Origin of the sequence: Streptomyces sp. NPDC050528, from assembly GCF_044457795.1 — a bacterium.
In the GTDB taxonomy this organism is placed as follows: Bacteria; Actinomycetota; Actinomycetes; order Streptomycetales; family Streptomycetaceae; genus Streptomyces.
In genome coordinates, this window is record NZ_JBITHH010000004.1 from 282,320 (window position 1) to 338,057 (window position 55,738).

The 55,738-nt window shown below is 69.7% G+C and carries 52 protein-coding genes and 1 pseudogene (2 of these 53 cut by a window edge); 32 read left to right on the forward strand and 21 right to left on the reverse strand.

The window, feature by feature from the left end; all coding sequences use genetic code 11:
* Positions 1-369 carry the start of an iron-containing redox enzyme family protein gene (locus ACIBK4_RS16185; RefSeq protein WP_398995347.1) on the reverse strand. 714 nt of this gene lie to the left of the window's left edge, so only the first 369 of its 1,083 coding nucleotides appear in the window; its start codon is at positions 367-369; its stop codon lies off the left edge, out of view.
* Between the two features lie 208 nt (positions 370-577).
* Complete coding sequence (locus tag ACIBK4_RS16190; protein WP_398995349.1) at positions 578-1,261, reverse strand: IclR family transcriptional regulator; 684 nt, start codon at positions 1,259-1,261, stop codon at positions 578-580.
* 288 nt (positions 1,262-1,549) lie between these two features.
* Here ACIBK4_RS16190 and ACIBK4_RS16195 point away from each other — a divergent pair, with 288 nt between their 5' ends.
* Entirely contained in the window at positions 1,550-1,930 is a 381-nt protein-coding gene (locus ACIBK4_RS16195; protein ID WP_398995351.1) for a RidA family protein, read from the forward strand.
* A 74-nt stretch (positions 1,931-2,004) separates the two neighbouring features.
* Complete coding sequence (locus ACIBK4_RS16200) at positions 2,005-2,232, forward strand: 4-oxalocrotonate tautomerase family protein (protein ID WP_398995352.1); 228 nt, start codon at positions 2,005-2,007, stop codon at positions 2,230-2,232.
* Between the two features lie 19 nt (positions 2,233-2,251).
* Here the strand turns inward: ACIBK4_RS16200 and leuC are convergent, their stop codons facing one another.
* Positions 2,252-3,646 (reverse strand): 3-isopropylmalate dehydratase large subunit, encoded by a 1,395-nt coding sequence (gene leuC / locus ACIBK4_RS16205; protein ID WP_398995354.1) that lies wholly within the window; start codon positions 3,644-3,646, stop codon positions 2,252-2,254.
* Positions 3,647-3,871: 225 nt separating this feature from the next.
* On the opposite strand from leuC, the gene ACIBK4_RS16210 reads away from it, so the two are divergent.
* The 3 genes from ACIBK4_RS16210 (at position 3,872) to ACIBK4_RS16220 (ending at position 6,731) form a co-directional block, all read left to right on the forward strand.
* Positions 3,872-5,263, forward strand: coding sequence for an MFS transporter (locus ACIBK4_RS16210; protein ID WP_398995356.1), 1,392 nt, complete (start codon positions 3,872-3,874; stop codon positions 5,261-5,263).
* A gap of 165 nt (positions 5,264-5,428) precedes the next feature.
* Entirely contained in the window at positions 5,429-6,424 is a 996-nt protein-coding gene (locus ACIBK4_RS16215; protein WP_398995358.1) for a class I SAM-dependent methyltransferase, read from the forward strand.
* Positions 6,425-6,428: 4 nt separating this feature from the next.
* Complete coding sequence (locus tag ACIBK4_RS16220; RefSeq protein ID WP_398995359.1) at positions 6,429-6,731, forward strand: YciI family protein; 303 nt, start codon at positions 6,429-6,431, stop codon at positions 6,729-6,731.
* A gap of 32 nt (positions 6,732-6,763) precedes the next feature.
* On the opposite strand, the gene ACIBK4_RS16225 is transcribed toward ACIBK4_RS16220, so the two are convergent.
* Together ACIBK4_RS16225 and ACIBK4_RS16230 are read right to left on the reverse strand one after the other, a co-directional pair.
* Positions 6,764-7,981 carry an MFS transporter gene (locus ACIBK4_RS16225; RefSeq protein WP_398995361.1) on the reverse strand — a complete coding sequence of 406 codons (1,218 nt, stop codon included), beginning with the start codon at positions 7,979-7,981 and terminating at the stop codon, positions 6,764-6,766.
* 375 nt (positions 7,982-8,356) lie between these two features.
* A complete protein-coding gene (locus ACIBK4_RS16230) occupies positions 8,357-8,527 on the reverse strand; it encodes a hydrophobic protein (RefSeq protein WP_366434564.1) in 171 nt (56 codons plus the stop codon).
* Positions 8,528-8,850: 323 nt separating this feature from the next.
* On the opposite strand from ACIBK4_RS16230, the gene ACIBK4_RS16235 reads away from it, so the two are divergent.
* The 5 genes from ACIBK4_RS16235 to ACIBK4_RS16255 all read left to right on the forward strand — a co-directional run bounded on the left by ACIBK4_RS16235 (position 8,851) and on the right by ACIBK4_RS16255 (position 12,216).
* Positions 8,851-9,531: a HemK2/MTQ2 family protein methyltransferase gene (locus ACIBK4_RS16235; RefSeq protein WP_398995362.1), complete on the forward strand. Its 681-nt coding sequence runs from the start codon at positions 8,851-8,853 to the stop codon at positions 9,529-9,531.
* Positions 9,512-9,724 (forward strand): CDGSH iron-sulfur domain-containing protein, encoded by a 213-nt coding sequence (locus ACIBK4_RS16240; RefSeq protein WP_398995364.1) that lies wholly within the window; start codon positions 9,512-9,514, stop codon positions 9,722-9,724. The genes ACIBK4_RS16235 and ACIBK4_RS16240 overlap by 20 nt, the downstream gene beginning before the upstream one ends.
* On the forward strand, positions 9,721-10,737 hold the full coding sequence (locus ACIBK4_RS16245; RefSeq protein ID WP_398995366.1) for an iron-containing redox enzyme family protein: 1,017 nt from the start codon (positions 9,721-9,723) through the stop codon (positions 10,735-10,737). The genes ACIBK4_RS16240 and ACIBK4_RS16245 overlap by 4 nt, the downstream gene beginning before the upstream one ends.
* Positions 10,738-10,831: 94 nt before the next feature.
* Positions 10,832-12,019: an AI-2E family transporter gene (locus ACIBK4_RS16250; RefSeq protein WP_398995368.1), complete on the forward strand. Its 1,188-nt coding sequence runs from the start codon at positions 10,832-10,834 to the stop codon at positions 12,017-12,019.
* Positions 12,016-12,216, forward strand: a complete 201-nt coding sequence (locus ACIBK4_RS16255; RefSeq protein WP_398995369.1) for a hypothetical protein — start codon at positions 12,016-12,018, stop codon at positions 12,214-12,216. Before ACIBK4_RS16250 ends, ACIBK4_RS16255 begins: the two co-directional genes overlap by 4 nt.
* A 129-nt stretch (positions 12,217-12,345) precedes the next feature.
* On the opposite strand, the gene ACIBK4_RS16260 is transcribed toward ACIBK4_RS16255, so the two are convergent.
* The 3 genes from ACIBK4_RS16260 to ACIBK4_RS16270 all read right to left on the reverse strand — a co-directional run bounded on the left by ACIBK4_RS16260 (position 12,346) and on the right by ACIBK4_RS16270 (position 14,108).
* Positions 12,346-13,185: an RNA polymerase sigma factor SigF gene (locus ACIBK4_RS16260; RefSeq protein WP_398995370.1), complete on the reverse strand. Its 840-nt coding sequence runs from the start codon at positions 13,183-13,185 to the stop codon at positions 12,346-12,348.
* A 264-nt stretch (positions 13,186-13,449) separates the two neighbouring features.
* Entirely contained in the window at positions 13,450-13,803 is a 354-nt protein-coding gene (locus ACIBK4_RS16265; protein ID WP_398995371.1) for a PRC-barrel domain-containing protein, read from the reverse strand.
* Between the two features lie 134 nt (positions 13,804-13,937).
* A complete protein-coding gene (locus tag ACIBK4_RS16270) occupies positions 13,938-14,108 on the reverse strand; it encodes a hypothetical protein (protein WP_033279275.1) in 171 nt (56 codons plus the stop codon).
* Positions 14,109-14,289: 181 nt separating this feature from the next.
* On the opposite strand from ACIBK4_RS16270, the gene ACIBK4_RS16275 reads away from it, so the two are divergent.
* On the forward strand, positions 14,290-14,466 hold the full coding sequence (locus ACIBK4_RS16275) for a CsbD family protein (RefSeq protein WP_398995373.1): 177 nt from the start codon (positions 14,290-14,292) through the stop codon (positions 14,464-14,466).
* Between the two features lie 112 nt (positions 14,467-14,578).
* Here the strand turns inward: ACIBK4_RS16275 and ACIBK4_RS16280 are convergent, their stop codons facing one another.
* Entirely contained in the window at positions 14,579-14,968 is a 390-nt protein-coding gene (locus tag ACIBK4_RS16280; protein WP_398995374.1) for an ATP-binding protein, read from the reverse strand.
* Between the two features lie 959 nt (positions 14,969-15,927).
* Here ACIBK4_RS16280 and ACIBK4_RS16285 point away from each other — a divergent pair.
* Complete coding sequence (locus tag ACIBK4_RS16285) at positions 15,928-16,881, forward strand: sugar ABC transporter substrate-binding protein (RefSeq protein WP_398995375.1); 954 nt, start codon at positions 15,928-15,930, stop codon at positions 16,879-16,881.
* A 144-nt stretch (positions 16,882-17,025) separates the two neighbouring features.
* Here ACIBK4_RS16285 and ACIBK4_RS16290 read toward each other — a convergent pair whose 3' ends face one another.
* Positions 17,026-18,369, reverse strand: coding sequence for an aminomethyl transferase family protein (locus ACIBK4_RS16290; protein ID WP_398995376.1), 1,344 nt, complete (start codon positions 18,367-18,369; stop codon positions 17,026-17,028).
* 534 nt (positions 18,370-18,903) lie between these two features.
* On the reverse strand, positions 18,904-19,803 hold the full coding sequence (locus ACIBK4_RS16295; RefSeq protein ID WP_398995377.1) for a LacI family DNA-binding transcriptional regulator: 900 nt from the start codon (positions 19,801-19,803) through the stop codon (positions 18,904-18,906).
* Positions 19,804-20,294: 491 nt separating this feature from the next.
* On the opposite strand from ACIBK4_RS16295, the gene ACIBK4_RS16300 reads away from it, so the two are divergent.
* The 7 genes from ACIBK4_RS16300 (at position 20,295) to ACIBK4_RS16330 (ending at position 28,318) form a co-directional block, all read left to right on the forward strand.
* Complete coding sequence (locus tag ACIBK4_RS16300; RefSeq protein ID WP_398995378.1) at positions 20,295-21,728, forward strand: NAD-binding protein; 1,434 nt, start codon at positions 20,295-20,297, stop codon at positions 21,726-21,728.
* Between the two features lie 87 nt (positions 21,729-21,815).
* Positions 21,816-22,787: a dihydropteroate synthase gene (folP, locus tag ACIBK4_RS16305; RefSeq protein WP_398995379.1), complete on the forward strand. Its 972-nt coding sequence runs from the start codon at positions 21,816-21,818 to the stop codon at positions 22,785-22,787.
* Between the two features lie 112 nt (positions 22,788-22,899).
* Entirely contained in the window at positions 22,900-24,243 is a 1,344-nt protein-coding gene (locus tag ACIBK4_RS16310) for an aminomethyl transferase family protein (RefSeq protein WP_398995380.1), read from the forward strand.
* A 170-nt stretch (positions 24,244-24,413) separates the two neighbouring features.
* A complete protein-coding gene (locus ACIBK4_RS16315; RefSeq protein ID WP_398995381.1) occupies positions 24,414-25,286 on the forward strand; it encodes a methylenetetrahydrofolate reductase in 873 nt (290 codons plus the stop codon).
* Positions 25,283-26,191 (forward strand): formyltetrahydrofolate deformylase, encoded by a 909-nt coding sequence (gene purU / locus ACIBK4_RS16320; protein ID WP_398995382.1) that lies wholly within the window; start codon positions 25,283-25,285, stop codon positions 26,189-26,191. Before ACIBK4_RS16315 ends, purU begins: the two co-directional genes overlap by 4 nt.
* Positions 26,192-26,301: 110 nt before the next feature.
* Complete coding sequence (locus ACIBK4_RS16325; RefSeq protein WP_398995384.1) at positions 26,302-27,165, forward strand: bifunctional 5,10-methylenetetrahydrofolate dehydrogenase/5,10-methenyltetrahydrofolate cyclohydrolase; 864 nt, start codon at positions 26,302-26,304, stop codon at positions 27,163-27,165.
* Between the two features lie 85 nt (positions 27,166-27,250).
* On the forward strand, positions 27,251-28,318 hold the full coding sequence (locus ACIBK4_RS16330; RefSeq protein ID WP_398995386.1) for a chorismate-binding protein: 1,068 nt from the start codon (positions 27,251-27,253) through the stop codon (positions 28,316-28,318).
* An 80-nt stretch (positions 28,319-28,398) separates the two neighbouring features.
* Here the strand turns inward: ACIBK4_RS16330 and ACIBK4_RS16335 are convergent, their stop codons facing one another.
* From ACIBK4_RS16335 to ACIBK4_RS16355, 5 genes are all read right to left on the reverse strand, one after another.
* Positions 28,399-29,511, reverse strand: a complete 1,113-nt coding sequence (locus tag ACIBK4_RS16335) for a cobalamin-independent methionine synthase II family protein (protein ID WP_398995387.1) — start codon at positions 29,509-29,511, stop codon at positions 28,399-28,401.
* 102 nt (positions 29,512-29,613) lie between these two features.
* Entirely contained in the window at positions 29,614-30,219 is a 606-nt protein-coding gene (locus ACIBK4_RS16340) for a TetR/AcrR family transcriptional regulator (protein WP_398995389.1), read from the reverse strand.
* Between the two features lie 49 nt (positions 30,220-30,268).
* Positions 30,269-31,297 carry an ABC transporter permease gene (locus ACIBK4_RS16345; protein WP_398995390.1) on the reverse strand — a complete coding sequence of 343 codons (1,029 nt, stop codon included), beginning with the start codon at positions 31,295-31,297 and terminating at the stop codon, positions 30,269-30,271.
* Positions 31,297-32,901, reverse strand: a complete 1,605-nt coding sequence (locus ACIBK4_RS16350; RefSeq protein WP_398995391.1) for a sugar ABC transporter ATP-binding protein — start codon at positions 32,899-32,901, stop codon at positions 31,297-31,299. The genes ACIBK4_RS16345 and ACIBK4_RS16350 overlap by 1 nt, the downstream gene beginning before the upstream one ends.
* A complete protein-coding gene (locus ACIBK4_RS16355) occupies positions 32,898-34,064 on the reverse strand; it encodes a sugar ABC transporter substrate-binding protein (protein WP_398995392.1) in 1,167 nt (388 codons plus the stop codon). Before ACIBK4_RS16355 ends, ACIBK4_RS16350 begins: the two co-directional genes overlap by 4 nt.
* A gap of 644 nt (positions 34,065-34,708) precedes the next feature.
* Here ACIBK4_RS16355 and ACIBK4_RS16360 point away from each other — a divergent pair.
* The 4 genes from ACIBK4_RS16360 (at position 34,709) to ACIBK4_RS16375 (ending at position 39,019) form a co-directional block, all read left to right on the forward strand.
* Positions 34,709-35,620 carry a LysR family transcriptional regulator gene (locus tag ACIBK4_RS16360; protein ID WP_398995393.1) on the forward strand — a complete coding sequence of 304 codons (912 nt, stop codon included), beginning with the start codon at positions 34,709-34,711 and terminating at the stop codon, positions 35,618-35,620.
* Between the two features lie 136 nt (positions 35,621-35,756).
* The gene (locus ACIBK4_RS16365) at positions 35,757-36,890 is read left to right on the forward strand and encodes an MBL fold metallo-hydrolase (protein ID WP_398995395.1); all 1,134 of its coding nucleotides are present in this window, start codon (positions 35,757-35,759) and stop codon (positions 36,888-36,890) included.
* A gap of 190 nt (positions 36,891-37,080) precedes the next feature.
* Entirely contained in the window at positions 37,081-38,442 is a 1,362-nt protein-coding gene (locus tag ACIBK4_RS16370; RefSeq protein ID WP_398995397.1) for a glycine cleavage T C-terminal barrel domain-containing protein, read from the forward strand.
* Positions 38,443-38,506: 64 nt separating this feature from the next.
* The gene (locus tag ACIBK4_RS16375) at positions 38,507-39,019 is read left to right on the forward strand and encodes a DUF402 domain-containing protein (RefSeq protein WP_398995398.1); all 513 of its coding nucleotides are present in this window, start codon (positions 38,507-38,509) and stop codon (positions 39,017-39,019) included.
* 45 nt (positions 39,020-39,064) lie between these two features.
* On the opposite strand, the gene ACIBK4_RS16380 is transcribed toward ACIBK4_RS16375, so the two are convergent.
* Both ACIBK4_RS16380 and ACIBK4_RS16385 read right to left on the reverse strand, forming a co-directional pair.
* Positions 39,065-41,455, reverse strand: a complete 2,391-nt coding sequence (locus tag ACIBK4_RS16380; RefSeq protein WP_398995399.1) for an ABC transporter permease — start codon at positions 41,453-41,455, stop codon at positions 39,065-39,067.
* A 31-nt stretch (positions 41,456-41,486) separates the two neighbouring features.
* Positions 41,487-42,179 (reverse strand): ABC transporter ATP-binding protein, encoded by a 693-nt coding sequence (locus ACIBK4_RS16385; RefSeq protein WP_398995401.1) that lies wholly within the window; start codon positions 42,177-42,179, stop codon positions 41,487-41,489.
* 262 nt (positions 42,180-42,441) lie between these two features.
* Here ACIBK4_RS16385 and ACIBK4_RS16390 point away from each other — a divergent pair, with 262 nt between their 5' ends.
* Positions 42,442-43,764 (forward strand): sensor histidine kinase, encoded by a 1,323-nt coding sequence (locus tag ACIBK4_RS16390; RefSeq protein WP_398995402.1) that lies wholly within the window; start codon positions 42,442-42,444, stop codon positions 43,762-43,764.
* Positions 43,749-44,447: a response regulator gene (locus ACIBK4_RS16395; protein ID WP_398995403.1), complete on the forward strand. Its 699-nt coding sequence runs from the start codon at positions 43,749-43,751 to the stop codon at positions 44,445-44,447. The genes ACIBK4_RS16390 and ACIBK4_RS16395 overlap by 16 nt, the downstream gene beginning before the upstream one ends.
* A 43-nt stretch (positions 44,448-44,490) precedes the next feature.
* Here ACIBK4_RS16395 and ACIBK4_RS16400 read toward each other — a convergent pair whose 3' ends face one another.
* Positions 44,491-45,741: a M20 family metallo-hydrolase gene (locus tag ACIBK4_RS16400; protein ID WP_398995404.1), complete on the reverse strand. Its 1,251-nt coding sequence runs from the start codon at positions 45,739-45,741 to the stop codon at positions 44,491-44,493.
* Between the two features lie 43 nt (positions 45,742-45,784).
* The gene (locus tag ACIBK4_RS16405) at positions 45,785-47,464 is read right to left on the reverse strand and encodes a thiamine pyrophosphate-dependent enzyme (protein ID WP_398995405.1); all 1,680 of its coding nucleotides are present in this window, start codon (positions 47,462-47,464) and stop codon (positions 45,785-45,787) included.
* A 325-nt stretch (positions 47,465-47,789) separates the two neighbouring features.
* Between ACIBK4_RS16405 and ACIBK4_RS16410 the strand changes: the two genes are divergently transcribed.
* From ACIBK4_RS16410 to ACIBK4_RS16430, 5 genes are read left to right on the forward strand one after another with little or no spacing between them, the layout of a single operon-like run.
* Positions 47,790-49,151 carry an MFS transporter gene (locus ACIBK4_RS16410; RefSeq protein WP_398995406.1) on the forward strand — a complete coding sequence of 454 codons (1,362 nt, stop codon included), beginning with the start codon at positions 47,790-47,792 and terminating at the stop codon, positions 49,149-49,151.
* Positions 49,148-49,573, forward strand: a complete 426-nt coding sequence (locus tag ACIBK4_RS16415; RefSeq protein WP_398995408.1) for a RidA family protein — start codon at positions 49,148-49,150, stop codon at positions 49,571-49,573. Before ACIBK4_RS16410 ends, ACIBK4_RS16415 begins: the two co-directional genes overlap by 4 nt.
* Positions 49,570-50,220, forward strand: coding sequence for an RraA family protein (locus ACIBK4_RS16420; RefSeq protein WP_398995410.1), 651 nt, complete (start codon positions 49,570-49,572; stop codon positions 50,218-50,220). Before ACIBK4_RS16415 ends, ACIBK4_RS16420 begins: the two co-directional genes overlap by 4 nt.
* Positions 50,221-50,254: 34 nt before the next feature.
* The gene (locus tag ACIBK4_RS16425) at positions 50,255-51,628 is read left to right on the forward strand and encodes an NAD-dependent succinate-semialdehyde dehydrogenase (RefSeq protein WP_398995411.1); all 1,374 of its coding nucleotides are present in this window, start codon (positions 50,255-50,257) and stop codon (positions 51,626-51,628) included.
* Positions 51,629-51,663: 35 nt separating this feature from the next.
* A complete protein-coding gene (locus tag ACIBK4_RS16430; protein WP_398995413.1) occupies positions 51,664-52,863 on the forward strand; it encodes a PucR family transcriptional regulator in 1,200 nt (399 codons plus the stop codon).
* Between the two features lie 476 nt (positions 52,864-53,339).
* On the opposite strand, the pseudogene ACIBK4_RS16435 reads toward ACIBK4_RS16430, so the two are convergent.
* Positions 53,340-53,961 (reverse strand): annotated as a pseudogene (locus ACIBK4_RS16435) (transposase); the annotation flags it as partial.
* Between the two features lie 322 nt (positions 53,962-54,283).
* On the opposite strand from ACIBK4_RS16435, the gene ACIBK4_RS16440 reads away from it, so the two are divergent.
* Together ACIBK4_RS16440 and ACIBK4_RS16445 are read left to right on the forward strand one after the other, a co-directional pair.
* Positions 54,284-55,162 carry a hypothetical protein gene (locus ACIBK4_RS16440; RefSeq protein WP_398995414.1) on the forward strand — a complete coding sequence of 293 codons (879 nt, stop codon included), beginning with the start codon at positions 54,284-54,286 and terminating at the stop codon, positions 55,160-55,162.
* A 213-nt stretch (positions 55,163-55,375) separates the two neighbouring features.
* Positions 55,376-55,738: the 5' portion of a hypothetical protein gene (locus ACIBK4_RS16445; protein WP_398995415.1), read on the forward strand. It continues 207 nt past the right edge of the window; only the first 363 of its 570 coding nucleotides appear in the window; its start codon is at positions 55,376-55,378; the stop codon falls past the right edge of the window.

Here is a 55,738-nt window from a genome sequence, read left to right on the forward strand (position 1 = left end):
GTCGACGTGCCGCTCCTCGGCCTGGAGAGTGGCCTGTTCCAGCAGGCGGGTCACCGCGTGGACGACCACCGAACCCTCGGCGGTCAGGGTGTCGGGGAGCTTGGTGATCAGATCGTAGAGGCGGGCCAGCAGCAGTTGCTGGGCGTAGAAGGCCTCGGGTTCACCGGCCGCACGGCGGTCGTTGAGCTCCCGCACGGCCGTCAGCAGGTCCTCGCGCGCGACACCGTCCAGTTCTCGGTCGACCTGTGAGGCGGGACAGGAGAGCCAGGGGGACACCCCTTCGAGGAATAAGAGAGGGCCGGAATGGCCTGATGCGCGCAGTCGCTCGGTGAAGTCGGTGGGCAGAACGGCTGCTACGGCAGTCGTCATCGTGTTCCTCCCCAGGTGGAGGAGGACTGTAGAAAGCCCTTCCCCCAAGAAGCTCTACGTGTACCGCCAGGCAGGCAAACAGATCACCCCAAGCCGTGTCTACAGGGCGAGTTCGGACGTCCTACGCATCGAGACGCTTTGCCGATCCTTGATGAAATCGGTTTCGTGCGCTGACATGGCACCGGTAGCCGGACGTATGACGACATGCCTAGCGAGGGAGGTACGCCTGGGCGCGCAACCCCTCTGCCAGGAGGGATGCGGCTGCTTGCAGCCGCCTGACCAGGGCATCCGTCTCCAGTGCCAGGGAGGTGTCGCCCGTGAGGGAGAGCACCGCGCCCACCTCCTGGGGGGACATGCGCACCGGGACCGCGATGCAGGTCACGTGTTCGAGGGTCGTCGAGGCCCAGCCCCGATCGCGCACTTCGCGCAGTACCGCGGGGTGGTCGGCGTCCGCCGACCGCATCCGCGGGGGTGCCCAGGCGCGCAGGACGAGCCCCACGGCGTCGTCGCCCCACGGTTCGGTCGGCCCCAGCGGGACCACGTCGCGCAGTCCCATGCTCTTGTTGACCGTCGCCACGCATTCGCGCTGGTCACCCACGCGGCGATGGGCGTGCGCGCCGGCCCCGGTGGCGGCCGAGAGCAGATAGACGCTGCGTCGGCACAGTCCCAGCAGCAGGTTCTCGTCCGCCAGGGAACCCAGTTCGGCCATGCGGCGACCCAGCCGGTACTCGCCGCCCGGGTCACGCCGTAACCAGCCCTGCGAGGTCATCGCGAGCGTCAGGCGGCGCGTGGTCGATCTGGACACGCCGGTCGCCTCGGCCAGCTGTCCCACGGTCCTGGCTCCGTCGGCGACCGCCTGAAGCAGCGCGACAGCGCGTCCCAGTACGTCCACGGGATCCTCCATGATCTGTGGCTGTTCCGAAGTGTGGGATGGCGCATCTTGCACCATGGTGTCCGCGCGATTGATGCCCCATAGTGATCAGGTCCTAATCGACAGCCAACTGCCTTGTGCGCGCCGGGACTTCATCCCGGCCACGACGTTTCGTCAGGAGGTTCCTGCGGGACGCCGGCCGTGTGCCGCACCGATGGCGCGGGCAGGGGGCGACGGATCGATGTCCATGGTCCGGAAAGGAGACACCGTGACCGCACTCCTCGTGGAAGCCGAACAGGCGGACCGCTGATGCGCCGCGCCATCGCCTCCCCCCGACTCCCCGCACCGATGGGGCCGTACTCGCCCGCGCTGGTCGTGGGGGAGTGGATCCACCTCGCGGGCCGGGGAGCGCCCGCACCGGACGGCGCCGCCGACACGGACACGATCGAGCGGCAGACCCGTCGGACGCTGGAGGACATCTCCCTCCTGCTCCAGGAGGCGGGGGCCACGCTGGACGACGTCGTCTCGTGTGTGGTGTACCTCAGCGACCTGAGCCTCTTCGCGCGGTTCAACACCGTGTACGCCGACTACTTCGCCGAGCCGCGCCCTGTCCGTACCACCCTGGGCGCGATGTTGCTGCCCGGCATGCTCGTGGAGATCACCGCGGTCGCGTACCGCCCCGGCGCGTGACACACGGGCGCTTCGCGATCCCTTCCGTTCCGAGTCGAGTTCCCAGCCGCGCGACGCATACGAAGGAGTACGCCATGCCCATCGTCACCATCCAGGTCATCGACGAGGTGACCACGGAGCAGAAGAAGCGCCTGATCACCGGTGTCACGGACCTCCTGCACGACGTGCTCGTCAAGGAACCCGAGCGGATCTATGTCGTGGTGCAGGAGGTGCCGCTCGACAACTGGGGAGCCGCCGGTTACACGGTCTCCGAACGCCGGGCCCAGGGCTTCGACGGGAAGTGCCGATGCCCGGAGCACTGAGCGGGACGCCGGTGGCGTGTCACAGATCGGCCGGTTCCGACAGCCGTCCCCGGACGGCGGTGGCGGCGGCCACCGGGGGCGAGACGAGATGCGTACGACCGCCCTTGCCCTGGCGTCCCTCGAAGTTGCGGTTGGAGGTCGAGGCGGAACGCTCGCCCGGGGCGAGCTGGTCGGGGTTCATTCCGAGACACATGGAGCAGCCGGCGAACCGCCACTCGGCGCCGGCCTCCGTGAAGACCCGGTCCAGTCCTTCGGCCTCCGCGTGCAGCCGGACCCGCGCGGAGCCGGGGACGACCAGCATCCGGACACCGTCGGCGACCCGCCTGCCGCGCAGCACGTCCGCCGCGGCGCGCAGATCCTCGATACGGCCGTTGGTGCAGGAGCCGAGGAAGACCGTGTCCACCGGGATGTCACGCAGCGGGGTGCCCGGCCGGAGGTCCATGTACGCGAGGGCCTTCTCGGCCGCGGAGCGCTCCACCGGGTCGTCGAACGAGGCGGGGTCGGGAACGGTCCCGCCCAACGGCGCCCCCTGCCCCGGGTTGGTCCCCCACGTCACGTGCGGTGTCAGCGTGTCCGCGTCGATGACGACCTCACGGTCGAAGACGGCGTCGTCATCGGTGTAGAGGGTGCGCCAGTAGGAAACGGCCTCCTCCCACTGGGCGCCGGTCGGCGCGTGCGGCCGGTCCCTGAGATAGGCGAAGGTGACGTCGTCCGGGGCGATCATGCCTGCCCGGGCGCCCGCCTCGATGGACATGTTGCACACGGTGAGACGCCCCTCCATACCGAGGCCGCGGATGACGTCTCCCCGGTATTCGATGACGTGCCCCTGGCCGCCGGCGGTCCCGATCTCGGAGATGACGGCCAGGATGACGTCCTTCGCCGTCACCCCGGGGCGCAGTGAGCCGTCGACGGTGACGGACATGGTCCGGAACGGGGACAGGGGGAGGGTCTGCGTGGCCAGTACGTGTTCCACCTGGCTGGTGCCGATGCCGAAGGCGAGGCTCCCGAACGCGCCCAGGGTCGAGGTGTGCGAGTCGCCGCACACGATCGTCATACCCGGCTGGATCAGGCCGAGTTGGGGGCCGACGACGAAGACGATGCCCTGTTCGGGGTCGCCCAGCGAATGGATCCGCACCCCGAACTCCGCGCAGTTGGACCGCAGGGTCTCCAACTGCACTCGGGAGACCGGGTCGGCGATCCGGGTGATGTCCGTGGTCGGCACGTTGTGGTCTTCGGTCGCGATGGTGAGGTCCGTACGGCGGACGCGGCGCCCTGCCCGGCGTAACCCCTCGAACGCCTGCGGGCTGGTCACCTCGTGCAGCATGTGCAGGTCGATGTACAGGAGATCGGGCTCTCCGGGAGCCCGTCGAACCACGTGTGCGTCCCAGACTTTTTCGGCGAGTGTCCGCCCCATAGTCAATCCCCTTCTCACATAGAGAGATGGAATGTCTCGTTGTTTGGGCACAATAGCGGACGGGTAGAGCGTTGGCACCCCGCTCGACCGAGGGCTGTCGGGTGCGTGAACGCGCCATCGCTGTCTCACGATTCAAGATGGCCAATCTTGGTATTCAGGCAAGGGGGTGGAGTGCGCGTACCTTCAAGATCCTCTTGCGCTGACGTTCGATCGACAGGGACGACGATGAGGAACAGGATCGGCTTCCTGGGTATCTGCCTGGGGTACTTCGCCGTGATTCTCGACGGGAGCGTGCTCAACGTCGCGGTGCCCGACATCCGCCGCGACCTCGCAGCCTCCATGGCCGACGCCCAGTGGGCGCTCAACAGCTACACGCTCGCGCTCGCCGCGCTGCTGCTCACCGGCGGCGCGCTCGGCGACCGGATCGGTCTGCGGCGGACGCTGCTGTCGGGGCTGACCGTGTTCGTCCTGGCGTCCGTGGTCTGCAGCCTGGCCACGACACCGGCCGCGCTGATCGCGGCCCGCGTCGCGCAGGGCGTGGGTGCCGCCGCGCTGCTGCCGACGACACTGGCGCTCATCCCGCACATCTTCGCCGAGCGGGCGGACCGGGAGCGGGCCGCGGTGGTCTGGGTGGCGACGTCCGCCATCGCGGTCGCGATGGGTCCCCTCGTGGGCGGCCTGCTCATCGACGCGTTCGGTTGGCGCAGCGTCTTCCTCATCAACGTCCCCGTCTGCGCGCTGAGCATCGTGCTGGTGCGGGCCGGCGTCGAGGAGACCCGGGGGCGCCGGGTCGGCGTGGACTGGCCGGGGCAGATACTGGCCGTCGTGGCCCTCGGTCTCATCACCGGAGGCGTCATCGCGGGCGGCTCACAGGGCTGGGGCTCCGCGAGGACGCTCGGGATGCTCGGGGCGGGCGCGGTGACCGGCGTCGCCTTCTGGGCGGTCGAGCGCCGGGCCGCCCGACCCCTGCTGCCGCTGTCGTTCTTCGCACACCGGCTGCGCACATTCGCCCTGCTGGCCCTGGGCCTGACGGGCTTCCTCTTCTACGGCGCCCTGTTCGTGATGTCCCTCTACTTCCAGAACGGGCTCGGCTGGTCGCCCGGCGACACCGGCATCGGGCTGCTCCCCCTCACGGTGGGCACGGTCCTGGCGCCGCTCGTGCTGTATCGCCCGCTGTCCAAGCGCTACGGCCATCCGCTGATGATGGCGGCCGGTTTCGCCGGCTTCCTGCTCGGCACTGTCGAACTCCTCCTCGTCGGCGGGGACGCCGCCTACGGGTGGACCGCCGTCGGCATCCTGCTGATGGGCGTGTCCAGCACCTTCGTACCGTCCGCCGCGGTGTCCATCGTCGTGTCGACCGTGTCCGGAACCGAGGGCGGTCTGGCCTCGGGCGTGCAGAACACCCTGCGGCAGACCGGGGGCCTGCTGTCCGTCGCGGTCTTCGGCGCCGTCCTCAACTCGACGGACTTCCTGGGGCGGTTGCGCGTCGCTCTGCTGCTGATGGCACTGGCCCAGACCGTCGGCCTGGCCGGGAGCGCGGTGATCGCCCGTCGGGCCCGCAGGACGGCGGGCGCCCCGTCCGAACAGAAGGTGAGGGACAACGCCGGTACGACGTGAGGCAACGGTCGCCCGAGCCCCCCGCCTTTCGAACGATCTCCGAAGCCGCCGCCCGCACGCACCCTCCGACTTTCCGCCAAGCCGTCAGACGCACATCCCTGACTGAAAAGCGCCGCCTGGAAATTCCTGTCCGGAAAACGCTGCCTGGAAAAGGAGAAGCGATCCATGGCCAAGGGTGACTACGAGACCAAGGGCGTGCCCCGCCGTCCCGCCTTCGACCTGGTGCAGGGCTACATCCTCTGCTCCGTGCTCGCCGCGCTCGACGACGCCGGCGTCCTGCAGACCCTGGAGGAGAAGGGCGTCCGCATCGAAGACGTGGGCGGGAACGGGCAGTTGGCCCGTGACACCGTCCACTACCTGGTCGACCGCGGGGTCGTCGTCCCCGAGGGCGACTTGTACCACCTCAGCCCGTACGGCGTGGAGCTGCTGCGCGACCGCGGCTACATCTACTGGATCGCCGGCGGGTTCGGTGAGCCGTTCTGGCGCTTCGGCGAGTTACTCGCGGGCACCCACCGGTACGGCGCGGACATCTCCCGGGACGGGCGCATCGTGGCCGTGTCCTCGGCGCAGCTGGGACGGGACGACCTCAAGCCCTACGTGCACTCCGTCCTCGGCGAGATCGACTACACGAAGGCCGCGGACTTCGGCTGCGGCAATGCCCGCAACCTCATCGGCATATGTCAGCTCAAGGGAGCGCGGGGACTGGGCGTGGACATCAGCCCCGACGCGATCGCCGAGGCCAGGCGCGAGGTGGAGAAGACCGGGCTGGGCGACACCATCGACGTCGTCGAGGCGGACGCGTCGGACGCCGCGGCCATCCCGGACCTGGAGTCGGTGGATCTCGTCGTCGGCTTCTTCTTCATGCACGAGGTCTTGGAGAAGGGACTCGACGCCTACATCGACTACCTCCGCGTGCTGCACCGTCGGCTCCCGGTCGGCGCACACGTCCTGGCGGCGGAGGTGCTGCCGCCCGAGCGGGATCGGGCGGGCGCGGAGACCTTCACCCCGGAGTTCACCCTCATCCACGCCCTGATGGGCCAGGGCCTGCTCGGTGAGAACGGCTGGCGGGACGCCTTCGAGCAGGGCGGTTTCACCGTCAGGAAGACGGTCCGGCCCAACATCCCGGGCGGACTGCTGCTGTTGGCGCAGAAGACGGGCTGATCCCATGTTCCTGGTCCTGCTGACCTACACCGTCCCGGAATCCGAGATCGTGCACCTGCGTGACGCCCACTACGCGTTCGTCGACGAGCACTTCAAGTCCGGCGTCTTCCAGCTGGGCGGACGGCGCGTACCGGCCACGGGCGGGTTCATCCTTGCCCAGGGCGTCGGCCGGCACGAGCTCGCGGAGATCATGAGCAACGACCCCTATCTGGTCGCCGGACTGGTCAAGCACGAGCTGATCGAGCTCACGCCCACCCGATGCCGGCCGGCCCTCGCCGACGCCCTGGGCCTGGAACTCGGCGGCTGACGGCTGCTCGCCGTCGGCTGCCGCCGTTCGCACTACCTGCTGTTCTGTGCCGCCGCGGGTGCTTCGCCCGCGGCGGCGGACTTTCCGGCGGACGGTTCCTTCTCCGGCACCGGCACCATGAACGCCGCCGCACCGGCCACCGCGGCGGCGAGGGCGAACCCCCAGCCGTACCCGACCGCGCCGATGAGTCCGCCGAGCAGCGGCGGGGTGAGCGAGGCGGCCAGGTTCTGGCCGGTGTTCTGCACACCCATGGCCCGTCCCGACCAGGTCCGCCCCGCGAGTTCCGCGGTGGCGGTGAAGGCCAGCCCGTTCGTACTCGCGGTGATGCCGCACGCGACGACCATCGCCGCGTCGGACAGCGGCGACGGCCACACCGCGCCGAGGGCGGTCGCCGCCATCACCACGGCGATACCGACGGACAGTTGACGCATCGGGCGGACCCGGCTGCCCACGTGGTCGGACCAGCGTCCCGCCACGATGCGCGAGAGGGCACCCAGCACCTGCGCGCCCGCCAGCAGCTGACCGGCGTGCACGGGACTCCAGCCGCGGACCTCGACCAGGAACAACAGGCCGAAGGCGCTCGCGGTGAACTGGGGGACGCACAACAGCGCGCTGGAGGCGTGGATCCGCCAGAGCTCCGGTCGGCGGTAGGGGTTCCCCACCGCGGCGGCACTGTCGGCCGAGGAACTCGCGGGCCGCGGCGGATCCGCCGCGAAGACACCGACGAGGATGGCGACGACCCCGCACAGCGACGCCGCGAAGACGACCATGCCGGTCAGCCCGGACCGTTCCGCCAACGACGGCACAGCCAGGGCGGCGATGCCCATGCCGAGCGGGGTCGACGTCTGCCGGATCCCCATGGCCAGGCCGCGTTCCTTGGCGGAGAACCAGCCCACCACCAGGCGGCCGCTCGCCGCGTACACCGACGCGCTCGCGGCACCCGCCAGAGCGAAGACCGCCCCCAGGGTGACCAGCCCGTGCAATGTCGATGCCAGTGCGAGCAGTACGGTCGTCGCCGCGAGCCCGGAGGCGATGACGATCCGTTCCCCGTACTTGTCGGCCAGCGCGCCCCAGGCGACGAGCGTGAGCATGAGCCCCACGGTGGGACAGGCCACGAGCAGCCCGACCTCGGCCAGGGATAACCCGTTCGTCTTCCTCAACTCGGTTGACAGATACGGCAGTCCGTAGACGAAGACGCAGGCCACCGTCTGCGCCGAAGTCCCCAGTGCCAGCATCATCCAACGCCGCACGATGCCCCTCCATCGATCAGTTTGGTGGAGGCAGCAACTATGGCATCGAATCAAAACCTGAGACAGTCCGTCTTGAATGCTGGTCGCGTCCGGAACCACCCGCGCACGCGGGGGACGCTATGCGTCCGATTCGTCCGATACGGCAGCCTGGGTGCTCTCCTCGGAGGGCCGTCCCTCGGCGCCGTCCGATGCGGAAGCGTCCTCAGGTGTGCGGGGACGTGCGGCTTCCTCCGCCTCTTCCCGGGCCTCCGCGTCACCGCTCTCCCCGGGAGCCTGCGACGGAGGGGTGGGCCGTGCGTGTTCGTGCTTGGTCATCGTTGCTCCCGGTGGTGCGTGAGGTCTGTCCGACCCGTGCGCGGGCCGCCGTGCAGAGGGCTACCAGCGATACCAGCGCCCCCGACTTCCACTCGCGCTCGTCCCGCGCACCAGGAACCCGAGCAGCCAGAGGACGAGTACGACCAGAGCGATCCACCAGAGAACCTGGACCGCGAAACCGGCACCGAAGAGAATCAGCACCACGAGCAACACCAGCAGAATGGGAACCATGATTGCGCCTCCTCGTTGCCGAGTGCCCTGAATCGTTCCGATCAGACGCTCTTACGGCAGCCGATCTCGGCAGGTCGGGGCGGGTGCCGGGTTTCCGCCTCGGGAGACCGGAGGTCCGTGCGCGGCTCCGGCGCCTTGATGATCGTAGAAGTGTCCGTTGTGCCGTGTGAGGTCCGGTTCGCCGGGCACTCGGGGCAGTGACGCATTGGTCGGGTGTTCCCTCTGAGGTTCGCCCGTGAGGCGCCCCCTCGCATGGAGCCACCCGACGGGTGTGTCCGGTGACACGCTCGGGGCGCGGGCTGTGAGGTATACGGGTGCTCAGCATGACGGCGCGAAACGACGGAGAGGGCGGCCCGGTGCTGGCCCCGTGGCGGGTGTACGCGCCCCAGCACGACACCGACTTGTTGGCCCAGGCGCTGGACCGGGAGTGCCTGCCCGCCGACGCCGCCGTCCTCGACGTAGGAACCGGCTCCGGTGCCCTCGCCCTGGCCGCCGCCCGGCGGGGCGCCCGCGTCACCGCCGTCGACCGGACCTACCGGGCCGTCCTGGCCACCCGCCTCAACGCGCGGCTCGCGCGCCTGCCCGTCGAAGTCCTCCACGGGGATCTGTTCGGCCCGGTCGTCGGCCGTCGGTTCGACCTCGTCGTGAGCAATCCGCCCTACGTCCCGACGCCCGGGGCCGTTCCCGGCCGCCATCGTGCCGCGGTGGCGTGGGACGCGGGTGCCGACGGACGTCTCCTGCTGGACCGGATCTGCCGCAGGGCGCACACGTCGTTGCGTCGCGGCGGTGTGCTGCTGCTCGTGCACTCCACCCTATGCGGCATCGCACCGACCCTGGCCGCCCTGGAGCGGTCGGGACTGGAAGCCCGGGTGACCGACCGGCGTCTGGTGCCCTTCGGTCCCGTACTCCGCTCGCGCACCTCGTGGTTGCGGGAGCAGGGGCTCGTCGACGCCGACGAGGAGAAGGAAGAGCTGGTGATCGTCCGTGCCGAACGAACCCGTTGAGCCCGCGCACCGCGTCACGGTGACGAACGGCGGGCCGATCCTCCTCGAAGGTCCGGTCGAGGTCGTGCTCGACGACGGCCGCACCGTGCGTTCGGACCGCTTCGTCGTCGCCCTCTGCGTCTGCCGGCGCAGCCGTTCCTACCCCTGGTGCGACACCAGCCACCGTGCCCGAGCCAAGAGGCGGACCCCATGACCACCACCGCACCGCCCGCCCGTGACCACACCACCGGCCCCCCGCTGCCGCGCAGCAGGGGCGAACTCTCCCGCACGGTCCGCCAGGCCCTGACCCGCCCCGCCGGGACACCGTTGCCGCAACGGGTGACGGCGGCGTACGCCGACCCGTACGGCGACGATCTGCAACTCGCCCTCTACCTCTGCTACGAGCTGCACTACCGCGGTTTCGCCGGCGTCGACCCCGCGTGGGAGTGGGACCCCGGACTGTTGCGGCTGCGGGCCGAGACGGAGCACCGCTTCCTGTCCGCGCTCCGCGCCGACGTCGGCCCGCCGAGAAGGGCGGAGGACGCGCTCGCGGACCTTCTCGTGGAACCCGCGGAGCCCGAAGGGGTGTCTCAATTCCTCAAGGAACAGGGGGAGTTGTGGCAGTTCCGGGAGTACGCGGCGCAACGCTCCCTCTATCACCTGAAGGAAGCCGATCCGCACGCCTGGGTCATCCCGCGGCTGACCGGACGAGCGAAGGCCGCGATGGTCGCCGTGGAGTACGACGAGTTCGGCGCCGGACGGGCCGAGCGCATCCACGCCCGGCTGTTCGCCGATCTGATGACGGACCTCGGTCTCGACACCACGTACGGGCGCTACGTCGACGCGGCCGGCGCGGAGATGCTCACGAACGTCAACCTCATGTCCCTGTTCGGACTGCACCGAGCGCTGCGCGGAGCCCTGGTGGGCCACTTCGCGGCCGTGGAGACCACCTCGTCGCCCGGTTCACGACGCCTCGCCCAGGGACTGCGACGGGTCGGCGCGGGCCCTGCCGCCGTCCACTTCTACGCCGAGCACGTCGAGGCCGACGCGGTCCACGAGCAGATCGTCCGCCGGGACGTCGTAGGCGGCCTCCTCGAAACCGAACCGTCCCTCGACGCGGACATCGCCTTCGGCGCCGACGCCACCGAATGGACCGAGAACCGCCTCGGCAACCACCTCCTCACCGCCTGGCGAGACGGCCGTAGCTCACTGCGCACCCCGTTGTGAGGGCTCTCAGGGCATACGCGGTTCGAGCGGAGGGTCTGGGTACCCGAGACGGGTGCCACCCACCCATTGGAGGCAGCCGAGGAGAGGCGTCGCGATGTCTGCGCAGTCCGAGTCCGGGTCCGCCCGGGATGAACACGGCGGGCCGGAAGGGGCGGAAGTGGCGGACGTGAACGGCTCCGACGCCGGGTCGGCGGACGCCGTAGAGGAGTTTCGGAAGGCGCCGCGGCAGCCCCCGCAACGAGATGCACGCGGTGGGCGCAAGCGGTCCTGGGTGACGGTCGGCTTCGCTCTGGGGCTGGGGGCGAGTCTGGCGTGGCTCGCCGTCCAGACCGTTCTGCGGGTCAGCTCGATGCTGACCCTGCTCCTGCTGGCCGTGTTCATCGCGATCAGCCTGGAACCGCTCGTCGTCTGGTTCACGCGCCGGGGGTTGCGGCGCGGCTGGGCCGTCGCGATCGTCCTGACGGGGTTCGTCGTCGTGCTGGCGGGATTCCTGGCGCTGGTCATTCCGCCGGTCGCCAAGGAGATCAGCGCGCTGGTCGACGCGGTGCCGGGCTGGCTGGAGCAGCTCCACAACCACCAGTCCACGATCGGCCGCTTGGAGGACCGCTACCACGTGGTCGAGAAGGCCAAGCAGCAGATCGGCTCGGGATCCGGAGCGTCCGGTCTGGCGGGAGGCGTCCTGGGTGCCGGGCAGCTGGTCCTGAGCACGGTCACGTCCACGGCGATCGTGATCACGGTGACCCTGTACTGCATGGCGGCCCTGCCGACGATCAAACAGTTCGGCTACCGCTTCGTGGCGGCCAGCCGCCGCGAGCGCGTCGAGGGTGTGGCCGAGGAAATCATGAACCGGATCGGCAAGTTCATGCTCGGCAACCTGGTCACCTCCGGGATCGCCGGAGTGGCGACCTTCGGCTGGTGCGCGGCCACCGGCGTCCCGTACGCCGCCGCGCTGGGCATCTTCACCGCCCTGATGGATCTGATCCCGATCGTCGGCTCCACTCTCGCCGGAATCGTCGTCAGCCTCGTAGCTCTCTCCGTGTCGCTCCCCATAGCGATCGCGACCGCCGTCTTCTACGTCGTCTTCCGGCTCGCCGAGGACTACCTCATCGTGCCCCGGGCCATGAAGTTCGCCGTCGACGTCCACCCGCTGGTCACTGTCCTCGCGGTACTGGTCGGCGGCGCGCTCCTCGGCATCATCGGGGCCCTCGTGGCCATCCCGGCGGCCGTCGCGGCGGGCCTGCTCCTCGACGAGTACGTGTTTCCGGAGAAGGAACGGAAGTGACGCGGCAGCGGTATGGACCCTCGGCTGAACTCGTCGTCGGGCACGGCTGGGCCATCGTCCTGGTGACCTCGGCGAGCGGTGCGGACGACGTGACCAATGGCGAACCCGCCCCCAACTCGGTCCGTCAGGCAAGGGAGTTGGCCGGCGGGGTAACTCCCGTGACGGTCGAGTTCAGCGCGCGGGATCCCGCGCGCTGAACTGGAGACCGTAGGCGTCCGGGCCGTTTACAAGGACCTGCCGACCACCTCGGACAGGTCGGCCCCCGCGTCTTCGCCGACGTGGTGCGACCGACGGGGACGGAGAGCGGTGGTTGCCGACCGGTGTGGTCAGTTGGTGGTGAGCATGCCCGCGCGGAGTTTGGCGAGGGTGCGGGAAATCAGGCGGGAGACGTGCATCTGGGAGACGCCGAGGTGTTCGCCGATCTGCGCCTGGGTGAGTTCGTCGACGAACCGCATGTGGATGATCTGCCGTTCGCGGTCGTCGAGTTCGGCGATCAGGGGGGCCAGGGCGTTGAAGTCCTCGACGAGTTCGAGGGCGTTGTCGTCGAAGCCGATGAAGTCGGCCAGCGCGGCTTCGCCGTCGTCGCTGGAGCTGATGGCCGCGTCGAGGGAGGCGGAGCTGTAGCCGTTGGAGGCGAGGCGCGCTTCGTTGACCTCTTCCTCGCTGAGGCTCATCAGCTGGGAGAGTTCCTTGACGGTGGGCATACGGCCGAGCCGGCTGCGGAGCTCTTCGTTGGCCTTGGCGAGCTGGATGCGGGCTTCCTGAAGACGACGGGGGACGTGGACGGCCCAGGAGGTGTCGCGGAAGAAGCGCTTGATCTCGCCGACGATGTAGGGGACGGCGAAGGAGGTGAACTCGACTTCGCGGGTGAGTTCGAACCGGTCGATGGCCTTGATCAACCCGATCGTGCCGACCTGGACGATGTCCTCCATCTCGTCCTGACCGCGGCTGCGGAACCGCGAGGCGGCGTACCGGACGAGCGTGATGTTCATTTCGATGAGGGTGTTGCGCGCGTACTGGTACTCGGGCGTGCCCTCTTCGAGAACGGCGAGCTGGTCGAGGAACACCCTGGTCAGCTCACGGGCGTCCTTGGGTGCGACCTGCGAGGGGTCCGCGATCTCCGGCAGCACCCGGGTCTGTGCGTCTGCCGTCTTCGTCACTGTCATGTCAGGCCCCTCCCTAGTGATCCAGCCCCCGTGCCGCCGGTTCCTTGTCTACCGACAATGATCGGCCTACCCGGGTTCGTGGGATGCACACCAGGTGATTTCAGATCGGTTCCGTCGGCTGTCGTAGGAAGGGGTCCACCGGCTCGTCCGCCCGCCCGTCCGTCTCACGTCCTGGTCGCCCCCTCCTGGATCTGGACGACGAATGCGGGGCCGGCCGGAGTGTCTCCGGCCGGCCCCGCATTCGGGCTGATGTCTACGCCTACGTCAGACGCATCGCTGGGTCTGGTAGTAGTCGGCGACCTGCTGGTGGTAGCCGGCGTCCCCGATGTGCTTGTCCTTGTCGAACTCGGGGGACTCCCTGATCTGGTCCTTCGTCAGGCCGACGTAGATCTTGCGCTCGGCCTCGTCGACCGAGTTCACGGTTCCGGCGGGCAGCAGGACGTGCTGGCCGAAGATCCACACGCCGGTGTCGACGACGAGATACGCGGAGGCGACGTCGTCCGAGTGCTTGTCGACCTTGCCGATGCTGCCGTCGGTGGCCTCGACCGTGTATCCGATCAGGTCGGTGCCCGCGATGTGGCCGGTGGTCGGCTGGTAGCCCCAGATGTTGGCACTCATGAAGAACGGCTCCCTCATCGAGATTGTTTATTGTTCCCGCAGTCGAACTGCGGATTCGTGCGGGTGCTGTCGAATTCGCGGGTGTTGTTCAATCGCGGGTGTTGTTCAATTCAGTGCCCGCTTACCAGGCCCGCCTACCAGCGGTACCAGCGGCCGCGCTTGCCACCGCTTGCCGCAGGGCGGATCACGAAGCCCAGGACCCACACGACCAGCACGATGACAGCGATCCACCACAGAGCCTTGAGTGCGAAACCGGCACCGAAGAGGATCAGGGCAAGCAGAAGAACAAGAAGAATAGGAACCATTGTTATCAACCTCCGCCCCCTCGTGTGCCCCGCGGAATGATCTGTATTCCTGCGTGTCTTATGTGTTTCCTGGGCGGCCCGGCGCTGCTGAAAGTCCGTACGGCAACTGCCCGGTTTGAAGGTGGAATCTGCGGTGAGACGGGAGGCGAACCCAATTCGAGACAGGCAGGGGTGAGTGGTTGTGGCTGCGAACGAGAAGGCCAAGGCCAAGGTCGAGCAGACCAAGGGCAAGGTGAAGAAGGTCGTCGGCGGAGCGCTGGGCAACAAGTCCCTCAAGGCCAAGGGCCGTGTCGAGGAGACCAAGGGCAACCTGCGCGCGGCCAAGGAGAAGGCCAAGGACGCCATCAAGCCCAAGTAGGGCACCACAAGCCCAAGTTGGGCACCACTCCTGATCCCGACTCCTGATCCCGGTCCCGGCAGCCCGTTGGCTGCCGGGACTCGTGCTGTTTCACGGGCTCGGCCTCACCGGCTCACCGGGCGAGAAGGGCGCTTACGGTCTTGCCGCCGGCCGCTTGGCTGGTCACGGTGGTGGCCTGGGCGAGGCGGTTGACCATGGGCCAACCGAAGCCTCCGGTGCCGCCGTTCAGGTCGGGGGTGCGCATGCGCGGTGTTTCGGGGCTGCGGTCGTGCACGGCCACCTCGATGCCGTCCGGGTGGGCGGTCAGGTCGAGGGTGCAGGTGCCGCCGCCGTGGCGCAGGGCGTTGGTGACGAGTTCCGAGACGACCAAGGTCACGGCGTCAGCGGCCTCGGCCGCTATCGGATGGTCGAGAGCGCCGAGAAAGTCCCGGGCGCTTTCGCGTGCACTGGCGACGGATGTCGCGGAGCGGACGGTTGCGACGTCGACGCTCATCGTGTTCATCAGGTCTCCCCGGTCTCTCGATCGTTGTCCGGTTCTGCCTGCCGGATCTTGTGCCCCGCCTGTGGCCCGTTAAGCACGAGGTGACAGGCCCTCGGTGAAGCCGTCGGCCGCGGACGCGCGCACCGAGAGGTTCGGCAGTGGGGTTCAGAGTCGGAGCAGATGCGGGACGGGCGATGGCGCCGGCTGGTGGTGCGGTACGGATGCGCAAGCACGCGGAGCGCAAGCAAAGGTTGCGCTACCGTGCCCTCGCCATCCCGAGATTCGCTCTGCTAGCTTCCGCCTGGGTCAAATTCGGCTACGTATTTTGCCCCGGTATCCACCATGCCAATCGCGCGGAGGAGGATATTTCTGCGTTGCCACTAGAACGTTCCAGTTCATGGCTGAGTGAACGTCGGACGAAAGCGAGCCTCGTGAGAACGGCCGCGTTTCAGGACGGCAACGCTTTACGCAAGGTCAAAGGGGCGGAGTCGAGCGCGATGATGGCCATCGCCTTCTGCCGGCCACGGTGTCGAAAGGCCACCCCGCTCGGTCAGCGCGACGATGAAGTGCGCGTTGACGAAGTACACGTCGGCGAAGTGCGCGTCGATCGGCCTGGTCGGTATTGGCTTGGTGCGGATGCTGACTGGCGATGCTTACGCCGAACTCGAAGCACCGCCGACGACGTGGTGCGGGGCGCGCGTGCCTGGGCGTCAGAACCGCGGAGTGGCGGAGTGTTCGACAGCCGCTTCCTTCGCAGCCCGCCACCGCCCGATCGGCCCCGTCGAGCACTACACGCCCATCCTGCGACCCGTCCGCGCCTCGTCACCCCGACGGTTCGCCCTTGCCCGGATCCGCATCACCATCGTCTGCCTCGGCGACGACAATCCCGTACCTCGTCCCCCATCGCAGGGTTCCCTGCGACAGCCCAGCGCTGTCTGCCTCGACAACGACGTCACGTGCAGCAGAAAGGCTCCCTACTCATGCCCCGCTCCAACAGACGACTGCTCGCAACCGCCGTCGGCCTCGGTCTCCTGGCCACCGGATGCACTCTGCTTCCCACCGACAGCACCCACACCACCGGCCCTGTCGTCTTAGGGTTCATCAACGGGGGCACCACGTCGTTCCACACCTGCCTGCGGACGGCGGTCACGAAGACCACGTCGAACAACCTGGCAAAACTGCGGACCGCCGACTCGAACGGGAGCAAGTCCGCGGAACTGCGCAACGTGCGGGACATGATCGCGCACAAGGTCGACGCCATCATCCTGCTCAGTGTGGACGCCAGTGCCCTCGACGCCGACATCGCTGCGGCGCAGAAGGCGAAGATCCCCATCGCGCTGATCGCGGTGACGCCGTCGGACGACAGCAAGATCCTCGGCGCCGTCATCAGCGACCTGCCCGGGATAGGCAAGCTGGACGCCCAATGGGTCGACGACGACGCCGCCGGCAAACCGGTCGAGGCCGGTGTCGTCTCCGGTGACGGGAGTACGTCGTCCAACTTGATGGTCGACGGATTCACCAAGAACCTGGCAGCCAATGTGCGGGTGGTGGGGGACGAGCGGGGCATGTTCGACCGGGCGACGGCCAAGGCTGCCGCAGCCAAGATGATCCAGGCTCACCCCGACCTCCGGTACGCGTTCGTGGCCAACGAGGACATGGCCTTCGGCGTGCGGCAGGCGTTCGATGCGGCGGGCGCCCACAGCGTGAAGATCGTGACCGTCAACGGCACCGACCAGGGACTCGCCGCGCTCAAGGACGGCAGGTTCGCGGCGACGGTCTCCAACTCGGTCCAGGACTTGGGAGCGCTGGCGGTGACACACACCCTCGCTCTGCTGCGCGGCGAGGAGAAGGACAAGATCGAACACATCGATGCCCGTCTGGTGACCAAGTCCAACGCGGACACAGCGTCTGTGTACTGCGATACGGATGACTGATCGGCCAGGTCGAGGCGGGGCGTCCTAAGACCTGGTGGGACAGGCCGAGTTGGTGGCGGGGGAGCGATGCGGGCGGGGTACCAGGCGGGAGCCGCCTGCCTGGTACCCCACCGGGCGCGGGGGAGTTGTCGTAGCCGGCCGGTGTCAGTGTTTGTCGCCGGCGAAGGGCCTGCGGGTGACGGTGGCGCGGATGGTGGTCTGGGCGTGGCGTTCCACGGTGGGGTTGGCCGAGCCGCCGTCGGGTTCGCCCCAGACCAGCTCGACCTGCTGGCCGTAGTGCACGTCGTCGTCGATCATCACGACGGAGATCCAGCCGCGGACGTTGGCGGTGTAGCTGCACAGCGTGGAGATGCCGACGAGGCGGCCGTTGCTCTCGACGCGGTCGAACTGGGAGGCGGCGTAGAAGGCGGCGGGCATCTCGATGTGCTTGAAGCGCCGGTCGCCCTGTTCGTACTGGGAGGCGAAGACCCGGGCTACGTCGTCGCGGTGCCAGGCGAGCCATGCCTTGCGGCGGTGCTTCTCGCCCTTGCGGCGCTCCAGGGCCTCGCGGCCGATGAAGTCGTGGTCGAACTTGAGGATGTGTCCGTAGCCGAGGTCCCAGGGGGTGACGTAGTAGTCCTCGACGCGGTCGGAGTCGAAGCTGCCGCCGAGGGAGAGGTTGGCCTCGAAGGTCCTGACGCCGAGCCATTCGCGGTACGTCTTCATGCTGTCGCCCGAGTACACGGCGGGGACGGTGTTGGCGATCCAGCCGGACTCGGTGGCCACGGAGGCGTAGGCGCGGGCGCCGATCTGACGGACTCCGAAGGGTTCGCCGGCTTCAAGGATGGCGTCGCGTACGTCGTCGATGTGCTCGTAGGGGCCGAAGAACTCCAGCCCGGGGAAGCCCGACATACGGTGGTTGAGGGCGGTGACCTCGTGCTTGCCGATGTTGAACTTGCCCATGCTGAAGAAGGGGATGTCGGGCATGGGGCCGCCGTTGACCTTCTCGAAGATCGCCGCGGCGTGCGGGCCCTGGAGCTGGAGCCGGAAGAACTCGCGGCCGTTCGGGTTCTGCGCGGTGCGTTCGTCGCGGCGCAGCGTGACGTCGTAGCCGCCGGTCTCGGCGTGGAACTGGACCCAGTTGAGGGCCGGCGGGCGGCCGACGAGGCGGACGTGGTTGTCGGCGAGGCAGAAGAGGATGCAGTCGCCGATCATGTAGCCGTCGTGGTTGACCGCGATGAACTGCTTGGCCTTCATCGGGCCGAAGCCCTGGAAGGTGTTGGCGCCGACATCGGCCAACAGCCGGTAGCAGTCGGGTCCTTGGACCGTGAGGTCGGTCATGTGGTGGGACAGGTCCATCAGCGCCGCCGACGTGCGCCAACTCTCCTGCTCGTCACGCCAGTTGGTGAACTCGGCCTTGATCGGGAACGGGTAGGCACCGGAACGGCCGCTGCGCAGCAGGCCCAACGGGCCTCCGGCCGCCTGGAGTTGGTCTTCGAGATGTGCCATCGGTTTCTCCATGTCGTCGCGATGCGTAAGGGGGGCGGCGGCAAGGGCGTGTTGCCGGCCGCTGTGGCGGCGGGGCGTAGCCGTTTGCGGCGCCTGGCGTCGTGAGTGACCCGGCTCGGGGGTGTCGCGGCTGATGGGTACAGCACGAACGGGCGGGCACGCCGAAAGGAGCGGAAGCCTTCGTCGGCGGCGTGAACTGTACGGTACGTTACACTTCTGATGCGCTCAAGGGACCGGGCGCGGAATTTCTGGAGCGGATGGCCGACGGCGCCGGGCCGCAGTTCACGTTCCGGATCGCATGAGCTTCGGGCCTGCGCTTTTCCGGGGCACCTCTGCCGGTCCGGCTGGGAAGTTCCGGCGGCGCGTGATCGGCTCAGCCATTACTTCGGTCGGGGCGGCGTATTCCAGTCGTAGGAACCGAAGTTGTCGGAACTCATGGTTGTGAGCTCCTGGGCGACAGCGCGTGGCGCACGGTCATGCCGCGGAGCTCCACGACCGTACGGCGAAACCGCAACCGTGGAGTGGCCCGTCCCGTCAGACCGATTCGCGGACGACAACTCGTGCGGGCGGGGGCTCCAGACCGCTGGTGTCGAGCCCGAGGGCCAGGCGGGCGCTGAGTCGGCCGTGGGCCTCGCCGTCGACGTTGATCGTGGTGAGGGAGGGGATGACGTGTTCGCCGTAGCCGTTGTCGTCGAAGCCGATCACGGCCGTGTCGTCGGGTACGTGTCGGCCCAGGTCGCGCAGGGCGGTGAGGACGCGCAGGGCGACGTCGTCGTTGAAGCCGGCGATCGCGGTCACCTCGGGGGCGCCGGAAAGGAAGGCGCTGACGGCGGCGGCGCAGGCGGAACGGTCCTGCGGGGCGACGAAGGACACCGGAGTGGGGATGCCTAGGTTCTGCGCCGCGTGTCCGGTGAAGCGCAGGCGGGTCGCGGCGAGCGGTGACTCGGTGTCCGGCAGTGCCACGGCGATGCGGGTGTGGTTGTGGTCGACGAGGTGGCGGAGCTGGAGGGCGGTGTGGGCGGCGAGACCGTTGCGCCAGCCGCCTCCCATGTCGTCGAGTGCGTGGCCGGTGAGGTAGGTCTCGCCGAAGCGGATCACCGCGCGGGGGACGATGGCGTCGAGGACCTGCTGGGTGGACTGTTCGGTGTGGTGGCCGTGCCGGACCAGGAGGACGTGGTTGTGGGCGGCCAGTTCCGCGTCGAGGCCGTGGATGTAGCTGCGGGAGTACGCGCCTTCCATGCCCGCGTCGATGTTCAGGACGACCACGCGGGAGGTCCCCTCGCGCAGTGCTCGCGCCACGCCGTGCGGAACGTAGCCGAGCGTTCGGGCCGCCTCCTTCACCCGGTCACGCGTGGCCGCGGAGATCGTCTGGTGAGGGTCGTCGTTGAGAACGAAACTGACGGTGGCGCGAGAAACTCCGCTGGCCGCGGCCACATCGTTCAGCGTGACTCTTCTGGACGTCCCCATCACCCCTGCTCCGACGTTGTCATGCGCACCTGAGTCCCGGCGACACGGCGTTCACTCATTGTAAGGAGGCCGACGGGAGCCGGAGCACCGGCGGCCACGGGATGCCGAGTGCACCGGTTCTGCCGGATCCGAATTGCCTTGCTTCGTACGGCACTGAACCGTACGGTACGGCGCGGCGGGGGTCAGGAGCCTGAAGCGGGCCCGTATCGGGGGTTCCGCGTCTCTCCGTGTCCTCGCGTCGTCGCGCCGAGCCGTCTTACCGAGACGGGCGAGGGGTGGTGCGCCGCGGCGCCGTCGGAAGGCCGGCCGTGGCACCCCCGTCGGTCATCGTCGACGATCACCGTCGGCCGAAGGCCCGTTGACGACCGGCTCGGCTTCGCGGACGGGCTCCAGCCGGTCGGCCGCCCATCGGCTCACCGTCATCTCTGAAGCATCTCTCAAGGCAGGACATCGACCCCATGACCTCGAATCCCACGCATCACGCGCACCACAAGCACCTTGCGCATCACACGCATCACGGCCCCGTCCGTCCGTATGTCGTCATCGGCGACACGCACCTGGCCGGTCGGGTGTGCAGTGCCCTGCACGCCTCGTCCGACGTGGTGCGGCACCTCCCGCGTCCCCGTGACCCCGAACTGCGCGCGGCGCTGGCGCTGCGGCCGGCGGGCGTGGCCGTACTCCTCCATGACGACGTCGCGGCCCTGCGCTACGCGCTGGCCGTCGCGCACATCGCCCCCGACCTGCCTCTGATCGTCACGATCTTCGATCGCACGATCGCCGACGAGCTCGCCCGCCTCCTGCCGCAGTGCGACGTGACTTCGCCGGCCGACCTCGCGGCGCCGTCCCTGGCCGGCCCGTGCCTGGACCCCTCCTTCGTCGCCGCCCGCCGACGCGGAGAGCGTGTCCAGGTCGTCCGGGAGCGCGACGGTGTCCTGGAGGCGGAGGAATCTGTCCTGCCGGGGCGGTGGCGTCGCCGGTACCGCAGAAGGTGGGTCGGGTTCCAGCTGCGTTCCCACGACCCGGGCACCCGGCTGCTGGTCCTGGGCATGCTCGCGATGCTCGTCGTACTCGCCGTCGACTGGGGGTGGCTCACGGCGGCCGGTCATCGCCCGTCCGAGGCGCTGTTCGAGGCCGCCCGGGTCGTGGCCGGTGTCGGCCCGGCCGCCGCGCCGGCTGATGCCCACGGCTACCAACTCTTCGCCGTCCTCGCGATGTTGAGCACGGTCGTCTTCACCGCCTTCTTCACCGCGGGAGTGGTCGAGCGGATGCTCGGTCCGCGGCTGATCGGGCTGATCGGGCCGCGCACCCTGCCCCGCGCGGGGCACGTCATCGTGGTGGGCATGGGCCAGGTCGGCATGCGGCTCTGCGTCGAGCTGCAAGGACTGGGCATCCCCGTCGTAGGCGTCGAACGCGACCCGCGGGCCGGCACCGCACGGCTGGCACGCACGCTCGGCATTCCGGTCATGGACGGGCACGGTGGCGACCGCCATGTACTGGAACGGCTCCGCCTGGGTCACGCCCGGGCGCTGGCCGCCGTCGGCTCCGACGATCTGGACAACGTGGCCGTGGCCCTCGCCGCCCACGGCGTCGCGCCGCACATCCGCGTGGTCATGCGCGCGGGGGAGGACGACGCCATCGCCGAGACGCGCTCGCTGCTGCCCATGGGGGTGGTCCGCGACATCACCGGTCTGGCCGCCGGTTATGTGGTCGCCCGGCTGCGCGCCGAGCCGGTCGGCGACGTGGTCGCCCATCGCGACGAGATCCGGCTGCGGGACACGTCCGGGGTCTGGCGTCGTAGCGCTCTGGCCGGTCACGACCGCTGCGCCCACGTCGAGTTGTGGCGTCGGACGACCGGCGACGAAATTGAACCGCAGAGGGCTAGAACGATTTAGCGATCCGTTGTAACGTATTCGCTATATCGATTTAGCTTTTCCAGCTCGCAGGGCGGACGGCCCGCAGCGGAGGAGGTCGTTCGACCGATGATCGACATGCGATGCGCGTTCGCGCAACCACCCCCGAGAGGCCCGGCGGGACTCCCGCAGCCCGACCGATGTCTGGTGATGGGCATCCTGAACGTGACGCCCGACTCGTTCTCCGACGGCGGCCGGTACGCCGAGACCGAACGGGCCGTGGAACAAGGCCTGCGGCTCGCCGAGCAGGGCGCGGACCTGGTCGACGTGGGCGGCGAGTCCACCCGGCCGGGAGCCGAACCCGTCCCGGTGGAGGCGGAGTTGGCCCGAGTGGTACCCGTCGTGCGGGAGCTGGTGCGCGCGGAGGTGGCCGTCAGCGTGGACACCATGCACGCGGCGGTCGCCCGGGCCGCGATCGAGGCCGGCGCGTGTCTGGTCAACGACGTCAGCGGCGGGCTGGCGGATCCCGCCATGGCCGCCGTCGTCGCGGAGGCCGGAGTGCCGTACGTGGCGATGCACTGGCGAGCGCCCAGTCGTGAGATGGACCGACACGCGGTCTACGGCGATGTCGTCGGCGAGGTCACCTCCGAACTGCTGCGGCGCGTGGAGGCACTCACCGCGGCCGGAATCGATCCGCGGCGCGTCATCATTGATCCCGGAATCGGGTTCGCCAAGCACGCCCCCCACGACTGGGAGCTCCTCACGCATCTGCCCGCCCTGCGGGCCACCGGTTTCCCCGTGCTGGTGGGGGCGTCCAGGAAGCGTTTCATCGGTGCCGCGTTGAGTGACCGGGCGGGAGTGGACTCCGTGCCCGGCGACCGTGACGCGGCCAGTGCGGCGGTGTCCGCGCTGGCCGCCGCGGCCGGCGCGTTCTGCGTGCGCGTGCACGACGTCCGCTCCAGCCTGCACGCGGTGTGCATGGCCGCGGCCTGGGCGGGCGACCGTCAGGTCTCGGCGTCGGAGACCGTCGTGCGGAGCCCGTACAGAAAGGCGCCGCACGAGTCTCGCCAAGCTCCAAATGCTTCTGCTAGCTTGCGCTAGATCGTTCTAGCGATCCCCCTTTTCCTTCCCGAAGTCAGCCGATCACGAGGTGACGAGCCGCGTCACTAGATCGATCTAGTGCTTCAGGGAGATGGCTTTGAGAGGAGCCGCAATGGCAATCCCCAGTCTTCAGGACGGCATCGACAAGGCCGGTTCGCCGATCGGCCTGCTGTGGCAGCCGAACGCCGAGCCGTGGACGCCCGAGGTGGTCGAGCGGGAGTACGTCGGCTGGCGCCAGGAGCAGGCGGCCTGGCACGAGGGCGTCGCGCTGCTCAACCTCTCGCACCACATGTTCGACCTGTGGATCGAGGGCCCCGACGCCACCCGCGTGCTGGCCGAGTACGGCGCCAACAACTTCGAGAAGTTCGCGATCGGCCAGGCCAAGCAGTACGTACCGGTCACCCGGGACGGCAAGATCGTCACCGACGGCATCCTCGCCCGGCACGCCGAGAACAAGTACCTCCTCAGCGGTGTCCCCGCCGCCCAGCACTGGGTGCAGTACCACGCGGAGAAGGGCGGCTACGACGTCGGCTTCGAGACCGACGCGTCGTCCGCCTTCCGTCCCGGCGGCGGTGACCCCAAGCTGTTCCGCTACCAGATCCAGGGTCCGCTGGCGCTGGAGGTGATCGAGAAGGTCTTCGGCGGGCCGCTGCCGGAGACCAAGTTCTTCCACTCCACGCCGGTCACCCTGGACGGCCGTTCCTTCGAGGCGCTGCGCCACGGCATGGCCGGGCAGGCCGGCTACGAGTTCATCGGACCGTGGGAGCACGCGGCGTACGTGCACGAGGCGTTCCTCAAGGCCGGCGAACCACTGGGCCTCGTCCAGGTCGGCGCGCTGGCGTACACCACGCCGAGCGTGGAGAGCGGCTGGATCCCCTCGCCGGTCCCCGGCATCTACGTCGACCCCGAACTCGCGGAATACCGCGCCTGGTTGCCCCTGTTCGGCATCGAGGGGAAGCGTCCCCTCAACGGCAGCTACTTCTCGGAGGACATCGCCGACTACTACGTCTCCCCGTACGAGCTGGGCTACGGCAAGCTGATCCACTTCGGGCACGACTTCCATGGCCGGGACGCCCTGCTCAAGGCCAAGGACGAACCCCGCCGCACCAAGGTCACGCTGGTGTTCGACGCCGACGACGTGCGCCGGGTCGTCGGCGGGGGAGAGGACCCCGGTTTCGTCCTCACCTACGCCCGCCACCGCGTCGAGACCTCGGCCGGACTGGTCGGTACGACCATGCAGACCGCGTCGATCGACCCCGTCGGCACGGTTCTGGCGCAGACGCTGATCGACTCCGCGCACGCCGAGCCCGGTACCGAGGTGACCGTGGTGTGGGGTGAGCACCCGGGGCTGGGTACCGACCCCGAGGCCGACCTCGGGTTCCCGCGGATCCGCGCGACCGTGCAGGTCAGCCCCTTCGATCGGCATGCGCGTACCGAGTACCGGCGTAACGCGTAAGCGCTCCGCTGGGTGCGGGTGCGTCGTCTGCGGGTTCGTTGTGGCTGGTCGCGCTCACGCGGCGGAGCCGCATATCGATACAGCCTCGCGCCCCTAGGGGGCGCGCCCCACCCTGCCCGTTTTCCCCTTCTCCGGGGCGGGAGCCCCCTTTCCTATCGACAAGGAGCACGATGAACCCCTTCAGTACGGCCTCGGCGGCGGTGAGTACATCGTTGCTGGAGGACTTCTCCCTGGAGATGACAGGCAAGGACGTTCCGAAGCTGGAGGAGGCCCGGGACTCCATCCCGCAGGGGACCCGCATCAACGTCACCTTCCTCGGCAACGAGAACCTCGCCATGCGCCTGGAGGCGTCCCGGGCGGTGAAGCGGCTCGGTTTCGTGCCGGTGCCGCACATCTCCGCCCGGCGCCTCGGTTCGCAGGGTGAGTTCGAGGAGTTCCTCGCCGCTCTGCGGGCCGACGGCACCGCTGCCAACGTCTTCACCGTCGGCGGTGATCCCACCCACCCCGAGGGTCCCTACGAGGACTCACTCGCGCTGATCGAGACGGGACTGCTGCGGGAGTACGGCGTCCGGCACGTCAGCATCAGCGGTTATCCCGAGGGCCACCCGGACATCGCCGGGGACGTGCTGTGGTCCGCGCTGCGGGAGAAGAGCGCGTCCATCGCCGGGCAGGAACTCGACGGCAGTGTCATCACGCAGTTCGGCTTCGACGTGGATCCCGTCCTGGCCTGGCTGGAGAAGGTCCGTGCGGAGGGCATCACGCTGCCCGTCCGGATCGGCGTCCCCGGCCCGGCCGGTGTGCGGCGGCTGATGTCGTACGCCACCCGGTTCGGCGTCGGCACCAGCGCCTCCATCGCCAAGAAGTACGGCCTGTCCATCACCAACCTGATGGGCACCGCGGGCCCCGACAAGTTCCTGCGCGCGCTCGCGGACGGCTACGACCCGGCCCGCCACGGAGACATAAAGATCCACTTCTACACCTTCGGCGGGCTGCGGGCCACGTCCGAGTGGATCGCACAGTTCAGGAAGGACAACCTCGTATGACCGTCACGCAGGCCGCCCCCGACAGCACCGCCAAGAAGACCGGGGGAGCGGGGCACCAGGCGTCGCTGATCGTCCAGGGCGCCGACGCCACCGGCATCGTCGCGGCCGTGACCTCGGTCCTCGGCCGGCACGGCGCCAACATCGTCTCCCTCGACCAGTACTCCGACAATCCGCAGGGCGGTGCCTTCTTCCAGCGCACCGTCTTCGGACTCGACGGTCTGCGGGCCCAACTGCCCGCTCTGCGCGCCGACTTCGACAAGGAACTGGTGAAGCCGTACGGCCTCTCCTACACCCTGCGCGACCTGTCCGTGCCGAAGCGGGTGGCGATCTTCGCCTCCAAGTCCGACCACTGCCTGCTCGACCTGCTCTGGCGTCATCGCCAGGGTCAACTCCCCGTCAGTATCGCCATGGTGATCTCCAATCACCCCGACACGGCAGAGGAAGTGCGGTCGTTCGGCATCCCCTTCTTCCATGTGCCGTCCATGGGCGCGGACAAGTCGGCCGCCGAGGCCGAACACCTGCGGCTGCTCAAGGACAACGTCGACTTCGTCGTCCTCGCCCGCTACATGCAGATCCTCTCCGGCGACTTCATCGAGCGGGTCGGCGTGCCGATCATCAACATCCACCACTCGTTCCTGCCCGCGTTCATCGGTGCCGGCCCGTACGCCAAGGCCAAGGAACGGGGAGTGAAGCTGGTGGGCGCGACCGCCCACTACGTCACCGAGGACCTCGACGAGGGCCCGATCATCGAGCAGGACGTGGTGCGCGTCAGCCACGCCCACACCGCCGGTGACCTCACTCGGCGCGGCGCCGACGTCGAACGCGCCGTCCTCTCCCGCGCGGTGCTGTGGCACGCCGAGGACCGGGTCATCCGCAACGGCAAGCACACCATCGTCTTCGCCTGAACCACGTATCGGCCCAACATCCGTCCAGGAAGCGGTAGTTGTGCCGCGACCTCGACAAGCAGTCCTCCTCACCGGGTGAAGCGTTCACCAGCAGAAAGCGGTTCGCCATCATGACAACCACCATCGACGGCGCCCGGATCGCCCGTGACATCCGGGCCCGGGTCGCCGAACGGGTCGCCGAGGCGGCGGCCCGCGGGCGGGTGCCCGGACTGGCGACCATCCTGGTCGGCGACGACCCGGCCAGCGCCGTCTACGTCGCGGCCAAACGGCGCGCCATCCGCGAGGCCGGTATGCGCGACTTCCACCGGCACCTCTCCCGGCACGCTTCCGGGGGCGAAGTCGCCGCGGTCATCGACGAGTTGGCGGCCGACCCGGACGTCTCCGGCATCCTCCTCCAACTGCCCCTGCCCGCCCAGCTCGACGCCGCGACCCTGATCGACCGGATCCCCGCGGCCAAGGATGTCGACGGTCTGACCACGGCCAGCGCCGGCCGACTGGCGCGCGGGGAACGGGGGTTGCGCCCCTGCACCCCGAGCGGGGTCGTCGAACTCCTCGACGCGGAGGGCATCGAGATCAAGGGCGCGTGCGTCGCCGTCGTCGGCTGGGGTGAACTCGTCGGCCGCCCCCTGGCCCAGTTGCTGCTGCGGCGCGGCGCCACCGTCACGGTCGCCCACGAGTTCACCGCCGACCTCGCCGCCGTCACCCGCCCCGCCGACATCGTCGTGGTCGCCACCGGCGTACGGGGGCTCATCGGCCCCGAACACGTCAAGCCCGGCGCCACGGTCATCGACGTCGGCATCCACCGCACGCCCGACGGTCTGACCGGTGACGTCCGCGCCGCCGAACTCGACGGCATCGCCAGCCGCATCACTCCCGTACCGGGTGGGGTCGGCCCGATGACGATCGCCATGCTGATGGTCAACACCCTCCGTGCGGCCGAGTGGAACGCCGTGCCCAAGACCGTTCCCGCATAAGCGAGTTGGGCACCTCGTGCCCGGACCCGTGCCGGGCGACGGGGGCCCGCTCGGTCCGCCTCCGCGCTCGGGAAAGGTGCCGGACATGATGGAACTCCCCCCGCTGGCCCGGCTCGGCGGCCGGATCGCGACCGGGCTCGCCGACGTCACGCACGACCCCGCCGCGCTCGAATCCGCAGGCTTCTGGGCCGTCGTAGCCGACTTCGAAGGGCGTCTGACCTGCGCCCGCTTCCGCGACGTACGGACCGCCGCGCGACACCCGGCCCGTGCTGCCCGATGGGACGGGCCCGCGCCCGGACTGTGGGACACGTCGTTGGATCGCGACGCCTACAAGGCCGGCGTACGGCGGATCCGCGAGCACATCGCGCGCGGTGACGTCTACCAGGCCAACCTCTGCCGCGTGCTGTCGGCGCCCATCGCGGCCGACGCCGACATCGAGGCGCTGGCCGACCGGCTGGCCGTGCGTCACCGGGCGCCGTTCGCGGGCCTGATCAGGCTGCCGGGCAGGGGAGTTGAGGTGGCCACAGCCTCGCCCGAGCTCTTCCTGCGTCGCGAAGGGCGGGAGGTCGAGTCGGGCCCCATCAAGGGCACCGGGCGTACCGAGGCGGATCTCCTGGAGAAGGACCACGCCGAGAACGTGATGATCGTCGACCTGGTCCGCAACGACCTCGGGCGCGTGTGCGCCACCGGCAGTGTCACCGTGCCGGAACTGTGCGCGGTGGAGCGTCACCCCGGACTCGTCCACCTGGTCTCCAAGGTGAGGGGCGAGCTGCGGGACGGAGCAGGATGGCCCGAGTTGCTGGCGGCGACCTTCCCGCCGGGATCCGTCACGGGCGCCCCGAAGAAGAGCGCCCTCGACATCATCACGACCCTGGAAACCGCGCCACGCGGACCGTACTGCGGTGGCATCGGCTGGGTCGACGCCGATCGTGGCACCGGCGAACTGGCCGTAGGCATCCGCACGTTCTGGATCGACCGGGCCCGGCAGCGCCTGAACTTCGGCGCTGGAGCCGGCATCACCTGGGGCTCGGACCCCGAACGGGAGTGGCAGGAAACCGAGTTGAAGGCGGAGAGACTGCTGAGCATCGCGTCCAACGGTGTGCCGACAGGCCCGGAGCTCCGCCGACGGCTCGCTGTCCTCGACGGCGCGTGAGGACCCGGCCGCCGCGCCAACGACACACCGGGTGACGGCAGTTGAGGGGTGAGTCCCGCCCCGGCCGTGTCGTGCCGTCGTCAGCCCCAGACCAGACGTGCCGTCTCCGCGACGAGTTCCAGCTTGCGGCGCTGGTCGTCGACGGTCAGGAGATTGCCCCGGCTCGTCGAGGCGAACCCGCACTGCGGACTGAGGGCGAGTTGCTCCAGCGGCAGATACTGCGAGGCCTCGTCGATGCGCCGCCGTAGCGTGTCCACCGACTCCAGCTCCGCCACCTTGGACGACACCAGCCCGAGGACGACGGTCTTCGCGGGCGGCACGAAACGCAGCGGCTCGAAGCCGCCGGAGCGCTCCGTGTCGTACTCCAGCAGGAAGCGGTCGACCTCGACCTCGCCGAACACCCGCTCCGCGATGGGCTCGTAGCCGCCCTGGGCGGACCAGGCGCTGCGCATGTTGCCGCGGCAGAAGTGCATGGCCACGGTCATGCCGGGGCGCCGTGCGCGGGCGGCACGGATCAGGCCGTTGTCCGTGTCGATGATGTGGGAGAGATGCCCCTCCAGGTCCGTCACCCGGCGCATCCGGGCGGCCTCGGGATCGATGTTGGCCCAGTAGGCGAGTGAGTCGAGCTGGAGCCAGGAGACCCCGGTGTCGATCAGGTCGGCGATGTCCCGCCGGTAGATGTCGGCCAGCGCCGCCACCGCGTCCTGCCGGGTCGGATAGACGCCGTCCGAGATCCCCGGCCGCCAGAAACCCGCCACCATCGTCGGACTGGCCATGGTGATCTTGTACGGCCCCGGTGCGTTCCCGGACAGCCAGTGGGCCTCGGCGAGGGACAGCGGTGTCCTCCGGTACAGGGGCTCCGTGATGGCCACCGACGCGACGTCGCCTTCGAGTTCGGCGCCGTCGCTGTCGCGGATCCAGCGTGGCCGGGCCGAGGACTCCTCGGCGGGTGTCAGTCCGCCGACCGTCTCCACCACCGAGGCCATGAAGTCGTCCCGGCGCACCTCGCCGTCGGTGAAGACCTGTATCCCGGCGTCCTGTTGCAGCTTCACCGCGGCTGCCGCGGCCCGGTCCTCCAGCTCGGTGAGTTCCTTGTCGGAGAGCGCGCCGCGCCGGTGTGCGGCGCGTGCCGCCAGCAGCTCCTCGGGGCGCAGCAGGCTTCCCACATGTTCGGCTCGGATCGTCGTCGGCATCGGCCGTCCCTTCACGCCGGGCACTCGGGCAACCGTACGGTACGGTCCAGTACGCTTCGGGGGCAAGACATCTGTCGGCCACGGCGGGCTCCGTGGCGAAGGTCAGGCCGGGTCGACGGAGACGCCGTGCAGGAAGACCCGTACCGCCTCGTTGATGGACGCGCGGACCTCGGCGTCGGTCAGCTTGACCGGCGCATCCGTCAGCAGTCGCATCTGGGCGTGGCCGAGCATGGCCTGGTAGAGCTGTTCCGCTGCCCGCACCGGGTCCTCGACCTTGATCAGGCCGTCGTCGTGGGCCTGTTGGAGACAGCGCCCGAGCACCGCATGCCCCGCGTTGGGCCCGTGCTCCGCGAAGACCTCCCCGAGCCCCGGGATGCGCACGGCTTCTGAGGTGACCAGGCGGTGCAGGGCGATGGCCTCGGGCGTGAGGACGACACCGGCGAAGTGCTCACCGAGCGCGACCAGGGTTTCGGCGAGGTTCTCGGTGCCCGGCGTGAACGTGTGCAGCGGCTGCGACCACTCGTCGCACAGCGCCTCCACGGACGCGCGGAACAAGGCGCTCTTGTCGGCGAAGTAGCGGTAGAGGGTCGCCTTGGAGCCGCCCACCGCCGCCAGGACGTCCTCCATGGAGACACCGGTGTAGCCGCGCGCGATGAACAGCTCACCCGCCGCCCGCGTGATGAGTTGTCGCCGGTCCGTCGCTGTCATCCTCACAGCGGCCATGGTAGGTGCCTGCCCGCCGGTGTCGGCGAGCCGCTTATGGACTGCGGCGGCGCAGCAAGGTCGAGATGGTGACCGCTGCCACCAGGACCCCTCCGTAGAAGACCGAGGAGACCCACGCTTCCAGACCCAGGAGTTGGAGTCCGAGGATGCCGGTCGCCAGGAAGTAGATACCGATGAAGGTACCGAGCGGGTTGAAGCGTCCGGGCAGGACGATCGCGGTGCCGAGGAAGACCGAGGCGAAGACCGGCAGGAGCAGGGTGTCGGAGGTGGTGGGGTTGTAGCCGCCCAGGGCCGCGACGGAGATGACGGCGCCGACACCGCACAGCGCGCCGGAGGCGACGAAGGAGCCGAAGCGGATCCGGTTGACGCGGATGCCGGAGAGCCGGCTGACCTCTCTGTTGGCTCCGACGAACCGGATGTGGCGGCCCAGCGGTGTGCAGGTCAGCAGATAGGCGAAGCCCGCCACCAGCACCACGCCGTAGGAGAACGAGATCGGCAGCCCGCCCACGGAATACAACGCGATCTTGCCGAACCCGGTCGGCAGCCCGCTGACCGTGTTGAGGTGCGACAGCCACAGGGCGATGCCGCCGAGGAGGGTGCCCATCCCCAGGGTCACCACGATGGTGTTCACCCCGACCACGACGACGAGCAGGCCGTTGACCACGCCGACCACGATCGCGCTCAGGACGGCGACGAGCGCGGCCGGCCACACTCCCCATCCGTGCTCCACGACCAGGACGGGCAGGATCGTGGCGGAGAATCCGAAGACCGCCGGGACCGACAGGTCCACGAACTCCCCGACACAGACGGTGCACAACAGGGCCATGGTGAGGAACACCAGGGCCTGCTGGGAGCCGAAAATGGTCTGGAAGGTGCCCTTGGTCAGGAACACCCCCGGCTCCGCGGCGGCGTACACGGCGATCATGGCCACCCAGATGGCGATCACCGAGTAGCGCGAGGCGAATTGGCCGGCGATGGCGGAGGCCGATGTCGGTCTTCCGGTGTGCGCCGCCTTCGGCGCGGCAGAGGGTATGTCGTTGTCTTGCCGGCTGGTGACGTCCATCAGTGGCCCTGCCCCTTTTCCTGAGGTTGTGTGTCGTCGCCGAAGACCGCCCGGACGATTGCGTCCTGTTCCAGTTCGCCGCTCAGCTCCGTGGCGACCCGGCCGTCGCGGAACACCAGCACCCGGTCGCACAGCACGGCGAGGTCGACGGGGTCGATCGAGGCGAGGACGATTCCGCAGCCGTCCCGCGCGGCCTCCCGGATCGCGTCGATGATGTCGTGGCGGGCGCCGACGTCGACTGCCTGCGTCGGTTCGTGCAGCACCAGCAGGTTCGGCGTGCCGGCCAGCCACTTGCCCAGCAGGACCTTCTGCTGGTTGCCGCCGCTCAGTGTGTGGACCGGCGCTTGAGGGTGGGGCGGCCGGATGTCGAGTTTCGCGATCATCGCGGCGGTCTCCTCGGCCTGCCATGCGGAGCCGGTCCGGAGCCGGCCGCCGCGGCCGCGCATGCGCGGCAGTGTCAGGTTGTCGGCCACCGAGAGTTCGCCGGCCACCCCCGCCTCCAGGCGGCGCTCGGGTACGAACGCCACCCCGGCGTCCACGAACTCTTCGGTACAGCCGCGTCTGCGGTCCAGGGCCAGGTCGCGCCCCTGGACCGACAGCGTGCCGGCGTCGGCGGGGCGTGCGCCCGCCAGCGCCTCGGCCGCCTCGACGAAGCCCGAGCCGATCAGCCCGGTCAGTCCGAGGATCTCGCCGCGCCGGATGTCGAGGTCGAGGCCGGCCACCGGGCCGACCGCGAGACCCCGCGCCGAGGCGACGACCTCGTCCTTGACCTGGCTCCCGACCCGCCCGTGCGTGACGAGGTGACGTCCGAGCATCATGCGGGTGAGTGAGACCTCGTCCACCTCGCTCGTGGGCAGGCCCGCCTCGACCACGGCGCCGTCGCGCAGCACCGTGACCCGGTCCGTCGCTTCGACGACCTCTTCCAGCTGGTGTGAGATCAGCAGGACCGAGGTGCCCTCGTCGACCAGCGACCGGACCAGCTCGAAGAAGCGGGCCCGCGCCGACCTGCCCAGCGCCCGGGTCGACTCGTCGAAGACGATCAGCCCACCCCCGGGGCGGTGGTCCTGCACCGCCCGGGCGATGGCGACCACGGCCCGGTCCTCCGCCGAGAGTTGGCCCACCTGACGGCCGACCTCCAGGGGTCGGTCCAGCCGGGCCAGGACCCGCTCGGTGGCCCGCTGCTCCTCGCGGCGGTTGATCCGCCGCGAGAGCCGGCCCGCCCGGTAGTGCCCCAGCCGCACGTTCTCCCACACCGTCAGGTCGTCCACCAGTCCGCTGTTCTGGTGGACGACCGAGACTCCCGCCTCGCGCTGCCGCATCGGGTGGACGGGCAGTGCCAACCGCTGCCCGTCCACCGCGATGGACGCTCCCGGGTCGGGCGCGTACACGCCCGTGAGGATCTTGACGAGGGTGGACTTCCCGCACCCGTTCTGGCCGACCAGCCCGTGCAGTTCTCCGGGCGCGATCCGCAGATGGACCCCGCGAAGCGCCCGGGTCGAGCCGAACGCCTTGGACAGCTCGGCCACTTCCAGCCGATGGCGGAGTGCCGAGTCCGGCGGGTCGGTCCGCGAGCCGGCGCCCACGGTGTGCGCCCCGTTCGTCATCCGATGCCCCAGAGCTTGGCGAAGTCCGCCTGGAAGGAACCGTCGCCGAACCACTCACCCGAGGCCTGGGCCGCCGCCGTCACCTTGATGCTGCCGATGTTCTGCTTGGTGAACAGCCGGATGGGCTGGGCCTCGTCGATGGGCCCGGACCCGGTCATCATGCGCAGGAGTTCGTCGGTCACGCCGAAGCCCATGTAGAGCTGGTCCGCGGCCACGACGGCCTTGACCGAACCGCTCTTGATCAGGCCCAGTCCGTTCACCGAACCGGCCGCTGTGGACACGGAGATGCTCGAAGAGCGCCCCGACTGCTGGACGCCCTGGAGAGTGGGCTGGAGGCTGTCCTCGAACTCGGTGTAGTAGTAGTCGGCACTCGGGTTGCTCAGGACGTTGGAACTCGCCTTCGAGGCCAGCAGGGCCGGCGTCGAGGCGGTGATCTGCTTGACCGTGACCTTGCAGCCGGGACAGTACTTCTTGTAGATCGGCAGCGAGTCGGCCACCATCTTGAGCGCTGTGGGGCTGTCGGCATTCTGCGCGATGATCACATTGGCCTTGCCCTTGGAGTCGGCGATGATCCACCAGGCCATCGCGGTGGGCTGAGAACTCGCACCCGGCACATAGCTCACCTGGTTGCTGTTCTTGACCCCGGCCGGGGGGTTCTGGTCCGCGATGACGATCGGGATGCCCTTGGCCTTCGCGGCGTCGAGGGAGTTCTGCGCCATGCCGTAAGGGATCGCGTCCAGGATGATCCCGGCCGCGTCCGCGGTGATCGCCTGCTGGACGCAGGAGGCGATCGCGGTCGGCTGGGCCTTGCCGTCGCACACCTGCTGCGAGAGGCCGACCTTGGACAGCGCCTGCTTCGTCGACCCGGCCGTGGCGACGAAGGCGGGCACCTGCTGGACGATCGGGATGTAAAAGACCTTGCGACCCTTGAACTTGTCCACGCCCGGCACACTCGCGGTGGGGACGGGGTAGGTCTTGGCGACGGCCTGCAGGGCCGCCACGTTCTTCTCGGCCGTGGCAAGCCCCGATGCGGAAGTGTCCTTGCCCGACGTGGTGGAGCCTGAACCGGAGCCGGAGTCGGAGCTGCCGCAGCCTGCCAGCATCGCCGATGCGGCGAGCGCAGCCGTGCCCGAGGCCAGCCACCTTTTTCTGCTAAGCGCCATTGCTTGTGCCTCCATGGCCGAGCGTCCGTACTGCTGTGAGCGGACGCTGGTGGTGTCTGGAACCGCCCACCGTCACTGCGCGGGCGAGAAGATATGAGAGGAGTGCGTTCGGGCTCTGGTCCGCGGCTTGAGCCGCGGCGGCACCCTGCACCTGAACCTGACCGTGAAGCGGAGCGTGGCTCGGCGTCCGAACCGTGTGCCGCGCAGCGATCACGAACCGCATCGTCAACGCCTGCCTGCGGCAAAGGCCCAGTTCGCCGACCAATTCCCGTCAATGGCCGAAAGTGTGTGCATGTCGGCAGGCACGCGGAAGCGCATCGGCAACAAGTTAAGTTTGCGAGTCGCGCACGGGCCGAGGTCTCCCCGGGAGCGAAGGAGGCGGGTTGTTCCTTGGTTGCCACGGATGTGATCCGACTCGTTCCCGGGCGAGGTCCTTGGCCCGCCTCCTGCCCCCGTGGGCAGGTCTCGGTCGAAGCCGACAGCTCGGGCCTCGCGGTCGCGAAGAGGTTCTGTTACCTTCACTAGATCGATATAGTGACGGTAGGTGTGACGACCGAGGTGACGCTGACGGTCCTCCCCTCTGCCGCCCCATGTTCGACACGGCCCGGAGGGACACCGGTGCCGTGGACGACCGGAGGACCGCCATGGACCGTCTGCTTCTCATGCGTTGTTTCGTGATCGTCGCCGACCTCGGCAGTTTCAGCGGCGCGGCCAAGGCGCTGGGGTCGTCGGGATCACTGGTGTCGCGGCATGTCGCCGAGCTGGAGCGGCAGGTCGGCGTCCGGCTGGTCAACCGCACGGCCCGCTCGGTGAGCCTGACCGAACCGGGCCTGCGGTACGCCGAGTTCGCCTCCCGCATCGTGAAGGAGATCGACGCCGAGGACTCCAATATCGCGGATCTGCACGACCGGGCCGAGGGTGCGCTCAGCATCATCTGCCCGAAGTGGATCGGGAGCCTGGACCTCGGGGACGCCATCGCCGCGTTCTCCGCCGCGCACCCGAAGATCCAGATCCGGTTCGAGCTGGGAGGCGTGTCGGACCGGACGTACGACTTCCTCGACGGCGGTTTCGACCTGGCGTTCCACACCCGGGATCTCAGGGACTCCAACGTCCGGCTGAAGAAGATCGCCTCGCTGCCCTTCGTCCTGTGCGCGTCGAAGACGTACGTCGACGAGCACGGACCCCTGACACACCCCAACGACCTGGCCGCCCACGACTGCCTGGTGCACGTCAACGACCCGGTCTGGCGTATCGGGCACGGTCCCACCTCGACGCTGCACAAGATCCGCAACGTGGCCTTCTCGTCCAACTCCTACATCGCCCTGCAGAAGGCGGCCGTCCACGGGCGAGGCATCGCCCTGCTGCCGCAGCGGTCCGCCTACGACGATCTCGTCTCCGGGGCTCTCCAGGTCCAGCTGCCCCACCTGGCGGCACCCGACCGGCCGCTCTACGCGATCCACGGGCCCGGGCCGGGCACCCAGCGCAAGATCACGGTCTTCCTGGACTTCCTCGCCCAGTGGTTCGCGGAGAACCCGATTCCCACGATCGGCCGTTGACGTCCGCCGACACTTGCGCGGAGCGAAAACTTACAGTTTGTCACGGGAACGCATATTTTGTACCGACTGATGGACAGTCGTGCTCCGTGTGGCCACTGTGGCAACGCGAATCGAGCCGCGAAGGAGCTGTCTCTTCATGTGCGAACCCCTGGGTGAACCGACGTCCCGCCGGACGATGCTGGGCGCGATGGCCGCATCCGCCGCTGCCGCCGTCGTCGCCGTACCGGTGCTCGGCGCCGAGCCGGCCGCGGCCGCGACGACGACCGGATCCGCGCCCTCCGCGGCGGGCCTGACCGTGACCCTCCTCGGCACCAACGGCGGGCCACCGCCCCTGGCCACCCGCTACGGCATCTCGTCGGCGCTGACGGTGAACGGCAGAACGTACGTCGTCGACTGCGGACGAGGAGCGGTGACCCAGTACCTGCGCGCCGGACTGTCGATGCCGTCGCTGGCCGGGATCTTCCTGACCCACCTGCACGCGGACCACATCGTCGACTACTACTCCTTCCCGCTGCTGTCGGCGGGCGCCGCGGGCGCGCAGGGCTTCCAGAGCCCGATCGAGGTCTACGGCCCCGGATCCGCCGGTATCGCGTCGACCGTCGCCGGGGCTCCCGGGCTCGTGCCGGGCACCGTCGAGATGACGAAGCTGGCCGGTCAGGCGTACGCGGCGTCGCCGACCTTCTTCATGACCGAGCACGCCGGCATCGACCCGGCGACCCTGCTGCACGTCCACGACGTACTCCCGCCGTCCGGCGCCGGCGCCTCGGCGACGAACTCCGCGCCGGCCATGGCGCCGTTCACCGTCATGGAGAACGACGACATGAAGGTCACCGCCGTCCTCGTCCCGCACGGCGCGGTGTTCCCCGCCTACGCCTACCGCTTCGACACCGACCACGGCAGCGTCGTCTTCTCCGGCGACACGGCACCGACCGCGAACATCATCACGCTGGCGGCGCACGCGGACGTCCTGGTCCACGAGGCTCTGTACCCGGCGGGTCTCGCGAGCCTCGGCCTGCCCCAGGCACTGATCGACCACATCACCTCGACCCACACGGACGTGGCCCAACTCGGCCGGATCGCGGCCGAGTCGGGCGTGGGAACACTGGTCGCCACCCACCTCGGCCCGGGCCAGCAGACCGTGGTCTCCGACGCGACCTGGCGCCGGCTGCTCCGCGACAGCGCCCGCCGGGCCGACTTCGGCGGGTCGATGGTGCTGGGCACGGACCTGCTGCGCCTGCCGGTACGACGGCGCGGGCCCCGCCGGTCCTGAACCATCCGGCGTTGCGCGGAGGTTCCGCATTGCTTGCGCCGCCGGACCGATCACCGGTGTGTCACGACTCTCGCCCCGCCCCGAAACGCCTGTTACCGTCCGACTTAATCGATCTAGCCCAGGATCGATCCAGCACCTGCACGCCGCTCCGGACGACACCCTGGACGACGGCCACTCGATGGAGAGTGAAATGGACCTTCTCTCACAGCAGCGCAGCACCTACGAAGCGGTACTCCGGCTGCACGACGCACAGTTCGTCACCGAGCGCCCGGCGATGTTCAGCCCGGCCGCCGCGGCCCAGGACGAGGGCAACACCCGAGGCACCTACGGTCGCTTCGCGCAGATCCTGCTCCCCGAGGAGTACGCGGACTGGGTCGAGGAGAGCGCCGCCCATGTCGGCTCGTGCTACGTCGGCGACTGGACCTCGCTGCACAAGGTGAAGGTGCACGGCCCGCAGGCGCTCGCGTTCCTGAGCCGGCTGGGGATGCGGGACCTGTCCCGCTTCGAGACCGGGCAGATCAAGCACCATGTGCAGCTCGACGACAACGGCTGGATCGCCTCCGAGGGCGTGCTGTGCCGGCTCGGCCCCGAGGAGTTCGTCTATACCGCGGGCAGTTGCGACTGGCTGCTGTGGCAGCTGAGCCAGGGCGGGTGGGACGCGGCGGCCACCGACATCAGCCCCGACCGGTTCATCTTCGGCGTCCAAGGTCCGGCGTCCCTGGCCACGTTGGAGAAGCTGACAGGGGACGATCTCCGCGACATCGGCTTCAGCCGCAGCCGTATGTCGGCGGTCGACGGGGTCCCGGTACGGGTCCTGCGCACCGGCATCTCGGGCGAACTCGGGTACGAGCTGCACGGCCCGACCGAGCACGCCAACGAGATCTGGGCGGCGGTCGTGGCGAGCGGCCTGGACGCCGGTATCCGTCAACTCGGCTTCCGCGCCCAGCCTGTTCAGCACATCGAGGCCGGGATCGCGACCAACGGGCTGGACTATCTGCCGGCGTCGATCCTCACGCCGGGTGCGCCGAGGCAGTTCCGCAGGGGCGTGCCGACCGGCAGTTTCGCCCCGGTGGGCGGGGTCACCGACTACTTCCGCAAGCCGGGCGAACTGGGCTGGGGGTTCCGCAAGGGCGTCCCCGACCGTGACTTCATCGGCCGGGACGCACTCGTGCGGGACGCCGAAAGCGGCGTTCCCGCACGGCAGTTGGTCGGTCTGCGCTGGAACGAGCAGGACGTCGCCGGCGTCCTCACCTCACTCCTGAGCGAGGCCGAACTGCCCGACCAGATGGAGATGCCCCGTGGTCGCGGACCCCACTTCGACCAGGTGCTGGTGTCCGGCGAGCCGGTGGGCGTGGCCACGGGCCGCACCGTGAGCCCGACCCTGCGGGCGATGATCTCCCTGTGCGTCCTCGACCCCGCACACACCACACCCGGCACAGAGGTCGTCGTCCTCTGGGGCCGACCGGGCACCCCGCAACGGGAGATCCGGGCGACGGTCACCACCCTGCCGTTCAAGCCGGACAACCGGCGCACCGACGTCACCGCACTGTGACCGCCCCACCTCGCTCCGGGATCTCCACCGCCTGAAGCAACACCGCGCGGTCATACTGCGATGCATGGTCCTGGAAGAGGTACGTGTCCACCACCGAACCGGGCAATGGTGCCCCGGTGTTCGAACCGGCGACAACATCGTGGCCTACGACATGGAGATCCTTCCCCCGTGGCAGGTTCCCGGTCGGCCCACGACCGATCGCTGCTTCGTCATCGCCGACGAAGGGATACAGATCACCAGGCCGGTCACCTTCGTCGGCGCGCTCGAAGGCGGTTGGTACATCGATCTGGTCGAGCTGGCGGAAGTGGGGCCGCAACGGCTGGCGGTCCATGACCTCTACCTGGACATCATCGTTCCGCCAGTCGGCCTGCGCTACGAAGTCCTGGACCTCGACGAACTCGCTGAAGCGCTCCAGGACGGTGTCATCGATGCCGCCACCACGATCAAGGTCCTGCGCAATGCCCAGAACTTCATGGACAAGCACCTGCGCAACCTGGGGCAGGATGCGCCGAGTTCGTGGCCGGACTTCCCGCCGGCCGCCCTTGTTGAGCTGGCCGAGCTGCCGCCCTTCGGCTGACTTCGCGCACGACCGTCCGGACACGTCAGGGCGCGCGGTGACGGCCTACTCCGTGCGAAGTGCCGTCGCCGTACGGGACTTGGCCGCCCAGCCGGCCGGGAGCAGCGCGCCCAGCACGGCTATCGCTATGCCGGCCAGCCCCAGCACTATCAGTTGAGGAGCGTCGTACACATCGAGGATCGACGGCGGGAGATTGGTGCCCGCCGCGTGTCCCATCACCGGCAGCACGAAGCCGTGCAGCGCGAACCCGAGAGGTACCCCGATCAGTCCGCCGAGCACGCCGATCCCGGCCACCGAGGCGAGTACGAGGCTCACGGTCTGCCGAGGCGACATGCCGAGTGCCTTGCAGACGCCCAGGTCGTGGACCCGTTCGCGGGTGTCGAGGACGACGGAGTTGAGCACACCGAGGCCCGCCACGGAGACCAGCATGAGGGTGAGCAGCACCGCGATCGCATCCAGGACGAGGATCATGTTCTCTTGCTGCGAGGGGGAGTTGGCGATGACGTCGCCGCCCATCGGCTCCACCACCGCGTGGAGCTTCTCGGCGTACGCGGCGGGGGAGACGCCCGCCTTCACCTCGATCTGGAAGACCTGGGGCTTCGCCCCGGCGAAGCTGGAGAGGTCCGCGTGGATCGACAGGCCGTCGTTCGAGGTGTCGAAGGCCTCGCCGACGATCTTCAGGGGCTGCGTGTCCTTCCCGAGGGTCACCCGGACCGTATCGCCGATCTCGGTGCCGGTCCGCTCCAGGAAACCCGTCGGCACGACGACCTGCCCCGCGCCGGTGATCCAGTGCCCGGAGATCATCTCGTAGCTGCCGGGACGTGAATCGCCCTGGTAGAGGGTGGCCTGGACCGAGCCGGAGATCCCCACCACGGTGACATCGTCCTTGGACATGCCGTAGTACGAGGCGGTGTCGGCCTGCGCCTCGATGGCGGCGCGGACCTTCGCCGGGTCGGCGGACGGAGGACCGGCACTACCTGCCGCGGGGTTCAGGTGGCGCACTCCGCCTCCGGCGCCACCCGGAACGGTCGGGCCGCCGACGATGGCGGTGACCGCCGCGCGGTCCTCGGGATCGGACGCGCTGCCGACCGCGTTCAGGGACGAGGTCAGTCCCACCGCGAAGGTCGCCGCGACCGTGCCGAAGGCCACCGCGAGCAGCATCGCGGCTGTACGGACCGGATGGGCGAAGGGGCTGGCGAGGCCGTAGGTCACTGCCCGCGGCAGTGGCAGCCGCCCGGCCGCCCGGTGTGCCCACTGGCCGCGCCCGGTGCGGGGGGCCCGGCCGATCGCGATGGCCTCGACCGTGCGCAGTCTCCCGGCCCGCAGTGCGGGGACCAGCGCCGCGAGCACGACGATCAGCAGCGTGACGGCCGGTACGACGACGTCCACCCACCAGGCCACCGTCAGCGAGGCGCTGCCGTACACCTGCTCGGTGTCCGCCAGCAGTGGAACGGCCAGTACGTTGCCCAGCACGACCCCGAGGGCGATACCGGCGCCGGCCGGGATCAGTGCCTGCGCCACATAGGCCCGCACGACCTCGCGCGGGGTGAAGCCGATGGCCTTGAGGATGCCGATCCGGCGGAGGCCGGTGCCGACCGCGCCGCTGATCACACTGCTGATGATGATCACGGACATCACGATGCCGAGGACGCCGAAGGCCACCATGAACGGGATGGTCGCCGCCGCGCCCGTGTCGGCGGCACGCTTGGTGTCCAGGTAGGACTGGGTGCCCACCAGGGCCCCGGACGGTACGGCGGCGGTGAGCTTCTCGCGGTCGGCGGAGATCTGCGCCTTGGTTCCCGCGGAGTCGAAGCGGTAGAGCATCTGACTGGTGACCGGGGTGTCCTTCGTGGCCAGCGCGTCGACCTGCCCCGGGGTCGCCCAGGCATCGGCGGTCTTGCCGGCCGACACCGCGAAGCCGACGATCTTCAGGGTCGGGCTGTCGGCGGCGTCCGAAGTCTTCAGGGTGGAACCGACCTTGAGGAAGGGGCTTTTGAACGACGCGGCGAGAACGACCTCGCCCGGCTTCGCGGCCCACCGGCCGGACCGCAGGTCCAGGTCGTCCACGTCGCCGTGCGGACCGGACCGCCCGACCAGACTCAGGCTCGGCAGATGCCCGCCGCTCGGATCGACCGGGCTGATGGTCGTCGACGGATACGGCCCCGCGCTCGCGGTGACGCCGTCCAGCCGCTCGGTCGCCTTCAGTTGCGCCGCACTCACCTTGGCCGGATCGAACTGCGCGGTGAGGTGCGGACCGTGCTGCTTCGCGAAGGCGTGGTCAAAGGGGGCGTTCGAGGCGACGATGAGCGACCCGGCGATCACGGCCGCGGCGACGGCCATCATGGTGGCCACGGCGATCACCACCGTCTGCACCCGGCGCCGGCCCACCCCGGAGCGGACGACCCGGCCGAGCGCGCCGGTGCCGAGAGGGCTCATCGGACGACCTCTGCATACGTGTCGAGGGAGCTCATCGGACCGCCTCCGCACGCGTGTCGAGGGAGACATGGCCGTCGACCAGCTGAAGGGTGCGGCTCGCACATGCCTGGGCCAGCGCCATGTCATGGGTGACCAGTACGAGGGTCTGCCCGCTGCGGTGCAGCTCCATCAGCAGTTCCCGTACGTCGTGGCCCGAGGTGGTGTCGAGCGCGCCGGTCGGTTCGTCGGCGAGCAGCAGCGCCGGCCGGTTGACCAGGGCTCGGGCGACCGCGACCCGCTGGCGCTCGCCTCCGGACAGCCGGCCCGGGTAGGCGTGGGCGTGCTTGGTGATGCCCAGCAGTTCCATGAGCTCGTCGGCGCGGGCCGCCGCCTTGCGCCGCGTGGTCCCGGTCAGCTGGGCGGGGAGCTGGATGTTGTCGGCGACGGTGAGGTCGTCGAGCAGATTGAAGAACTGGAAGACCATGCCGATCTGCCCGCGGCGGAACCGGGCCAGCGCGTGCTCGCTCAGCTGGTCGATCCGCTGCCCGGCCACGGTCACGGCGCCTTCGGTCGGCTTGTCGAGGCCGGCGACCAGGTTCAGCAGCGTGGACTTGCCGCTGCCGGAGGGACCGGTCACGGCAAGCGCCTCGCCCTGGGCGACGCTGACGTCCAGCGGTCCGAGTGCGGGCGCACCGGCGCTGTCGTAGCGCTTCGCCACGCCTGCCAGCTCGATCACGTGAGTCATGGGTGTGGTCCGTCCTTGCGGTCGAGAAGGAGATGGTCGAAAGGGAGGTGGTCGAGAGATATGGCCGAGAGGGAGATGCCTGTGTCGGCCCAGCGAAGGTAGGGCCGTGGCCCTGTGGGGCGCGTCGGCCGCGGCACCGACATCCGGGCCTCCCTGCGGAGGAGACGGCTGCGGCCTCATCCCTGCGAAGTACGCCTGAGGGACGGTGTTTTGGCCGCGCAGGGGGACGCGGAAGGAGGTGCGGGGACCGCACAATGAGCCGGTGGAGACGGAGGGTGGGCGAGGCTGGCGTCGGCAACTGCGTGACGCGCTGCGGTCGGAGGCGGAGGACGCCCCGCGCTCGCGGCGGGCAGTGCGCGCCGATGTGGTGCTGGCGGTCGTGCTGACCCTTCTCGCGCTGATCGCGGCGTCGCGCTATCCCGGCGACGGGCCGGTCCGGATCAGCTCGAAGGCCGCGGCCGGGTATGCCCGCGACGGGTCGACGGTCCCGCGCCCGCCCACGCCCCCTGTACCGGGTGTGCGGGTCACGGAGGGCGAACCCTCCTCCCCGGCCTGGCCGTTGGTCGTCCTTTCCGCGCTGCCGCTGGCGGCCCGGCGCCGATATCCGCTGGCCACGTTCGGGGTGGTGCTGGGCGCGGCGCTGTTCATCGGCGACAAGGCGTCCTGGATCAACGTGCTGACCTGCGTCATCGGCGCCTACAGCGCCATCATGTACAGCCGTTACCGGGCACGGGCGACGGCCGGTCTGGTCGTCGCCGCCGTGCTGGCCGGCTTCGCGTTCCGGCACACGGATCCGGTGTTCCCCGGCTGGTCGAGCCCGGCCGTCGTGCTGCTGGTCGCCGGGGTGCTGGCCAGCACCGTCCGCTTCTGGCAGCTGCGGCTGGCGGCCAGCCGGGACCGGTACAGACGGTTGCAGCAGGTCCAGGAAGAGAGCATGCGCCGGGCCGTCGAGGAGGAGCGGGCCCGGATCGCCGCCGAACTGCACGACGTGGTGACCCACAATGTGAGCGTGATGGTCATCCAGGCGGGCGCGGCACGCAAGGTGATGGACGCGGCGCCGGAGCGGTCGAAGCGGGCCCTGCTGGCGGTCGAGGCCGGAGGCCGGGCCGCGATGGCCGAACTGCGGCATGTGATGGGCCTGTTGGCCGCCCCGGACACCGGCCGCCCCGACAGCCCCGCCGACGGCCTCGAACCACAGCCCGGCCTCGGCCAGCTCGACGCCCTGATCGAGCGGGTACGGGGAGCCGGGACACCGGTCGGCATCGCGATGTCGCTGCCGCCCGACCCGCTGCCGCCCGGGGTGGACCTCGCGGCCTACCGCGTCGTACAGGAGGCACTGACCAACACCATCAAACACGCGCCCGGCGCCGACGCCTCCGTCACCGTCGGATACACCGGAGACTCACTGGAGATCGAGATCACCGACACCGGAGCCACCCGCGAGGCCCCTCGGGCGGACGGCAACGGCCGCGGGCTGATCGGGCTGCGGGAACGGCTGGCGGTCTACGGAGGCGAACTCACGGCCGGTCCGACCCTCGCCGGCGGCTACCGGATCAAGGCCCGCGTCCCGTGGCGGACGGCGTGAACCGGCCGCCGCTGCGCGCCGTCATCGCCGACGACCAAGCCCTAGTACGCACCGGCTTCGGAATGATCCTCGCCGCGGACGGCATCGAGGTGACGGCCGAAGTGGCCGACGGAGCCGAGGCGCTCGCCGCGGTCCGGCGCACCCGGCCCGACGTCGTGCTCATGGACATCCGGATGCCACGGATGGACGGCATCGAAGCGACCAGGCGGATCCTCGCCGACGGCCCGGACGGCGACGGCACCAGAGTCATCATCCTGACCACCTACGACCTCGACCACTACGTCTACGCCGCGCTCACCGCCGGCGCGAGCGGCTTCCTGCTCAAGGACGTCAGCCCCGAGCATCTCGTCGCCGCCGTACGCCTGGTGCAGTCCGGCGACGCCCTGCTCGCCCCCGCGATCACCCGCCGTCTGATCGAACGCTTCGCCCAGCGGGAAGAGGACCGGCCGACCGGTCTCCACCGCGACCTGTCCGGCCTGACCCCGCGCGAACTGGAAGTGCTCCGCCTGCTCGCGACGGGCCTGAGCAACGCCGAACTCGCGGACCGCCTGCTCCTCAGCTCGACCACGATCAAGACCCACATCGGCCGCATCCTGTCCAAGCTGGATCTGCGCGATCGCGTCCAGGCGGTCGTCCTCGCGTATGAGACGGGACTTGTCTCTCCGGGAGGCGGGGGCTCCTAGCCGCACTCGCCGGAGAGGCGTGATGTTCCTGATGCCCCGCAGGTCACCGCGTACCGTCCAGCGCACCCGACATGAGCCGGTGGATCACCTCGGTCAGCAGGTCGGTGCCCGCGCTGATGTCGTGGTCGTGGGTCGACTCGCCCTCGTTGTGGGAGATGCCCTCGATGCTGGGCACGAACAGCATGATCGAGGGTGCGATGTCCTTCATGTTGACCGAGTCGTGGCCGGCGATGGTCATCATGGTCTGGTGGCTGAGGCCCAGTTCGTCGGCGACGCGGGCGGCGAGTTCGACGCCGGCCGCGGGGAAGGGGGCCACGCCCCAACCGTGCGTCTGTACCTGCTCGATGGAGACCGAGGCGCGTTCCTCGATGCCGGGGATCGACTCGGCGAGCTTCTTGGCCGCCGCGTCGAGGAGGGCTTCGTCGGGTGAGCGCAGGTCGACGTGCATGCGTACCTCGCGGGCCACCACGACAGGGGAGTTGGGCTCGACGGTCATCTCGCTGACCGAGGTGTGCAGGGGCACGTCCGTGCTCTGCTCGGCGAGTTCGCGGACCGCCACGACGAGGAGCGAGGCACCGAACAGGGCATCGCGCCGGTCCGCCATGACGGTCGACCCGGTGTGCGACTGCTCGCCGCGCACCACGACCTGGTACTTGCGGGCCGCCCAAGTCGCGTCCACCAGACCGATGGTGAGCCCCTTGTTCTCCAGGTCGCGGCCCTGCTCGATGTGGATCTCGGCGTACGCGGCCACGTCCGGCCCGGGGTAGTCGCCGATCGTGCCGATCCCGCGGAGGGCGGTCTCGACGGTGGTGCCCGCGGGGTCGGTGGTCGCGAGGGCGGTGTCGGCGGGCAGCTTCCCGGTGAACACGGCGCTGCCCATCATGCTCGGCTTGAAGCGGGAGCCTTCCTCGTTGAACCAGTTGACCACCGCCACGTTGTACTTCGGTACGGCGACCGAGTCGCCGCCGTACTGCCGCACGGCCCGGTGCGCGGCGTGCGCCGAGGCCAGGACGCCGTACGCGCCGTCGTAACGGCCGCCGAGCGGTTGGCTGTCGAGGTGGGAGCCGGTGAGGACGTACGGGGCTCCGGGCGTGACGGTGAAGAGGCCGAACTGGTTGCCGACGCCGTCGTAGTGGACTTCGGCGCCGCGGGTGGTCAGCCACTGGTGGAGCCAGGCGCGCTGTTCCCCGTCCGCGGCGGTGGCGGCCTGGCGGTCGACTCCGCCGGCGGGGGTGGCGCCGAAGGCGGAGAGGGTCGCGAAGTCCTTCAAGAGGGTGGCGTCGGGGGTGCTCATGTTCACGTCCTGTCGGGGGTTGCGGGAAGGGGGAGTCGGGGGCTCAGGCGGTGGTCGCCGGGGCGCGGACCGCGGGGTCCTGGATCAGGTGCAGTACGGCCGGGAGTCCGCTCGCGCGGGCGCGGCGGAACGCCTCGCGGAAGTCGTGGTGCGAGGTCACGCTCTCGCCGTACGCGCCGTACGAGCGGGCCCATGCCGCGAAGTCCGGGTTGGTGAGCCGGGTGCCCGAGGGGCGGCCGGGGTAGGCGCCCTCCTGGTGTTCGCGGATCGTGGCGTAGCAGCCGTTGTCGACGACCAGGGCGACGAAGACGGCGCCGTGGCCCACCGCCGTAGCCAACTCCTGGCCGTTCATCAGGAAGCAGCCGTCGCCCGCGACCGACACGACCTCGCGCCCCGGGAAGACCAGCGAGGCGGCGACGGCGGCCGGTATGCCCATGCCCATGGCGCCGTTGCGGGGGGCGACGAGGGAGGCCGGGGTGCGGTGCGGAAGGTGGCGGGCCGGCCAGAGGGCGTGGTTTCCGGCGCCGTAGGTGATGACGGTGTCGGGGGTGAGTTCCTCGCGCAGCACGCTCATGACCGCGGTCAGGTCGACGTAGGTGTCGTCGTCCGAGTTCGTCGGCTCGGGTGAGGGAGTGGAGAAGTGCGCGTGAGCCTCCCCGGCCGCCCTGAACCAGTCGACATCGGCGTCCGGTGACGCGGGCGTGGTGACCAGGTCGAGGACGAAGGACGGTGCGTGGGCCGAGACGAACTGGTCGATGCGGCCGCTGTGGCCCTGTGCGTCGCCAGGGAGGACGAGCACCGTCTCCGAGTCGAGGCCGCGGGTGTATCCGTCGCTGAGGACGTCGCCGCGCGGGGCACCGAGGAAGACGGTGAGGTCGGCCTCGTCCAGCAGGCGGGCGGCGTGGTCGCCGCGGCCGTAGCCGAGTGAACCGGCGTAGGCGCCGGTGCCCTGGAGGTCGTGGGGGACGGCGTCGTAGGCGCGGAAGTCGGCGAGGACGGGGATCGAGTGGCGGGTCGCCCAGCGCATCAGTTCCTGACCGCTCTCGGCGGTCCAGCCCTCGCCTCCTACGACGATCAGCGGGCGGCGGGCGTGCTCCAACCGGCGTACCAGTTCCTTGAGTTCGGCCTCGGCGGCGCGGGGGCGGGGCACCGCGAGCGGCTCGACCGGGCGGGCGGGACCCGCGGGCAGGGTGAGGACGTCCTCGGGGAGGCCGATCACCACGGGACCCGGCCGGCCGCTCCGCGCCACGTGGACGCTCTCCGCGACGACCCGGGCGGCGGCGGTGGGGTCGTCGAGCATGACGACCTTCTTCGCCGTGCTGCCGAACCACCCGGTGAGGTCGAACTCCTGGAAGGAGTCCCGGCCCCGGTCGGGCACCGGGACCAGGCCGACGAAGAGGAGCATCGGTGTCGCGTCCTGGTACGCGGTGTGGACGGCGATGAAGGCGTTCGCCGCGCCCGGACCCCGGGTGACCATCGCGACCCCGGGCAGGCCCGTCAGTCTGCCCTCGGCCAGTGCCATGAAGCCCGCGCCGCCCTCGTGCCGGGTCACGACCGTCGAGATCGGCGAGTCGTGCAGGCCGTCGAGGACGTCGAGGAAGGACTCGCCGGGAACGCCGTACACCCGCCGTACGCCTTCGCGCTCCAGCTGCGCGACGAGCAGATGGCCGGCGGACAGGGGGCGCTCGGAGGGTTCGGGAGACTCGGGTGCGACGTTCGCCATCGGGGGTGTGTTCCTTCTCTTGAGGCCGCGGGTGCCCGGTCAGTGTTGCTTTCGGGGGCGGTCGCGGGCACGGGGCAAAGGACCCCGGATACGGGCGCCGCGATGTGCAGATGAACAGGGGTGAATGCTGGGACCGGGTCCGTAACACGAAGTTTTCATCCAGTCTTCGTGGTGCGACGTGGCGCATTGGTCATCTGCACAGTCGACGGGCCGTGGCGGTGTGCTTCTGCTCCTTGTGGCCGGTGAAGGGGTCGATGCACGGTGGGCCGACCCGATGGCGCCCGCACAGCACCCAGCCGCTTCCTCTGCTCAGACCGGAGTCCCCATGACCGCTCCCGCCTCCCCGCCGACCCCCGACAGCCGGCTCGACGCGACGAAGATGCGCAGGATCTCCCTCGCCAGCATGGTCGGCACCACGGTCGAGTGGTACGACCTGTTCCTGTTCGGCACCGCCTCCGCGCTGGTCTTCGGCAAGGTGTTCTTCCCCGAGTTCGACGGTGCCGTCGGCACGATCCTGTCGTTCCTGACCTTCGCCTCCGCCTATCTGGCACGCATGGTGGGAGCCGTGCTCTTCGGTCACTTCGGGGACCGTCTGGGCCGCAAGTCCATGCTGCTGATCTCCCTGACGGCGATGGGCCTGGCCACCTTCGCCATCGGCCTCGTCCCCGGCTACGGCACCCTCGGCGTGGCCGCGCCCCTCCTGCTGCTCGGCCTCCGCGTGGTCCAGGGCCTCGCGCTCGGCGGCGAGTGGGGCGGTGCCGTACTGATGACCGTCGAGCACGCGCCGGCCGATCGGCGCGGGTTCTTCGGGTCCATGGTCCAGATCGGCGTGCCGATCGGGACGCTGCTCGCCAACGGGGCGTTCCTGCTGGTGGCCTCCACCACGAGCGACGACGCGCTGTACTCGTGGGGCTGGCGCATCCCGTTCCTGGCCTCGGCACTCCTGGTCGGCATCGGCGTGTACATCCGGCTCCACATCGAGGAGACGCCGTCCTTCAAGGCCGTCCGTGACGAGGGGGCCAAGGCGAAGATCCCGTTCGTCGCCCTGATGCGCCGGTACTGGCGACAGGTACTGCTCGGCGGTATCGCCACCCTGTCCACGGGCTCGACCTTCACCCTGATGGTCGCCTCCGGCGTGAGCTACGGGACAGGTGACCTCGGGCACTCCAAGAACCTGATGCTGTGGGCGGTCATGGTGTCCTGCGCCGTCGCCTTCGTGGCCATCCCGTACTTCGGCCGCCTGTCCGACCGGGTCGGCCGCAAGCCCGTCATCTACGCGGGCATCGCGGCGGAAGCCGTCCTCGCCTTCCCGTTCTTCTGGCTGCTGGACACCGGATCGGCACCCCTCGTCTTCGTCGCCTACGCGCTGATGATGCTCGCCTTCTCCGCCAACTACGGCCCCATCGCGACCTTCCTCGCCGAACTCTTCGGCACCCACGTGCGCTACTCGGGCCTCTCCGTCGCCTACATGCTGTCGGGCCTGCTGGGCTCCGCCGCGACACCCGCCATCACCGCCTGGCTCCTGACGGCCACCGGGAACAGCTCCTCGATCGCCTGGTACGTCCTCGGCGCGGCGACCCTCTCCCTGCTGGCCCTGTTCCTGCTCGCCGAGACCCGGTTCGGGGACATCGACGAGCCCGGCGTGGCATCCCGGTCCGCCGGCCGCCCGATCGGGGCCGTCGCATGAGCGGCGGTAGCGGTACGAGCACGGATACGAGCGTCGGCGACATCACGCGGATCGACTCGCCGCCGGGCGTCCCGGCTGCCGTAGGCCCCTATGTCCAGGCGACGTCCGCGGGCGGCTTCGTCTTCACCACCGGCCAGATACCCGCCGCCCCGGGAACGTCGACCGGCACCTTCGAGGACGACGTCCACGCGACCCTGCGCCACCTCGAAGCCGTGCTCCACGCGGCGGGCTCCGACCTCGACCACGTCGTCAAGGTCAACACCTACCTCAGCTCACCGGACCAACTCGCGCCCTACAACAAGGTCTACGAGACCTACTTCGCCGACCGCCGGGCGGCGCGGACGACGGTGTGCGTGGGCCTGTGGGGCGTGACCCTCGAGATCGACTGCGTCGCGGTCGTCAGGCCGGAGGGGGAGCGGTGAGCGTCACGACACCAGCTCAAGTAGCCGTCGCGCAGGCGGAGTTGCTGCAGCGTCTCCAGCACGTCGACCTCCCCACACTCGGCCATCTGCTGGAGGACGGCTTCGTCGATCCGGCGATACGGCGGCTCGGGCAGCCGCGTCGGCTGGCCGGTACGGCTGCCACGCTCGCCCTCGACGCTCCGGACGCCACGGCGGTCAACCGCGCGCTCGTCGCACTGCGTCCCGGTGAGGTGCTGGTCGTCGACATGCGCGGCGACCACACCCACGCGCCGATCGGCGCCGTCACGGTCGCGGCGGCGCGAGCGCGAGGCGCCGCGGGCATCGTCGTCGACGGCGTGGTGACCGACGTGGACGCGCTCGCTGATCCGCACTCCGGCCTGCCGGTCCACGCCCGGGGCAGCAGTTGCCTGACCACCAAGCGGCTGGACGGCGAAGGCGGGCGGCACCAGGTGCCCGTGGACATCGGCGGTGTGCGTATCGCTCCGGGAGACATCGTCCTCGGCGACGCCAACGGCGTCATCGCCCTGCCGCCGGCTGCGCTGGCCGCCGTAGTGCACCAGGCGGAGCTGTCGGACGCGGCCGAGCCGGAACTCCTCGCGCGGATCCGGGCGGGCGAGGACCTGCGGACGCTCCTCCACCTCGGCTGATCGACCTCGGTTCTGCGAAGGAGAGAAGAAGCACGTGACGGAATACAAGATCGTCGACCCGGCCACGAACACCCTCGTGCGGCGGTACCCGACAGCGGACGAAGCCACCGTTGACCGCGCAGTGGAAGCTGCTGCGGAGGAGTTCGCCGACTGGCGGCGACGCCCGATCAAGGAGCGTGCCGAACTCGTGCTCGCCGTGTCCCGGGAGTTCGAGGAGCGGCGCGAGGAACTCGCCGCGATCATCACCCGCGAGATGGGCAAGACCACCCGCGAGGCACTGGGTGAGGTGGACCTGTCGGCGGCGATCTTCGCGTACTACGCGGAACACGGCCCCGACTTCGCCGCGGACCAGCGGCTCGACATCCGCGGCGGCGACGACGTGGTCGTACGGTCCGAACCCCTCGGCGTGCTCCTCGGTGTCATGCCGTGGAACTACCCGTACTACCAGGTGGCCCGATTCGCGGCGCCCAACCTCGTCCTCGGCAACACGATCATCCTCAAGCACGCCCCGAACTGTCCCGAGTCGGCGCGGGCCATCGAGGACATGATGCGGGCGGCCGGACTGCCGGCCGGTGCGTACGTCAACGTGTACGCCACCAATGAGCAGGTCGCCCGTGTCATCGCGGACCCCCGGGTCCAGGGGGTGTCACTCACGGGCTCGGAGCGCGCCGGGCGCGCGGTCGGCGAGGTCGCGGGCCGGCACCTCAAGAAGTACGTCCTCGAACTCGGCGGCTCCGACCCCTTCGTCGTCCTGCCCGACGCCGACCTGGAGGCCGCCGTCGGCGCGGCCGTCGAGGGCCGGATGGGCAACGCGGGCCAGGCGTGCACCGCGTCCAAGCGGTTCATCGTCGTCGACTCCGTCTACGACCGTTTCCTGGACGCCTTCACCGACGCGGTACGGGCCCTGACCGTCGGGGACCCCACCGACGAGGGTGTCTCCTTCGGCCCCCTCTCCTCCGAGGAGGCCGCCCGGACCGTGATCGCACAGGTCGACGACGCCGTGGCGAAGGGCGCGACAGCGGTCACCGGCGGTAAGCGGCCCGCAGGCGAAGGCGCCTTCGTCGAGCCGACCGTCCTCACCGGCGTCACCCCCGTCATGCGCGCCTACCGGGAGGAGATCTTCGGCCCGGTCGCCGTCGTTCACCGCGTCCCCGACACCGCGACGGCGATCCGCCTCGCCAACGACACGCCGTACGGCCTGGGCAGTGTCGTGTTTGGCCGCGACCTCGACGCCGCGAAAACGGTCGCCGACGCGCTCGACGTCGGCATGGTCTCGATCAACGGCCCCTCCGCTACCCAGGAGGACCTTCCCTTCGGCGGGATCAAACTCTCCGGTGTGGGGCGGGAGCTGGGCGCGTACGGCATGAGCGAGTTCGTGAACCGGAAGGTCGTGCGGGTACGGGGCTGAGCCCGTCGCTGCCGGGCGGGGAGGAGCAGGCCAGGATGGACCACATGCACACTCCGCCCTCGCCTTCCGCGCTGCCGCCGCCGGACCCGCATGTCGTCGCGCTGGCACGCCAGTGCCTGGAGGAGATCGACAGCCTGGTCGACGAATGGGCCGAGTACGTGGGACCGCTGCGTGCCTCCTACTCGGAGCTGGTCTCCCCGCAGGAGTTCCGCGACAGCGCCTGGCAGGCGTTCGAGGTGCTGCTGCGCACCGTCGCGCGGTTGCCGGTGCCGGAACACATCGCCGGTGTTTCCGAGCGGGTCGGCGAACAGCGCGCCCGGCAGGGGGTTCCGCTGGACGCGCTGTTGCAGGCAGCGCGCGTGGACTTCCGGGTCGTGTGGGCGGCGTTGGTGCGGCGCGCGGGGGACGAGGGCAGGGCGCAGCTGGTCAACTCCGCGTACTACGTGTGGGAGGCGGTCGAGCACCACGTCACCGGCATCATGACCGCCTACCAGCGCACCGTGCTGGAGATGGGGCGGCGGACGGAGGACGAGCGGCGGCTGTGGTTCAGCCGGCTCCTCGACAGCGACGGACGTAACCCGACCGTGGTGCAGGACGCGGCGCGGGCGCTCGGCTTCCAGGTCTCGGGGCGCTTCCTGTGCGCGGTCACCCCGGGCGGCGGCGAAGCCTCCCTGCGCGGAGTCGCGAACACACTCCGCACGCTCGGTGCCCCGTTGCAGCAGCAGGCGGTCGCCTCGGACATGGTGCTGGTCGTCCAGCTGAGCGCGCGCCTGACCCGGGACGCGGTGCTGGCACAGCTTCAAGGGACACCGTGCGGAGTCTCCCCCGAGGTGACCGGGCTGACCGAACTGCCCCGCGCGGTCACTCTGGCGACCGCCACGGCCCGCGTGCTCCCGCCCGACGCCACCGAACCGCATCGCCTGGAGGACAGCTGGCTCGACGTCCTGGTCCACCGGGCCGGGGACCTCGGCCGGGATCTGGCGGCCGACGTCTTCGGGGGCCTGCACGCGGGAGCGCCCCCGGCGGAGGCGGACCGGCTCCTGGAGACGGTTCAGGTGCACCTGTCGGGCAGCGGTTCCGTCGCCGACACGGCCGCCGCCCTGTACTGCCACCGCAACACCATCCAGCAACGCCTCAACCGCTTCGCCGAACTCACCGGCCGCGACCCGAGACGCCCCGAGGACGCGGCGCTGGTGGTGCTGGCCCTGAGCGTGAATCGACTGCGGCAGATGTGACGCGGGTCCAGGGAGCACGCCGAAGGCATGACCGCGAGTGAAGGAGCCGAGGGGGGAGATGAGCAGGGTGTGGCATCCACGGGCCCGAACATCAGGCCATAAGAGGTCGCGCGGATAGGCGGCTGCTAGGACGCCGTTGAGGGCGTGTACGCCAGTTAGGCTCAGAAGATCACTGCTACAGACCACTATGAGGGGGCCATGGCCGTCACCTACTTGATGCTCGCGCGGCTACCTGAAGGGGGTCTGGGCGCCTTCGACGCTTATGAAAGCGCCGTCCTGCCGCTCCTTGCCGAGTACGGAGGGCGTCTTGAGCGCCGGCTTCGCACTTTGGACGATCAGGTCGAGGCCCACCTCATTTCCTTTCCCGACAGCGAAGATCTCGCTGCCTACCGGGCGGATCCGCGGCGTTCTGCCGCTGCGCCACTGCTGGAGTCGTCCGGGGCAGCGGTCGAACTGCTCGCGGTGCGCGACATATAGAGGCGGCTGTGCAGGCCCCGTTCGTCGAGCACGGCGCGGGTCTTGGCCGAGTCGTAGCCGGCGTCCAGGCGCTCGGTGACGTCGACGGGCAGCTGCCCCAGGTCGTCCAGGCGGTCCAGGGTCGGGGCGAGCAGCGGGGGAGTCGTGCCGGTTGGCTCCGGACAGGACGCGGCCCAGCGGAATGCCGTATCCGTCCGTCATGCCCGAGCGTTTCAGGTCCTGCTTGCCGCGGTCGGCCGGGGAACGCCCGGCCACTGCGCCGTCTCCGGGAGCTTTGGTGATGGAGCCGTCCACGGCGATCTGGTCGAGGACGAGGCCGACGATCCGGTCGTAGGAGTCGGGCGCGATCTGCTTGAGCCGGGCGAAAACCCCCAGTCGTGTCCACTCGTCGCGGCGGCTACGGATCGTGGTGGCCGAGCAGAGCGTGTCGGCGATCGCCTCGTAAGAACAGGCGAAGCGCAGCAGCTGCAGATGCAGCATCTTGTCGGAGACGATCCGGTCGCTGATGCGCCGACGGTGGCCGCCGAGTGGATGGTCCGGGTGGTACTCCGCCCGCCCAGGCAGCAGGGCTCCGAAGTGGTCCCAGAGCGGTTCGGTGAGCCATGACGGCAGGGCGGGCACAGGTCTCCCCAGTGATCACAGGGCGTCCAACTCCATGATCACCGGGACCTGTGCCCGTTCTGTTGCCGGTGTCCCCAACGCGCCTGTCCACGCGACCTCCAAGAGTTGATTTACCTGATGGGAGGGGGTGTCGAATCAACTCCCCGGTGTTCAGTCTGGGCCGTGCGAGTGCCGAGCGCGCACCCGGAACCTGGAGATCAGAGTCATGCTCAACCCAGATGTCACGGCGCCCTCCACGGGGAGAACGCCGCCGAGTCCCACCGCCGCGCCGACACCCGGGCCCGGAGGACCCCGTCGCGCCAAGCACACCATCGCGTCCGTCGTGACCGCCGCCGTGCTGGCGTTGATCGCCACTCTCTTCGGCCCGCTGGCCACGGCCCAGGCGCAGACCTACCCCTGCCCGGGCGGCCCCTCCTCGGGCGCCTCCTCCTCCGGGTCGAACTGCCCCACCCTGCACAACCGGGACATCGTGGCGGAGGCGGCCATGCCCGCCACCCTGTACCGCGGGGACTCCCGCCCCCCGATCGCCGACAACAACCAGGGCATCTTCAACACCGGCTTCTGGTCCCGGGGCACCAACTCCGACATCGTGTCCCACGTCCAGGGCGACCGTTCCCTGAACAGTGAGTACATCTCGACCACGGGTACGCAGGGCGTGGCCGACGACTTCGCGCGCAGCCAGGGCGTGAACAACCTGGCGAGCATCGCCATGAACAACCAGTGCTCCACGGGCCGACTCGTCGCCTACGCGATCCTCCCGGGGATCGGCCCCTTCCTCATGGAACGCTGCCTGCGCGGCACGATCACCGCCCGCACGTTCGTCTACACGATCGACCCGGCGTACGCGAGGAACGCGCTCTACGTCCCCGACCAGATCCGCAGCAACACGGACCTCTACAACCACTACCGCAGCCAGAACGAGTGGGCCTACGTCCGTCACATCCCGAACTGGGCGATCACCGGCGCCCGCATCTACACGATGACCGCCCGCTACAACCGCGGCTTCCTCGTGCCGTCCACGATCACGTTCCAGTACGACCAGTTCGTGGCCAACCCGCACCACGCCCAGACCCGCATCACCTACGACCCCGCCACCGACCGAGGCGCCGACTGGAACTACGACACGACCCTCAACTCGCCCACCGCGAACGGCTATTCGCGTGGGTGCAGCTCGATCACCAGGTGCCGGAACGGCGGCTGATCCAGGGCTTTCCGTCCGGCGGCGGGTGGTTCACGGTCACCGGTGGACCACCCGCCGCCTCGGCGCGACCGACTGCCTCATGGGTGGTTCGGGGGGCCGGGATGTCTCGTTCCACGACTGCCTGCTCGCCGATGAGGGGCCGCAGTGGCTTTGACCGTGAATGTGACGCCCCGTCAGGTCTGCCGCCGTCCCCACCCGAGCCGGCCTTGGTCGGTGACGGTGCTGGTCATGCAGGCCGGCGCAACCTTCTGGGACTCGCTGGCGTTCGACGGTATCGACGACGTGGACGTCGAAGAGGCGGCCGCCGCGTTCGGTACGGTCGGGATCGTAGCCAGCGGCTGGGCGGCTGGGCGGGCCGGCGGCCGGCAGTCCGCCGAGCTGGGCTTCCGCGTCGGACGAATGACCTTGCTGCACAGGGTCATGGCGCTGCCTGACCCGCGGCCCAGCACGCCGCACGTGCTCGGCGTGGACGATTTCGCGACCTGCCGCGGGCAGACCTACTCCACCGTCTTGACCTGCGAGGAGAGCCACCGTGTGGTCGACGTGCTCCCGACGCGCGACTCCGGGCCGCCGGCC

What these genes read in the sequence shown, in the direction of transcription:
- ACIBK4_RS16195 (WP_398995351.1), top strand. Translation starts at nt 1,550, where the DNA reads ATGCGCCGCGCCATCGCCTCCCCCCGACTCCCCGCACCGATGGGGCCG.
- ACIBK4_RS16200 (WP_398995352.1), top strand. Translation starts at nt 2,005, where the DNA reads ATGCCCATCGTCACCATCCAGGTCATCGACGAGGTGACCACGGAGCAG.
- leuC (WP_398995354.1), bottom strand. Translation starts at nt 3,646, where the DNA reads ATGGGGCGGACACTCGCCGAAAAAGTCTGGGACGCACACGTGGTTCGA.
- ACIBK4_RS16210 (WP_398995356.1), top strand. Translation starts at nt 3,872, where the DNA reads ATGAGGAACAGGATCGGCTTCCTGGGTATCTGCCTGGGGTACTTCGCC.
- ACIBK4_RS16215 (WP_398995358.1), top strand. Translation starts at nt 5,429, where the DNA reads ATGGCCAAGGGTGACTACGAGACCAAGGGCGTGCCCCGCCGTCCCGCC.
- ACIBK4_RS16220 (WP_398995359.1), top strand. Translation starts at nt 6,429, where the DNA reads ATGTTCCTGGTCCTGCTGACCTACACCGTCCCGGAATCCGAGATCGTG.
- ACIBK4_RS16230 (WP_366434564.1), bottom strand. Translation starts at nt 8,527, where the DNA reads ATGGTTCCCATTCTGCTGGTGTTGCTCGTGGTGCTGATTCTCTTCGGT.
- ACIBK4_RS16235 (WP_398995362.1), top strand. Translation starts at nt 8,851, where the DNA reads ATGACGGCGCGAAACGACGGAGAGGGCGGCCCGGTGCTGGCCCCGTGG.
- ACIBK4_RS16245 (WP_398995366.1), top strand. Translation starts at nt 9,721, where the DNA reads ATGACCACCACCGCACCGCCCGCCCGTGACCACACCACCGGCCCCCCG.
- ACIBK4_RS16250 (WP_398995368.1), top strand. Translation starts at nt 10,832, where the DNA reads ATGTCTGCGCAGTCCGAGTCCGGGTCCGCCCGGGATGAACACGGCGGG.
- ACIBK4_RS16260 (WP_398995370.1), bottom strand. Translation starts at nt 13,185, where the DNA reads ATGACAGTGACGAAGACGGCAGACGCACAGACCCGGGTGCTGCCGGAG.
- ACIBK4_RS16265 (WP_398995371.1), bottom strand. Translation starts at nt 13,803, where the DNA reads ATGAGTGCCAACATCTGGGGCTACCAGCCGACCACCGGCCACATCGCG.
- ACIBK4_RS16270 (WP_033279275.1), bottom strand. Translation starts at nt 14,108, where the DNA reads ATGGTTCCTATTCTTCTTGTTCTTCTGCTTGCCCTGATCCTCTTCGGT.
- ACIBK4_RS16280 (WP_398995374.1), bottom strand. Translation starts at nt 14,968, where the DNA reads ATGAACACGATGAGCGTCGACGTCGCAACCGTCCGCTCCGCGACATCC.
- ACIBK4_RS16285 (WP_398995375.1), top strand. Translation starts at nt 15,928, where the DNA reads ATGCCCCGCTCCAACAGACGACTGCTCGCAACCGCCGTCGGCCTCGGT.
- ACIBK4_RS16290 (WP_398995376.1), bottom strand. Translation starts at nt 18,369, where the DNA reads ATGGCACATCTCGAAGACCAACTCCAGGCGGCCGGAGGCCCGTTGGGC.
- ACIBK4_RS16300 (WP_398995378.1), top strand. Translation starts at nt 20,295, where the DNA reads ATGACCTCGAATCCCACGCATCACGCGCACCACAAGCACCTTGCGCAT.
- folP (WP_398995379.1), top strand. Translation starts at nt 21,816, where the DNA reads ATGATCGACATGCGATGCGCGTTCGCGCAACCACCCCCGAGAGGCCCG.
- ACIBK4_RS16310 (WP_398995380.1), top strand. Translation starts at nt 22,900, where the DNA reads ATGGCAATCCCCAGTCTTCAGGACGGCATCGACAAGGCCGGTTCGCCG.
- ACIBK4_RS16315 (WP_398995381.1), top strand. Translation starts at nt 24,414, where the DNA reads ATGAACCCCTTCAGTACGGCCTCGGCGGCGGTGAGTACATCGTTGCTG.
- purU (WP_398995382.1), top strand. Translation starts at nt 25,283, where the DNA reads ATGACCGTCACGCAGGCCGCCCCCGACAGCACCGCCAAGAAGACCGGG.
- ACIBK4_RS16325 (WP_398995384.1), top strand. Translation starts at nt 26,302, where the DNA reads ATGACAACCACCATCGACGGCGCCCGGATCGCCCGTGACATCCGGGCC.
- ACIBK4_RS16330 (WP_398995386.1), top strand. Translation starts at nt 27,251, where the DNA reads ATGATGGAACTCCCCCCGCTGGCCCGGCTCGGCGGCCGGATCGCGACC.
- ACIBK4_RS16335 (WP_398995387.1), bottom strand. Translation starts at nt 29,511, where the DNA reads ATGCCGACGACGATCCGAGCCGAACATGTGGGAAGCCTGCTGCGCCCC.
- ACIBK4_RS16340 (WP_398995389.1), bottom strand. Translation starts at nt 30,219, where the DNA reads ATGACAGCGACGGACCGGCGACAACTCATCACGCGGGCGGCGGGTGAG.
- ACIBK4_RS16345 (WP_398995390.1), bottom strand. Translation starts at nt 31,297, where the DNA reads ATGGACGTCACCAGCCGGCAAGACAACGACATACCCTCTGCCGCGCCG.
- ACIBK4_RS16350 (WP_398995391.1), bottom strand. Translation starts at nt 32,901, where the DNA reads ATGACGAACGGGGCGCACACCGTGGGCGCCGGCTCGCGGACCGACCCG.
- ACIBK4_RS16355 (WP_398995392.1), bottom strand. Translation starts at nt 34,064, where the DNA reads ATGGCGCTTAGCAGAAAAAGGTGGCTGGCCTCGGGCACGGCTGCGCTC.
- ACIBK4_RS16360 (WP_398995393.1), top strand. Translation starts at nt 34,709, where the DNA reads ATGGACCGTCTGCTTCTCATGCGTTGTTTCGTGATCGTCGCCGACCTC.
- ACIBK4_RS16365 (WP_398995395.1), top strand. Translation starts at nt 35,757, where the DNA reads ATGTGCGAACCCCTGGGTGAACCGACGTCCCGCCGGACGATGCTGGGC.
- ACIBK4_RS16370 (WP_398995397.1), top strand. Translation starts at nt 37,081, where the DNA reads ATGGACCTTCTCTCACAGCAGCGCAGCACCTACGAAGCGGTACTCCGG.
- ACIBK4_RS16375 (WP_398995398.1), top strand. Translation starts at nt 38,507, where the DNA reads ATGGTCCTGGAAGAGGTACGTGTCCACCACCGAACCGGGCAATGGTGC.
- ACIBK4_RS16380 (WP_398995399.1), bottom strand. Translation starts at nt 41,455, where the DNA reads ATGAGCCCTCTCGGCACCGGCGCGCTCGGCCGGGTCGTCCGCTCCGGG.
- ACIBK4_RS16385 (WP_398995401.1), bottom strand. Translation starts at nt 42,179, where the DNA reads ATGACTCACGTGATCGAGCTGGCAGGCGTGGCGAAGCGCTACGACAGC.
- ACIBK4_RS16400 (WP_398995404.1), bottom strand. Translation starts at nt 45,741, where the DNA reads ATGAGCACCCCCGACGCCACCCTCTTGAAGGACTTCGCGACCCTCTCC.
- ACIBK4_RS16405 (WP_398995405.1), bottom strand. Translation starts at nt 47,464, where the DNA reads ATGGCGAACGTCGCACCCGAGTCTCCCGAACCCTCCGAGCGCCCCCTG.
- ACIBK4_RS16410 (WP_398995406.1), top strand. Translation starts at nt 47,790, where the DNA reads ATGACCGCTCCCGCCTCCCCGCCGACCCCCGACAGCCGGCTCGACGCG.
- ACIBK4_RS16415 (WP_398995408.1), top strand. Translation starts at nt 49,148, where the DNA reads ATGAGCGGCGGTAGCGGTACGAGCACGGATACGAGCGTCGGCGACATC.
- ACIBK4_RS16430 (WP_398995413.1), top strand. Translation starts at nt 51,664, where the DNA reads ATGGACCACATGCACACTCCGCCCTCGCCTTCCGCGCTGCCGCCGCCG.